The following is a 41,100-nucleotide window of genomic DNA, read 5'->3' on the forward strand; positions in this document are numbered from 1 at the left end:
TGCCAACACACACAATACAGTGAATATAAGCCCCATGGAACTCAATTGAAAACCTGGGAAAATAGGCACCATTGTTGAAGAGAAAGCAGCAAATGCGCTCGGCAAGCCTGAAACTGGCACGCCTTCGGTCGACAAATATGTAAGCCCGCGAAACGATACCAATCCGGCCAATGTCACGATGAAACTGGGCACCTGTGCATAAGCGCTAATCGCACCCATAAATGCACCGCAAGCAGCACCGGCACAAATTGTTATTCCGATGGCAAGAACGATTGGCATGCCGCTGGCCAACATTATGGCGGCGATCATTCCACAAAGCGCCACGACACTGCCCACTGACAAGTCAATATTGCCGGTAAGAATGACGAAAGTCATACCTATGGCAACAACGCCGACAACAGCTGCCTGTTGGAAAAGATTGGAGATATTTGTTGGTGTCAAAAAATTCTCTGACAGAAGCGAAGCAATAGTCACCACGAACAGAAATATAACAATGAAATTATATTCGATTGCAAGATTAACAAGGCGGCGCATAGCAGATGGTTTTTGCTCTAATTGGTTCATGATGTCAGCCATCAGTATTCACTCCTGAATGCTCGCCAAGAATCTGGCATTTTAGAATTGTGTCCTGATCTGTTTCAGACGGGTTGTAACGGGCGATATTTCGCCCCTCATGAAACACCCATATTGAATCGCAGGCGGCATAAAGTTCTTCTAGTTCAGAGGATGCAACGATTACGGCTGCACCATCGCGTGCCAGTCCATCAACCAGCTTGTAAAGATCGGCTTTTGCGCTGATGTCGAGGCCGCGTGACGGCTCATCCAGCAGGAGTAGTTGCGACCCTTTTATGATCCATTTTGCGAGAACCACTTTTTGTTGGTTTCCGCCGGATAGTTGAACAACATTTTGTTCTGGACGACCATATTTCGTAGCCAATTGATCCAGCACCGGAATGGTTCGTTTTTTCTGGTAGCTATGACGCCCCCAAAACTGTCCCTGCATCGACGGCAAGGTGGCATTTTTGTAAATCGGTGACTGGAGGATGAGCCCTTCGGTCTTGCGATCTTCTGGCACCAAGCCAAAACCGTTGCGAATTGCTGCACGCGGATTTTTGGGTGCATATGGCACGCCATCAAGCGTCATATCCGCTTCATGGCTGCGCGCACCAAACAGTGACATTAGAAAAGACGTTCTGCCTGATCCATTTAATCCGGTTAGGCCTATTATTTCACCACGGCGCAATAGGAAATCGCGAATATCGAGGCCCTGTGCACCTTGTAATCGTTTGACATCCAGAACGACATCGCCAGTAACTGGTTGACGTTCTTTGCGCTCAATCAGCTGGCGGTCTTTGCCCATGATCGCTTCAATCAAAGCGCTGTCTGGTGTGCCTTCAACATCAAAAGTTTCAATCGTTCGGCCGCCGCGCAAGACGGTTACACGATCGCCAATTTCTCGCAGTTCACCTAATCGATGACTGACATAGACAATCGCTACGCCTTGAGCGGTGAGCTCGCGGATAACCTGAAAAACGGCTTCCAATTCGTTCTCATTTAAAGCGGCAGAAGGTTCATCCATTATGATGACCTTAGCTTCGCGCGTGAGTGAACGAGCAATGGCCGTGAGCTGTTGATTAGCAATCGACAGGCTTTCTACTTTAGCATCCGGTCCAAATCTGGCGCCAACGCGTTTCAGCGCTTTTTCAGCTTCGATCCGGCGCGTTTTTGTGTCCAAAATACCGCGATTATTCGGGGGATGTCCTAGAAATAGATTTTGAGCGACAGTCAGTTGAGGAACCAAATCTAGTTCCTGATAAATCATTGAAATGCCAACCGCAGTTGCTTCTGCAGGGCTGCGAAACTTAACCGCTTTACCATCAACACGTATTTCACCAGAAGTCGGCATCATTGCGCCAGCGACAAGTTTCAAGAACGTCGATTTACCAGCACCATTGGCACCCAATAAGCAATGTACCTCACCCTTGCGCACATCAAGACCTGCATCTGCAAGCGCTATAATATTGGGAGGAAAGTGCTTTGAAATATTTGAGATAGAAAGGATGTTGGGCTCTTGCTCAAGACGATCTTTCACTTGCGACGCTAAGGTCATGGAGCCTCCATTAAAATTTCAGCGGTGGCTTCATCGGTCACCAAAACAGAGACATAGCCAGCTCTTAACGCAGCCAGAGCAATGCCGTGTTTTTCAGCGCCCGAAACAACGCCTATTGCGCGCTCTTTTTTGCGTAATTGGTCCAGCCTTAAGCCAACCGTGCGATCATCAAGTTCGGTGTCAACAATCTCACCATTTTCATCGACGAACCGGCCCAATATATCGCCAACAGCGCCAGCTTCTTTGAGCCTTTTCGTATCATCAGGTTCAAGATATCCCGAGCTCAGCAGCACTGAATCTTCAGACAAGCCGCCCATACCAAAGCAAATAACAGATGCTTTTTTGGCAAGTTCGAGCACACGCTCGACGATGGGATCTTTCTCAAGCGCAACACGTGTTGAGCGGCGGCCAACAATGGCTGGAACAGGAAGCAGCGTTGCTGTGCCGCCAGCGGATTGAGCAAACTCTTCGGCTACAGCTGACGTGCGCGCAGAAGTTTGCTGCAATGCGGTTGCACCATTTACAAGAACGATATTCGTCCCCGGGTTCCAACCAGAAGGGAGCGCGCGCGCAACAGCAGACATTGTTCGCCCCCAGCTCACGCCAATTAATGGAGATTTGGGGCTAAGATTTACAATGTAGTTGGCCGCAGCTGAAGCAACAGCATCTGTCATCAAAGACAAATCTGTAATGTTTCCCATTGGCACAACAATAGCATCAGAAAGCCCGAAACGCTTTTGAAGTGTAACTTCCAAGCTGGTCTTTCTGTTAGAGCGCGGGATGATTTCAATTTTCACCACGCCCTCAGCTTTCGCCTCGGAAAGTAGCTTACTTATCTGCCAGCGCGTTAAGCCCAGTTCTTTGGCAATCTCGGCTTGGGTCTTTTCCAAATCATAATATAATTTAGCAACTTGAACCATTAAGTGTTCGCGGTTTTGATCCATCGGAAGGCGCGAATTATATGGATTACGAGGTCTCATACTGCATTTCCTGACTGCACTTTTGCCAAATGATGCATCACTGGTGTCAGAGCTTCAGTCGCTTCGCAATAGAGAGGAAGGGTCTTATTGTACCAATTGGTGCGCTCAGCATTCGGCAAAATTTGCCGTGTCGGTGACGCACAATGCTTTGCAGCCTCTTTCAAATTATCAAATACACCCAGCGCAGTAGCTGCACATACACAAGCGCCAACAAGCGATAGATTATCTTGTTCAGCAACATCAACGGGGCGGCCTATAGCATCGACTGTGGCCTGCATCCAAGCTGCGTTCTTTACAATACCGCCCGCCATAACGACGCGGTCAATTTCTACTCCGCACTCTGCAAGCACGCGTAATACATTGGCAGAACCAAGTGCAATTGAGTCAACACATGCAGCATAAAGATCGCTGCGCCCATGGCCAAGTGTTAGTCCTGTCATTGTACCACGCAGCGCACCATCGCGAATGGGTGTTCTGTTTCCCATCCAATAATCGAGCGCGAGCAGACCTTCAGCGCGAGATGGTGTCTCAACAACTTCCTGTATGAGCTCGGCATGTCCCTTTTCATCAAGCCCAAAAATCGTATGGGCCAACCAGTTTAGTATTGATCCAGCAGACACCTGCCCGCATTCGACAAGCCAATCGCCATCACTAAGAGCATTGGGATATGGGCCCCAAAAACCCGACACATCGGTTTCTTGCGCAAGTTGAGTGAGCTGAACGACGGAAGTTCCACCGATGAACAACATGCCACCTGGAGAGACTACATCAGCGCCCAGCATGCCAATATGCGCATCGATACCGCCTTGTGCGACCAATGGACGATTTTCCAAACCTAGGTCGGCCGCCATTTCCGCAGACATTTCACCAATGGCACCGCCCACAGCGATAACCTCTTGCGGCAATCGTTCTGTGAGGTCCGATATGCCAAATTCTGCATATATTTCCGGTACAAAATTATGAGCATCACTGTCGTAATTCCACTTACATGCAGCGTTCATACGCGATGCAACCCATTTGCCAGTCAGGTCAAAATTCACATAGTCAAGCGCTTCGCAAATGACGTCTGCATCTTGCCAAATTTCTGGCTGATTTCTCTTGAGCCACATAGCTTTGGGAACGAGCCATTCTACGGCATCAGAACCACCACAGAAACGCATGACAGGATTTTTGACATTTGCCGTCTCACGGCTTTCGCTTTCAGCACGACAATCCATCCACAAAAGAGCAGGACGGATAGGCGTGCCATCACGTTTGCATACCGCAACCGTGGATGCTGTCGTGGCGGCACAAACCGCATCAATGCGCTTAACGCCTGCCGCTTTAATGGCAGCTCTGCCAGCCTGGCGTAGGGCAGAACTCCATTGAAGTGGATCCTGCTCAGCCCAGCCCGCGCGTGGATAAACCGTATCATATTTGGCTTCTTCCATTGCGATCATTGATCTTGTTTCAAGATCAAATACGCCCGCCCGAACGCCGCCGGTTCCAAAATCAAAACTCAGTAAATGCACTAAGACGCTCCTCCCTAGACCTTAATTGTCACATTAAGGACGAAACATGATTTTGGAGAAGAACAAACTTCTATCGTTTTGCAAAGTTGCAAACAATTCCGGCAGTTCTTCAAGCGTTAGCTCATGCGTGATCATAAAGTCCCAGCGCAATTTACCTGTCGCAAGTGCATCAAGCGTCACTGTCCATTGTGGGCCAGGGTAAGGCGCACCAAACGAGTTCCACGAACCGTGAAGAGAAACTTCTTGGCGCAAGAAATGCTGGAACGTCTTGTTATCAAGCGATACATCAGCGACGGGAATGCCGATAAAGACGACATGACCGCCCGGCGCAGCAAGACTTACAGCGCTATTAATAGAGGTTGGATGGCCAGCTGCCTCAACCGTGATATCAGATAATAGTTCTTTTGGAATTTCCTGTCCGGCTAGAAAACAATGCGCAGCTCCAGCTTCACGTGCTTGTTCAAGTTTCTTTTCAGAAACATCAACAGCCACAACTTCACGTGCGCCCATTGAGAGCATCCATTGGATCGCGAACAAACCGATTGGCCCACAGCCAATAACCGCGCCTCTTGAACCAGCCTGCACGCCGCCTGCTTTCCAGATAGAATGCAAAGCAATTGAAGCAGGGTCAACCATGGCCGCAGCGCGTGGGTCTGTACCTTCAGGAACTTTCATCAAGTTTGAAGTTGGTACGGCAACCCATTCTGCGTAAGCACCATCTCGGCGCGAACCGAAATAATCATAATCGCGGCATCGAGAGAAATTGCCTGTCGCGCATTGATCGCATTTACCGCAAGGAAGCATCGGCGGAACGGTACATAATTCGCCTATCGCAAAGCCTTCAACACCGTCTCCGAGCTCTTCGATACGGCCACAAAACTCATGGCCGCAAATGATCGGCATCTTATGTGCGCCTTTAATCAACATACGAGGAATATCTGACCCACATACACCGACCGCATCAACGCGAAGCAAAACTTCACCAGCACCTGGAACCGGTTTGGCAACGTCCTCAAGACGGATATCGCCGGGCTTATACATAACAGCTGCGCGCATAGGTGAACCTTGTCGTTACAATGAGTTAAAATATATTGGAAACTAAAAAAGTGGGCCGGACTTAAAGTCCATCCGGCCCGCAGGGAGGTTATTTAGACAAAACTTCCAGACGATATTCTGCAAACAAACCTTCACGTGGGAAGTCTGCAGCATTATCAGCTGTCACAGCTTTTGAACCCGCATCAACGAACTTGGAGACTTCGTTACCAGCGGCAGCTTCGCGTGCGACCTGAATGGTTACATCGCCCAAATATTTCGGATCGTTAAGTGCTGTAGCAACATAGTTGCCGCCAGCAGCCATCATTTCAAGTGCTTCTGAAAGTCCATCAACACCGGAAATCAGAACATCATCACGACCGCTTTCTGCAAGCACCTGCGCGGCACCCAAAGCCATGTCGTCATTATGTGCGTAGATTACTTTAACATCTGGATGCGCCTGAAGAAGATCCTGCATCGCTGTTACCGCATTTGCGCGGATATATTCAGCATAAGGGCCTTCGACAATTGTATGACTTGAGCCTTCAATTGCAGAATGGAAACCATCACGGCGATCCATCATCACAGCGCCGCCGGCATCACCTTGAATTTCGATGATTTTAGCACCTTCAACACCATCAGCTTTTAGACGTGCAAGAACAGCCTCGCCAACCAATTTGCCCATAGCTTTGTTATCACGGCCAATATGCGCCACGACTTCACCGTCATTTACAGAGCGGTCGACTGTGATCACAGGGATACCAGCAGCAGCTGCTGCTTCAACAGAGGGGATAACGGCATCCGGATTTACCGGATTAATAATGATAGCGCTTACGCCCTGCGTAATCAGATCCTGAATATCATTGTTTTGTTTAGACACATCACCATTGGCATCAAGGAAGATAAGAGTATCTCCGCCAGCTTTAGCAGCAGCTTCTGCGCCATCTTTAAGCTGTACGTAAAATGGGGACTGAAGTGTGACTTGGCTGAAACCAATTTTCAAACCTTCAGCAAGTGCCGGTGAAGCCACCGCAAATCCAAGTGCAAGCGCTGATACACCAGCAGCAAAATGTTTCATAGCAGAACGACGGGTAAACATAATTTCTCCTCCCAAAGTTTAAAAAGCTGGCCTCATTTGCAAACCAGCATTTGTGACATAAAGACACAAATGTAACTTTAAACAACTCTAAAGCTAAAAAATTGTCAAGCGCACTCTGCACCAAGACTACTTAAAACCCTCCAACTAATTGTTTTTAAGTTATTATTTTATTGGGCAAAGTCTTAGGCCATTATTCTAATCGGCTTTATTCAAATGCAATGCCAAGCATACTAACATTAACACGCGCAACAAATGTGACTTCGACTACAGACTGATCTCAACGATGTTTGAAGTTTCGATGTCTCCGAAAGCGCTACAGATGGCTGTGTAATATGTAATCTCTTTTTATTTTCTGAAGCATCCCTGTGTGGTTTTTGTATTGTATTCGATAATAATTAGATCTTCTGCAGACGATATACAGCTCTCAAAATCCGAAGAACATAGCTTTGCTTTGTAGTCCTAATGCGGTGACGCCCAACATGAACCGTAGATTTACAGTCCTTTCAGAACGCATTCACTCCCCCTTCCCTAAGGTGAATAAATCGAATGTTCATCAACTTAGGTGAACGCACCTGACCAGAAAAGGAATGTAACTATGTTTAGAAAAACACCCCTTACGATTGCGACTGCTCTCGCGGTCACCTTAGGTTCACAAGCATCAGCCTTTGCCAGTGATACAGCGACAATGTTCGCGATCACCGGAAAGTCGTTGAGAAAACAGTGCGCGATCATCACTCATTGCGCAAAAATGAAGTCGTAAAAGTATCTCGCAAAGACTGCCGCCTAGGAGATGAAAACTTGCGCCGTATTGGCTACAAGCACATCGTCATGTTCAATTGTACCGGTGCAAAATACAAATACATTGCGCACAAAGACGCTGCCATTTGGCAAGCGAGCATGCACGCTTATTCAGGCACAATGCAGCTTCGTTACATGGGCCCTGTACCCACTCATTAAGTCTATTCAACATTGGAATTCAGGTATTTATGAGGAGTGAAACTATGTCTAAAAATAACATCATCAACGCGATTAGTATTGCGGTAATTGGAATATTCATTGCGACCAGCAGCAATGCTAAGGACTCAGAGCCACCCGAGATAACGTATGACGGTGGGCAAATATTTCAAAACTGCGTGCTCGACGGAGGAACTTCAAAACGTAACGGCTCTTCCACAAGTTGTACGATTAATGGCAAAACGAGCACGTGCGATAATGATAATGCTGATAAAAATGCTCACTGCACAACCCAAATAGGCTCTCGGAAATCATTCCAGCGACATAAACTTGGACATAAATCATCACTAAATTTCGCCCCTGTGAATTAAAGGCAATTAAGGTAATACACCACAAAGATTACCAACCATTTAGCGGCACACCACGAAAACACTTAAACTTGAGGCGGCTTACAAAATGTCGCGAATGAATTGATGATACTTTACTCAACGAGGAGGTATTCAACTTACCGCAAACTGCGCATAACCGAATGCCATATATCACCTCTAATATATTGATTTTTTTGATATATTTATTTTACGCATAAAAAAATAGTTTGTGTGATCTGACTTTTACTGCACATCGCAACCAAAGCATGTATCGTATTGTATCATATGAATTCTCGGTTGTGTGCAAGGTAATCTAATGGTCAATATTGTTAAATGGGTAGAGCGGTTTCCAGGGCTGTCGCGACTTGAGCCTTCCGTAAAAGAACTTATTTTGTCATGCAGCACCATTGTAAATGCTCCAAAAGGAGCAACGATTTTCGGCCCAGGAAAGTCACCAGAAAACATGCTGTTTTTGCTCGACGGAACGGTCAGAGTACAGCAGGTGTCCGACGACGGTCACGAAATAGTGCTTTATCGCATTGAATCGGGACAAAGCTGCGTTCTGACAACAGCCTGCCTACTTGCGTATGAAGACTACTCGGCAGAAGGTATTGCAGAGACTCCTATGCAAGCTGCAGCAATTCCACGTGAAGTCTTTGATGATTTGGTGTCCCAATCCAAGATGTTTCGCGACTTAGTTTTTGCAGCATTCTCCAAACGGATCACCGACTTGTTTCTTATTATCAATGAAGTTGCTTTTCAAAAACTAGATGTGCGGCTTGCTGACAGGTTAATTAAGCTCGCGAACGGCAATAACGAAATTTCAACAACACATCAAAAACTTTCTGTTGAACTTGGAACAGCCCGCGAGGTCATCTCTCGCCAATTACAGGAATTTCATAGACGTGGTTGGATTGAACAAAGGCGCGGAAGTATCAGTCTGCTCAACCGCGCACGGCTGGAGCAGCTAGCAAACCAAAACTACTAAACCAATAGTTTTCACCTTGGTGACAATGTCACAGAAGTTGGTCTCTCAAAGAGCTATCCAGAAGATAACTTTAAATAGGAGACAACAAAATGACCGCAAACCTTGGCACCCTCGACCGCTTATTGCGTGCTCTTGTAGGGATCATACTTCTGGTAGTTCCGATTATCAGCAACTTGGCGATTTTTGACTCAATTGCAGTGACAGTTATAGCGGCCGTTGCTGGTGTTGTAATGTTGACCACTTCTGTAATTCGGTTTTGCCCAATTTATCGTATCTTTGGCATCAGAACTTGTAATCTATGATGCTCGAAACAGCTTTTACCCCTTTTTATTCTCTTGCTGGTGGAGCCTTGATTGGTCTTGCCGCGGTCCTCCTGATGCTCACAACAGGTCGCATCATGGGCGCAACAGGTATATTGGCGGGGATATTACAACCTACAAGCCTGCCTGACTGGTCGTGGCGCGCGGTGGTTTTGCTGGGCATGATCTCGGGTCCAGGCGCTGTGCTGTTGATAACAGGGCAATTGCCTGCTGTGCAGGTGCCGGTTTCAACCATCATGCTTGTTATCGGCGGTTTCATTGTCGGGGTCGGCGTAACTTTTAGTTCAGGATGCACTTCTGGCCATGGCGTATGTGGCATGGCACGTCTATCTCCGCGCTCAATCGTTGCAACGCTCACCTTTATGATAACCACGGCAATCACTGTTTACCTAATCCGTCATGTAATAGGAGTCTGACACATGCGGCTGATAATTTTATACTTCATAGGTTTGATCTTCGGTGTCGGCATATCAATTTCTGGCATGGCCAACCCCGCTAGAGTATTGAATTTTTTTGATGTTGCTGGTGCATGGGACCCGAGTCTTGCCTTTGTTATGGGCAGTGCTCTTGTCGTCACATTTATAGGCTATCGACTTGTTCTAAAACAACCTTCTCCATTAATGGCGAGCAACTTTCAACTCCCCACGCGACGTGATCTTGACCTGCAATTAATCGGTGGTTCTGCCTTTTTCGGTATCGGCTGGGGAATGGCTGGCTTTTGCCCTGGAGGTGCACTGCCAGCTTTGGGCACTGGTCGAATTGAAGTACTTATATTCGTCACAGCATTAATTTCAGGTATTGTCGTCGTTAAAATTTTAAAATCGATATTCTCAACTCGATCTTTAGCCCAAGTATAAATTGGAGGGGAATTCAAATGAGCTATCCTATTAACAAGTCCGTCAAACCTGATCTTTCTGCTCATTTTGACGAAGCGACAAATACAATAACCTATATTGTCAAAGACCCTGACAGTAACCACTGCGCTATTATTGATAGCGTTATGGATATCGACTATGCGGCCGGCCGGATTACCTATGATGCCGCGGACAAACTGATTGAAGAAATTAAAGATCGCGGCTTAATTTTGGATTGGATAATAGAAACCCATGTTCATGCCGATCATCTGAGTGCTGCCCCTTATATTCAAGGTAAACTAGGCGGAAAAATTGGCGTCGGTGAAAAGATCATGGTCGTTCAAGAGACATTCGGCAAAGTATTCAATGAAGGGACAGAGTTTCAGCGTGATGGGTCGCAGTTTGACGCACTATTTAAGGACGGTGATACTTACTTGATAGGTACTATGCAGGCGTTTGCAATGTACACGCCCGGTCACACCCCTGCTTGTATGGTTCACGTCATTGGCGATGCAGCATTTGTTGGTGATACATTGTTTATGCCGGATGGCGGATCTGCACGCGCAGACTTTCTTGGTGGTGATGCTGGTGAACTCTATGAAAGCATCATGAAGGTACTTTCATTGCCTGACGAGATGCGTCTGCTCATGTGCCATGACTACGGTCCAAATGGCCGCGCAATCCAATGGGAGACCACTGTGGCCGAACAAAAGGCTAATAACATTCATGTTGGCCACGGTAAAACCCGTGAAGAGTTCATAAAATTCCGCACAGCACGTGACGCGCAACTAAGTATGCCTAAGCTTATTATACCATCATTGCAGGTGAATATGCGTGGAGGTGAAGTGCCAACTGACAAGGATGGCAACCCGATGTTGAAAACACCGATTAATCGCCTCTGATAAGTCTAACCACATCAATTTTTCTCAAAGGAGACCACCATGTCTAACAACACGATTGTCGACAATCTCAACAAAGCACTTCAAATGGAAATGAGCGCAGCTCATCAATATCAACTTCACGCCCATGTGCTTGATGATTGGGGTTTGAATATCCTTGCTGATAAAATGCGGGAAGAACAAGCTGAAGAATTGGGGCACTCTGATCTATTTATTGAGCGTATAATGTTCCTCAAAGGTACACCGGAAATCTCATTTGCGAAAACGCCAAAGCGGGCTGAAACCTTAAAGGAAATGTTTAACGCCGATCTTGCAGACGAAGAAGAAGCGATTGACTTCTATATCAAAGCAGCAAAACAAGCTTATGAGGCTAACGATGTTGGTTCCCGAGCACTATTCGAACAGATAGCAATGGATGAAGAAGGCCACAAAGCGTGGCTTGAACTGCAGCTAGAGTTAATTGATCGCCTTGGTGAACAAGCTTACTGCGCAAAACTTGTGTCCTTTACCCCAATTCGCGACAGCGATGAGTAACACTGCTCGGCACAGAGCTGCTCTACATCATTTACGTGCATCAATATTTTAAGGAAGGACATGTCATGACTCTCAGTCGTATCGATGAAACGTTCAGCGTGTCAGGCCAAATCCACGAAACAGATATTCAGGCAATCAAAGATGCAGGGTTTCGTGCCATTATCTGCAATCGTCCCGACGGTGAAGGTGTAGATCAACCAACGTTCAACGAAATTGATAAGGCCGCAAAAAAAGCAGGCATTGAAACGTCATACTTGCCGATCGTTTCTGGTAAAGTTTCAGACGAAGACGCTGCAGCTTTCGACAAAATTTTAAATGAATTACCTGGCCCTGTGCTTGCCTATTGTCGGACTGGGACACGTTCAACAACCCTATGGTCACTTAGTCAAGCAATTCACAGAAGCCTTCCCGATATACTTATGGCAACCAAAGCGGCTGGCTACGATATGGCTGGCGTTGTGCGCCGGATTACTAATGGTGGCAAAACCCCAACAGAAAAAGGTGATTTCAACTTTGAGATAGTCATAGCTGGGGCTGGTGCAGGGGGTATTGCTACGGCAGCAAGTCTTAAAGCCCGCAAACCTGACCTGGAAATTGCTATCGTCGATCCAGCTGATATTCACTATTATCAACCTGGTTGGACAATGGTCGGTGGTGGTATTTTTAGAGCCGAACAGACATCACGCACGATGGGCTCATTGATCCCCAATGGTGTGCGCTGGATTAAAGCTGCTGTGGCTGCTTTCGAACCTGAAAACAACGCAGTAATCTTAGACGGATGCCGTGTTGTGAAATACAAACGCCTAATCGTTTGCCCTGGCATTAAGTTGGATTGGAACAAGGTTGACGGTTTGGTAGATACGCTTGGTCAAAATGGAGTAACCTCCAATTACCGCTATGACCTTGCTCCTTATACGTGGGAACTTGTTGAAGCTATGCAGCAAGGCCGCGCGATCTTTACGCAACCACCGATGCCGATTAAATGTGCAGGCGCACCGCAAAAGGCGATGTACTTGTCAGGCGACGCTTGGCACCGCCGGAGTGTTCTTAAGAACATTGACATACAATTTAATAATGCAGGTGGCGTATTATTTGGCGTCAAAGATTATGTTCCTGCTTTGATGAAGTATGTGGAAAAGTATAACGCCAAGCTCAATTTCTCCCACAACCTTGTGGCCGTCGACGGACCAGCTAAGAAAGCCTGGTTTGATGTGTCCAAGCCAGATACGCCTATTGAGCGGATCGAAATGGAATTTGACATGATGCATGTCTGCCCTCCACAAACGGCTCCTGATTTCATTCGTGTTTCGCCCTTGCAGATGCCTCTGGTTGGGTTGACGTTGATCAGGCCACATTGCGTCACAAAAGCTATGACAATGTCTGGTCACTGGGTGATGTTATGAACGCCCCGAACGCTAAAACCATGGCAGCAGCACGTATTCAGGCGCCAGTTGTGGCCGAAAATATTATTGCGGACATTCGTGGATCTTCGCCGGTGGCTCATTATAATGGTTACGGCTCCTGTCCTCTAACAGTGGAGCGTGGCAAAATTGTTTTGGCTGAATTCGGATATGGCGGCGTCTTGCTGCCCAGCTTCCCTAAAGCCCTCATCGACGGTACGAAACCCAGTCGCGCGGCTTGGTTTCTAAAAGAGAAGATACTGCCACCGATTTATTGGAAAGGCATGTTGAAGGGGCGCGAATGGTTGGCCAAGCCTGAACATATAATTGTTAAGTGAACTGACTTTGACCCACCCCACCTTTTGCAGTGGGCCCTCACATATCTGAGAATAACATGAAAACTGATCTGACGCGCTTCTTACCTATTTTGAAATGGGGGCGAGAGTACAACCGCTCCGCACTCTCAAATGACCTTGTGGCTGCGTTAATCGTGACAATCATGTTGATTCCGCAATCATTGGCATACGCGTTATTGGCGGGATTGCCACCTGAGGCTGGCCTTTATGCCTCGATTGCACCGATCTTGCTATACGCCATATTTGGGACGAGCCGTGCTTTGGCTGTAGGCCCCGTTGCTGTTGTCTCACTGATGACCGCAGCCGCATTGAGCCACATCGTTGAGCAAGGTACAATGGGCTATGCAGTTGCGGCATTGTCGCTGGCTGCATTATCGGGCTTGATCTTATTAGGAATGGGACTTTTTCGTTTAGGTTTTGTTGCTAATTTCTTATCTCATCCCGTTATCTCAGGATTTATCACAGCCTCTGGCATCATTATAGCAGCAAGCCAAATCAAACATATTCTTGGCGTTAATGCGGATGGCCATAACCTTCTAGAGTTGGTTATTTCACTGGGCCGTCATTTATCAGAAACCAACTGGATTACCGCAATTATTGGTATTCTCGCAACGGGGTTTCTTTTCTGGGTGCGCAAAGGCCTCAAACCAGTATTACAAAAAATGGGCTTGTCTTCTGGCATAACTGGCGTTCTTGTGAAAACTGGCCCAGTGGCTGTCGTCGTCGTGACTACTCTTGCCGTATGGGGTTTTAACCTTGCAGATAAGGGTGTTAAAATCGTCGGAGAGGTACCGCAAAGCTTGCCTCCTCTGACACTACCGTCTTTCTCACCTGATTTATTGGGCCAGCTACTCCTTCCTGCATTCTTGATTTCCATTATTGGCTTTGTGGAATCAATTTCAGTTGCCCAAACTCTCGCGGCTAAAAGGCGGCAGCGTATCGATCCAGACCAAGAACTTATTGGACTTGGCGCCGCTAATATCGGTGCATCACTTACAGGTGGATTTCCGGTTACAGGTGGCTTTTCGCGATCAGTCGTCAATTTTGATGCAGGTGCCGAAACCCCAGCTGCCGGAGCATTCACCGCAGTCGGGCTGGCTATAGCGGCACTCGCCCTGACACCGTTGATCTACTTTTTGCCCAAGGCGACTTTGGCGGCAACTATCATCGTCGCCGTGCTCAGCCTTGTTGATTTTTCGATACTCAAACGCAGTTGGAATTACTCCAAAGCAGACTTTTGTGCTGTGTTGACCACAATCCTTGTGACCCTTGGACTGGGAGTAGAGGCAGGTGTGTCGGCAGGTGTAGGGCTATCAATCTTACTGCATCTATATAAATCATCTAAGCCACATATCGCCGAAGTTGGCCAAGTCCCTGGCACTGAACATTATCGCAATATTCTGCGCCATGATGTTTTAACAGATTCTTCCATTGTGACACTGCGTGTTGATGAAAGCTTGTACTTTGCAAATGCTCGTTATCTTGAAGATAAAATCCAAAATCGTGTCGCTGATGACAAGAATGTCCGGCACGTGATTTTGCAGTGCTCTGCAATCAATGAAATCGACTTAAGTGCGCTTGAGTCGCTTGAGGCGATAAACGAACGATTGAAAGCAATGGGTGTCACGCTTCACTTATCTGAAGTCAAAGGACCGGTAATGGATCGATTGAAAGCACAATCGTTTCTGAAGGAAATGAGTGGCGAAGTTTTTCTCTCGCAGTTTGAAGCCGAACAAAAGCTAAAGGCAGCGCAACATTGAGCAGTACAAATATATCGGTCTAAAGAGCACAATTATTCCTCAAACATCGATACCACGCTCATACAGAACATTTGCCACATGACTTATACTGAGCGGAAAGCGCCTCTGTCATGATCATTTTAAATCTGTGTATTTCGCCAATCACAGGCAGCGGCAATGGCATGACCTTGATATAGATGAGGTCTGTCCCGCATATATCGGGTGTAATGTTTTTAAGTTCATTTACGGAGTTTAGCAAAGGTGCAGGTCGCAGTTGAAATGGGAAGTTTGACAGGGGGAGCCCCCGCCAATCTTGACATTGAAGAGCTGCTGGCGACCCGTCTTTTGGTGCAAGGTAATTCCGGCTCAGGAAAATCGCATCTACTGCGCCGTCTGCTCGAGCAATCCTCGCAATGGGTTCAACAGGTGATTATCGATCCCGAAGGCGACTTCGTGACATTGTCAGAAAAATACGGTCATTTGGTTGTTGAAGGAGATCGAACCGAGGGCGAACTTGCCGGTATTGCCAGCCGCATTCGGCGGCACCGTGTATCCTGCGTTCTTTCACTTGAAGGGCTAGACGTTGAAGAGCAAATGCGCGCTGCAGCGACATTTCTCAATGCGCTATTCGATGCTGATCATGAGTTTTGGTATCCAATTTTGGTCGTGGTGGATGAGGCACAATTGTTTGCGCCAGCAGTTGGCGGCGAAGTATCTGAGGGCACTCGAAAAATGTCGCTGGGTGCGATGACCAACTTGATGTGCAGGGGCCGCAAACGCGGCTTGGCGGGCGTCATCGCAACGCAGCGCTTGGCTAAACTTGCCAAAAACGTAGCGGCGGAAGCCTCTAATTTTCTTATGGGGCGCACGTTTCTTGACATTGATATGGCACGCGCCGCTGACCTTTTGGGTATGGACCGACGTCAGGCAGAGATGTTCCGCGATCTAAAACGCGGTAATTTTGTGGGGCTTGGCCCTGCCCTTTCTCGGAGGCCCATTCCGATTGCTATTGGCGCAGTGGAAACACAGGCGCGCTCATCTAGTCCTAAATTGATGCCCATGCCTGACGTTGCAGAAAATGTTGAAGATCTGATTTTTACGCCGGACCCAGAGGAATTCAACCAGCTGCCACAACGCCGCACGCGGCCAGCACCGCGGCCAACAACGGATATTTTGGCTGAGCTTTCTCGCGCTACTCCGCTCAGCGATGCGCCCTTATCAAAGGCGAATGATAAGACGGTAACTCCTGAGATTTCTGCAGAAGAGCGCGAAGCCAGCATCTCCAATGTGTTAGAGGAAATTCTCTCCGATCCACAATCAGGCTACCGCACCGATTCAGCGCTTTATCAGGACTTTTTGGTGCGGCTTCGCATGCGCCGCCTGTCCGGCTCACCAATGTCGCTCAGTGAATTCCGTCGCCGCGTTGCCATTGCGCGTTCTGGCGTTGATGCAGAAACGCAGGACACGGAGACTTGGGCCACCGCCCTCTCCATGTGCACGATGGTGACGGATGATTTGCAGGGCGTATTTTTAATGCTCGCCTATGCTGCGATCAAAGGCGACATTTGCCCTTCTGATGCTCGTATTGCCCGCGCCTATGGCACTCATTCAGCGCGGCGAGCACGCAGACTTTTAGGCTATTTCGAAGAACAAGGTTTAATCATTGTTCATGCCGATCAGTCTGGCAAACGTATTGTAGGCATTCCTGAACTCGCATCTGAAACAGCACCGGGCGCTGCTGATGAGCCTGATGTGATTTCGCAAAGCGCTGAAGCTGCTGAGTAGCAATGCTTTTTAGCATTCCTTTTAAAAAACTCTACTGAATACAATTCACAGCTGCTAAACTTGCAACATTAAAATATTAATTTTGTTTATTTAATATAACTCGTGATTTCAGCGTCACATTTAAAACAAGCATATTCCCTTACTGTATTTCTTGAATATTTAGTTTAAAAATTTAGCTTTAAATGTCGCAAAATTTATCGATTATTGCATTACGCCGATTTTCTCCAAACAAATTTTCTGCTATTTCCCTTCCCATGAACATCATCTTAATAACTGCCTTTATAGCGTCGCTCTTTTTGATTATCGGTGCAGCCGAACCGCTGGCTGCACGGCTACGTCTTCCATACAGCGTAATCTTGGCGGTTCTTGGCATGCTTATCGGTGCAGGCGCTATCTTCTTTCTGCGCACTGAATTGACCGACGCATTAAACCCGGTTGCCGAAGCAATTCTGCGCTTGCCTATTCGTTCAAACGTGTTCCTCTATGTATTCCTGCCAACACTGTTATTTCAGGCAACGCTGGGAATGAACTTGCGCCGTATGCTCGACGATTGGGTTCCTATTTTAGTGCTCGCTGTCGTCGCTGTGGTCGTCGCTACTTTAAGTGTCGGCTATGCACTGGCATGGACGAGTACGTTGCCACTTGCTGCCTGCCTGCTGATCGGAGCCATCGTATCTACGACAGATCCTTCGGCTGTGGTGTCGATCTTTCGCTCCATTTCAGCACCGCGCAGACTGGCACGTATCATCGAGGGCGAAAGCCTGCTGAACGATGCCGCAGCAATCGCGCTCTTTGGCCTGTTCATGGGCTTTGTGATGCTTGGCATGCCAGACCCGACCTTTACGGATGCGCTTGGACAGTTTCCCGTATTGATTGGCGGCGGCGCAATTGTAGGTTGGGTTGCAGCACGACTTTCAGTATTACTCATGTCGGTTTTTGTGCACCATGAACGTGCGCAGATTTCTGTGTCAGTTGCTCTTCCCTATCTCGTTTATATCGGCGCGGAACAGATTGTCGGCGCCTCTGGCGTAATCGCTGTCGTGACAGCCGGCATAACGATGAACCTAACAGGCCCCCACCGTTTGTCGCCGCAAGCTTGGTCAAACCTCAGTGAGGTGTGGGACCTTCTCGCACATTGGGCAGGCGCATTGATCTTTATTCTGGCTGCGCTTCTTATCCCAAGATTATTAGAAGAAGTACGTGCCGAGGACTTTTTTCTAGTTAGTGTCGTCATTTGTGCCGCTGTGATCGCACGGGCGCTCATTCTGTTTGGACTGTTACCGCTACTTACATTGCTGCGCCTTTCTCCTGCCGTTGAGCGGCCATACCGCGTAGCAATCCTATGGGGCGGACTTCGCGGAGCGGTCACTCTTGCACTGGCTTTGGCTGTTACTGAAAGCATTTGGGTTCCCATTGAAGTTAAGCGTGTGGTTGGCATTCTGGCCACAGGTTTCACGCTCTTCACTCTCATTGTGCAGGGTACGACATTGCGGAGCGTCATCAGATGGCTCGGGCTTGATCGATTATCACCAATTGACGAAGCTTTATCACGTCAGGTCGTTGCGGTTGCGCTCCAAACCGTGCGTGAGGATGTGGAAAACACCACCGAGAATTATGAATTAAATCGCGAAATTGTACGCTCTGAAGCAAAGAAATTCGGTGAGCGATTGAACGACACAGTTCAAGCCGCAGAAGACGGTGCTGAAATTCTTGATCGTGATCGAATTACATTGGGGTTGATTGCTCTTGCTGGTCATGAGCGCGACACTGTGCTTATCCGCATGCGAGAGCGGACAATTTCCCAACGTATGGCAGAGCAGGTCTTATCGGACGCAGACCGGCTGATTGAGGGCGCAAGATCTGGCGGACGGTATGGGTATCAACGCGCAGCGCGAAAAACCGTGTCATACGGCCTAGATTTCAAAATTGGCGTGGCATTACAACGACGCCTGCATTTGTCTGGGCCTTTGGCCCGTATGACTGCTGACCGCTTTGAGCTCTTACTGTCACAGCGGCTTATTTTGCGCGACCTTGATGCGTTCATCGATAAACGTATTCGCCGTATTCATGGACGACGGGTCGCAGAATTGCTGCATGAGTTAGTCGCACGCCGTGTGGAGGCGCTGGAGACTGCTTTAGAAGGCCTGCGCCTGCAATATCCTGGATACGCAGAAAAACTCGAACGTCGCTTCATCCGGCGTACAGCACTACGCCTTGAAGAGCGTGAATATTCCATCATGCGCGAAGATGGATTGATTGGGGCCGAAATTTATACGGCATTGATGCAAGATTTGAATGTGAAACGTGCCGCCACTGAGAAACGTCCTTCGCTCGATGTTGCCATTCAACGTTTAGAACTCGTCCAGCGTTTTCCTTTGTTTGTTGGAATGGATGATTCTGCGCTCAAAAAACTGGGACGTTCGCTCAAAACTGTTTACGTTAACTCAGGTGAGTTGATCATTGATAAGGATGATCCAGCGACGAGTGTTTACTTTATCGCCTCCGGTGCGGTCGAGCTTGAGAGCGCTGGCCAAACATGGCGGCGCGGCGGCGGCGAGATGTTTGGGCAAATTGCAATCCTGACGAAGAAAGCGGTTCGCACGCAAGTACGGGCAATCGCTCCTTCGACATTACTCGCGCTTGACGCTGATCGCTTCCGCCGCCTTCTTGCGCGTAGCCCTGCCATTCAACAAGCCATTCGCAACAGCGCAAAGGAGCGCGGCATAGACCCTGACGCACTCATAGCAAAAGAACAATCAGGCACCCCACTGATTACGAAGTAGATGGTGCTTTTCCATCATTTGGCTAATCATATTTGCACCAGCGCTTGCTGCTGCAATGATTTTATTGACGGCGAACAAGTATGCGATGACTGGAAATTGTCGCAGCCTTGGGAAATAACAAATTTCCCTGACAACATCGCCAAATGAGTAAATAATAGGACTTACGCCTAAATAATCAGCTTGTATTGCCCGCTTTATAGGCACCCCTAGCCTTGCTTAATATTTACGCATCAGCGCAAAATTCCGAAGTATTTTTACGGCTCATGCGCTTTCAATAGCTGGCTCGACGGGCTCATCTTTTTGTCGGCGCACCATCTAGAAAGCCATGGAATAGAAGGCGCTGACAACTCGAGAATCATTATAGGCAAGCACGATTGAAACTGTTTGAAACGCGATGAATATCATCCCGACTATCCAACCGATGCAGCGCAATACGGGCAGCGCACGGCTTAGTGTGACAGGCGTGAGTGGTAACACCATGCTTGAAAACTTATATCAGTCGGGCAATGCCAAACTTCGTATTCCTGAACGTTATGAATCTGGTCCGCTTGAAGCGGTTATGATCAACATCGCTGGTGGCATGACGGGCGGCGACACGCTTGATTGGGATTTCAGCGCTCATGACAATGCCGAACTTACTTTGACATCGCAGGCCTGCGAAAAAATCTATAAATCTAGCTCAGGACAAGCCGTCGCCGATATTGCGTTAAACGCCTCTAGCGGATCGCGCATAAACTGGTTGCCGCAAGAAACCATTATATTTGATCGTGCAAATTTACTGCGCAAAGTAAATATTGATCTATCCGATAACGCCTCAGCGCTCATTGTCGAGGCGTTGGTGTTTGGCCGTAAAGCGATGGGCGAAATTGTAAAAGAAGCGACGATCCGCGACCGCTGGCGCGTGCAACAAGATGGCGCTCTCATCCATGCGGAAGAATTATGGATAACTGGCCCGATCGATGAGCAATTATCAAACAAGGCAATTGCTGCGGGCAACAAGGCCATAGCGACGGTGCTTTTTGTGTCGCCTAACGCTGAGCAGTCCATGGCGCAGCTCAATAATATAATTGGTGAGAACGGCGCGGTGTCTTGCTGGAATGGCAAGTTGCTTTTGCGCATTTTAGCTATGGATAGTTATGATTTACGCCGCACCCTAATTCCTGTGATCCAATGTCTATCAGGCGGACAAAAACTGCCGAAATGCTGGACGCTTTAGATGGAGACGATATGCAACTGACCCCGAGAGAAAAAGATAAATTGCTGATTTCAATGGCGGCAGTCGTCGCGCGTAAGCGCCTTGAGCGCGGCGTGAAGCTGAATCACCCAGAAGCCATTGCGCTAATCACAGATTTTGTCGTTGAAGGCGCGCGCGACGGGCGCAGCGTTGCCGACCTCATGGAAGCAGGCGCGCATGTGATCACCCGCGCGCAAGTGATGGAAGGCATCCCTGAAATGATCCACGATATTCAGGTCGAAGCCACTTTTCCCGATGGCACAAAACTCGTGACCGTGCATGAGCCGATTAGATAGGAGAACGTCTATGATCCCCGGTGAAATTATAACCGCTAAAGGCGACATCACGCTCAATGAGGGCGCTGAATCTATCACTTTAAAAGTGGCCAATACGGGCGACCGTCCGGTGCAAGTGGGCAGCCATTATCATTTTTATGAAACCAATGCGGCGCTGACATTTGACCGCGATGCTGCGCGTGGCATGCGACTTGATATTGCGGCTGGAACTGCTGTTCGGTTTGAACCGGGCCAAGAGCGTGACGTAACGCTTATTCCTGTTTCTGGCGCACGCAAAATATATGGCTTCAATGCCAAAATAATGGGAGATCTATAATGCCTACAAAACTCCCCCGCTCAGAATATGCTGCTATGTACGGCCCCACGACTGGCGACAAAGTGCGGCTTGCCGATACGGATTTGATTATTGAGGTCGAACGCGATCTTACAACTTACGGCGAAGAGGTGAAATTTGGCGGCGGCAAAGTCATCCGCGATGGCATGGGCCAAGCACAAACGACACGCGCAGACGGCGCTGTTGATACGGTTATCACCAATGCGCTGATCGTCGATCATTCCGGCATCTATAAAGCCGATGTCGGCCTAAAAGATGGGCGTATTTGCAAGATCGGTAAAGCGGGCAACCCTGACACACAACCAGGTGTGAACATCATCGTTGGACCTGGCACAGAGGCGATTGCTGGCGAAGGAAAAATTCTCACCGCTGGTGGGTTCGACAGCCATATCCATTATATTTGCCCGCAGCAGATTGACGATGCGCTTTATTCGGGCGTCACCACAATGCTCGGCGGCGGCACTGGACCAGCTCATGGCACGCTTGCAACGACATGTACGCCGGGCCCTTGGCACTTAGGCCGCATGATACAAAGCGCTGATGCCCTTCCAATGAACCTAGCATTTGCAGGAAAAGGCAATGCATCATTGCCCGGCGCATTGCACGAAATGGTGCTGGGAGGCGCATGTGCGCTCAAGCTGCATGAAGATTGGGGCACCACGCCTGCAGCTATCGATAACTGCCTAAATGTTGCCGATGAATTCGATGTGCAAGTGATGATCCACACCGACACATTGAACGAATCTGGTTTCGTAGAAAATACGGTCGACGCATTTAAGGGCCGCACCATCCACGCATTTCACACCGAGGGTGCTGGCGGCGGGCATGCACCGGACATTATTAAAATTTGCGGCTTGCAGAACGTGCTGCCCTCCTCCACCAATCCGACACGGCCTTACACGATCAACACGCTGGAAGAGCATCTGGATATGTTGATGGTTTGCCATCACCTCGACAGCTCTATTCCAGAAGACATCGCATTCGCCGAAAGCCGTATTCGGCGCGAAACAATTGCTGCTGAAGATATTCTGCACGATATGGGCGCGTTCTCGATTATTGCATCTGATAGTCAAGCGATGGGGCGTGTGGGCGAAGTTCTCATTCGCACTTGGCAGACGGCCGATAAGATGAAGAAGCAGCGCGGCCCGCTCAAAGAAGAGACAGGCGATAACGATAATTTTCGTGTGCGTCGCTATATTGCAAAATACACCATTAATCCCGCAATTGCGCACGGTATTAGCCATGAGATCGGCTCGATTGAAGAAGGCAAACGCGCAGACTTGGTGCTGTGGGATACGGCGTTTTTTGGCGTGAAGCCAGCGATGGTTTTAATAGGCGGCACAATCATTGCTGCACCGATGGGCGATCCCAATGCCTCCATCCCGACACCGCAGCCGGTTCATATGCGTCCTATGTTTGGTGCGTTTGGCAAAGCGCTCACCAATTCTTCTGTGACTTTTGTGAGCCAAGCGGCGATTGACGACGGTCTCGCCCATAAGCTTGGAACTGAAAAACAGATGGTGGCGGTGAATAATACACGTGGCGGCATTTCCAAATCATCGCTGATTTTGAACAATGCGACACCGCATATGGAGGTTGATCCTGAGACATATGAAGTGCGTGCAGATGGCATATTGTTAACATGTGAACCAGCCAGCGTACTGCCTATGGCACAGAGGTATTTTCTGTTTTGATTAAAGCCACGACAACGATTTCTCATACCCACTCACCAGCTGACACGATCACGCTGGATGAAACTGCGCGGCATCGCAGACGCGTTAAAATGACATCAGACAATGGCATTGAGTTCCTGCTGGATTTGCCAGAGGCTAAATTATTGCACCATGGCGAGGGACTGGTCTTGGATGACGGGCGTGTGATTGAAGTGCGCGCTGAACCAGAGAACTTACTGGAAGTGCGTGGGCGAGATACGCGGCATTTACTTGCGCTTGGTTGGCAAATTGGCAATCGACATTTGGCAGCACAAATTGAAAGCGACCGCATATTTATCCGTCAAGATCATGTGATAAAAGAGATGCTGATTGGCCTTGGTGCCACCGTCGTAGAAATTCGTGCGCCGTTTGATCCCGAAGGCGGGGCTTATGGCGATGTTCATAAGGGACATCATCACCATGACTAAAAAGTTTGACTGGCATAGTGACGAGATCATGCTCAATAGTGTGATCAACGACACCTATAAAAATACGCAAAATGTGCGACGTTTTTTCAAAGCGCATATTGGAGAGCACTTCAAGTTTGATAGAAGTTTTATGGCGTGGATGATCGATAACCATGGCGCAACAATGGGTGATGCGATTAATGAATGGCAGCGCAGAAATTCAGAAAAATGAATGATAGTGCATCACTATTAAAACTCATGTCTTGGCTCTCGCCTGTGTTTCCCACAGGCGGATTTGCTTATTCATCGGGCCTTGAAACTGCCGTCCAAAGCGGCCTTGTCGTTGACGCCAATGACTTGCGAGATTGGCTTAAAACAGCACTCAGCAATGGCGCATTGCACAACGATGCCGTTCTATTTGCCGCCGCTTGGCGAATGAGCAACGCCCCTAAAGAACTAACTAAAATCGCAGAAATGGCACTTGCACTTGCTGGCAGCGCAGAGCGCTACTTAGAAATGACCGCGCAAGGCGATGCTTTTATTAAAGCTGTTATAAACTGGCCAGATGCGGATGATGTTCGCTTCCCTTCGCCTTGCCCGCTTTGTGTTGCGGTTGGTGCAGCGGGAGGCGCCAGTAAGATTGATCTAACGATTGCTTTGTCAGCCTATCTGCACAGCGCCATTACGAACCAAGCGCAGGCAGCAATTCGCTTGTCGGTCACAGGTCAAAAAGGCGCTTCAAACATTATGGCCGCGCTTGAGCCAGATATTATAGCATTGGCAGAATTTGCGGCGCAGAGCGATATGGATGATGTTGGCAGTGCTGCGATGAACGCAGAAATCATGTCGATGCGCCATGAGCATTTGAATGGAAGGATGTTCCGGTCGTGAACCAATCAAATAATGGACCATTGCGTGTTGGTATTGGCGGGCCAGTTGGCACCGGAAAAACAACGCTGACTGAAAAGCTATGCAAAGCAATGTCGAGCAAATATTCCGTGGCCGTTGTCACAAATGATATTTACACGCGCGAAGATGCTGACGCATTGGTGCGCTCGCAAGCACTATCATCAGATCGCATCATCGGTGTTGAAACCGGCGGCTGTCCGCATACGGCTATCCGCGAAGATGCGTCGATCAATTTGCAAGCGATTGATGAACTCAATGCACGCCATTCTGATCTTGATATTATTTTCATTGAGTCTGGCGGTGATAATCTGGCGGCTACATTTTCACCAGATTTAGCAGATTTGACGCTCTATGTGATCTCGGTTTGTCAGGGCGGCGATATACCGCGCAAAGGCGGCGCAGCGATCACGCGATCTGACTTGCTCATCATCAATAAAACCGATCTTGCGCCTTATGTGGGTGCAAATCTTGAACAGATGGATGCGGATGCAAAACGCGCCCGAGGCCAGAGACCTGTTCAATTGAGCGATCTATCGCGCGGAAGCGGCGTCGAAGAGATTGTATCATTTCTCGAAAACCATGGCGGCCTATCGAAGCCCGTTTAACCTGCCGCCTAATTTTTACTCAGAAGACTATCGCCGCCTAAAAAGAGTGCATGTTCACTTAAGTATTTTGGTCGCGATTTTAAATGCGCGCCAACTTAAATCGTTAAGTATTTGTTAATAAATGATTAAATCACGAGCCGCGAAACTGGCACGCATGTTGCAATACACAAAGCGATATTAACGAGCTTTGGAGTTATGCAATTGAACAAGGTGACACGCCGCTTCGCACTGGCCGGTGCAACTACACTTATATCTGTTTCAATGCTGTTTTCAGCATCAGCACAGGAAGAGACAATCAAGATAGGTGTTCTGCATTCACTATCTGGAACAATGGCGATTTCAGAAACGACACTTAAAGACACGATTGAAATGCTGGTTGATCAACAAAATGAAAAAGGTGGTCTGCTGGGCAAGCAACTTGAAGCCGTTGTCGTTGATCCGGCATCTGACTGGCCGCTCTTTGCTGAAAAAGCGCGCGAGCTTTTAACGGTTTCAAATGTTGATGTGATTTTTGGATCATGGACATCGGTGAGCCGCAAATCGGCACTTCCGGTTCTTGAAGAGCTCAATGGTTTGATGTTCTATCCAGTTCAATATGAGGGAGAAGAATCTTCTAAAAACGTGTTTTACACGGGTGCAGCACCTAACCAGCAAGCTATTCCAGCTACCGATTATTTTTTAGAGGAGCTTGGCGTTGAAAAATTTGCGTTACTCGGCACCGACTATGTTTACCCCCGCACAACGAACAACATTCTTGAATCATACCTCAAAGGTAAAGGCATTGCGGCAGAAGACATCTTTGTCAACTACACGCCCTTTGGCCATTCCGACTGGTCGAAAATTGTGGCCGATGTGATCGCACTTGGTGCTGACGGTAAAAAAGTTGGCGTGATTTCCACGATCAATGGTGATGCTAATGTTGGCTTCTATAAAGAGTTAGCTGCCGCTGGTGTCTCTGCCGAGGACATTCCTGTTGTCGCATTCTCCGTCGGCGAAGAAGAATTGTCTGGCCTTGATACATCCAACCTAGTTGGACATTTGGCTGCTTGGAATTATTTCCAATCTGCTGATGCCCCAGCCAATGCAGAGTTCATCAAAACGTGGAAAGCGCGCATGGGCGAAAAGCGTGTGACCAACGATCCGATGGAAGCTCATTATATTGGCTTTAATATGTGGGTGAACGCAGTAACGGCAGCTGGCACAACAGATGTCGATGCGGTTCGCACTGCGATGTACGGCCAGAAGTTCCCGAACTTGACCGGCGGAACAGCAGAGATGCTTCCAAATCACCATTTGTCAAAGCCAGTTCTTATGGGTGAGATTCAAGCCGACGGACAGTTTGACATCATCAGCCAGACAGAACCTGTACCGGGCGATGCATGGACCGACTTTTTGCCTGAGTCCGCTGTTTTGAAATCGGATTGGGCGACCCTTGGTTGCGGTATGTACAACACCGAAACCAGCACATGTGTTCAGATCAAATCGAACTACTAACAGTCCTCCCAGACTGAACCAGCAGGGCCGCATTCGTGCGGCTCTGCTTTCCCTGATCACCGGATAAAATCTATGTTTCGCATTTTGATAGCAACCGTGATGCTTTTCATCACAGCACTTTCAGTCTCCGCGCAATCGGCTGATCTACAAACAATTCTGCAAGAGAATAGCAAAGCGGTGGAGCGATCATCGCGCACGACCATTTCGCCAATTCTTGACGCACTCTTGGAAAGTGAAAGCACGAACATCTCCACATTGCTGGAAAACTGGCAGAGTAAAAAGCTTTGGATGCGAAAAAGCGATGGTCTGTTTTTCTTTGTGGAAAATAGCGATGCTGACCCCATTGAACTGATTGATATTGAATCCAATGAGGTTGCAGGCACTGCAGATAAATCAGATCTCAAAGAGCTGCGCCCCAATAGCGGTGTGCGCGCCGTCATGGCTTCCACGCTTGTTCGCTTTCAACTCATTGATGAAGACCAAATTCAACGCACGAACGCTTTGACAGCGATTGAGCGCGACCCCGATGAAAGTCATTTAGACGTTCTACGCGGCACAATAGCCGATGAACCAGTCACCGCCATTAAAACGCGTATGGAACGCTTAGAGCGATTACTGACTATCCGCTTTGATAAGGATAGTACTGCGCGCGTTGATGCGATCACTCACTTTGCTGGTGACACCAATATTGACGTTAGAGCTGTGCTCAATCCTATTTTGGCAACGCAGATCAAAACAGCAAAAGAAATTCCTGAAACTGAAAATGTCGCGCAGCGGCTTTCTGTTGGCAATGGCATAACACACGATGCAGCTTATCAGCTTTTGGTCGATAATAATCTTGCGCCACAACGCATCACAACAAAGGCGCGTGATGCTGCGCTAGTCGCCAATATTGCTGACGGTAAAATTGGTGGTTTTGATGTGGCGAGTTTGAACACAGAAGCGCGCCGGATCGAAGCCTATCAGGCGCTTGCAAGTAAAGAGAGCGTTCCGCCATTCATTACAGAAGAAGCGGCTCAGGCTGCCCTTGATGCCCATGTCTTTTACGACGCATATATAGAGCAAGACAGTGCCGTAACCGATGCTGCACGCAATACGGTACGTTCTATCAATACACGCGTTGGCGCGTTTCAGGTTGCTGATTTGGGGCTTGATGCGCTTTCGCTCGCATCAATTTATTTTCTAGCAGCCATTGGCCTTGCGATAACCTTCGGCGTGATGGGTGTCATCAATATGGCACACGGCGAATTCATCATGATCGGCGCTTACACAGGATATGTCGCGCAGCAATTGATACCCGATTACACGCTATCGCTAATTGTCGCGCTGCCTCTCGCCTTTGTGGTCGCGTTTGGGGCTGGCGTTGCGCTGGAACGGCTGGTTATCCGTCATCTTATGCATCGCCCATTGGAAACGCTTTTGGCAACCTTTGGTATTTCCATCGCGCTTCAACAATTGGCAAAAAACATTTTCGGCACACAAGCCCGTCCGCTGACATCTCCCGCATGGCTTGATGGGGCATGGGTATACAACGACATCGTGTCAATCAGTTACATTCGCATCGCGATTTTTGTGTTGGCCTTATTGTTCTTCGCTCTTTTGCTCTTCATTTTGAACCGCACACGGCTTGGCCTCGAAGTGCGAGCGGTTACACAAAACCCGCGCATGGCTTCATCAATGGGCATCAATCCTGATAAGATAAATATGCTCACTTTTGGCCTTGGTTCGGGTATTGCAGGCATTGCAGGCGTTGCTATTGGCCTATTCGGTCAGGTCACGTCAGAGCTTGGGTCTAACTACATCGTGCAAAGTTTTATGACGGTTGTTGTTGGCGGCGTTGGCAATATTTGGGGCACGTTGGCTGGCGCGAGCATGATCGGCGGCCTGCAAAAAATCATCGAGTTCTTCAACCCGTCTAACACATTGGCGGCGCAGACCTTCATGATTATCTTCATCATCATTTTCATTCAGTTCAGACCTAAAGGGATTATCGCCCTTAAAGGTCGCGCGGCGGGAGACTAAGAACTATGGAGCGTAGCTTTCTCATTCGCCAACCGTCGGTGCTGATATTCATTGGCCTCTTGGCGCTCTTCACCATCGGTGCCACCATCCTGTCGGAAGGCTTTGGCCTCGGGCTAATATCAACAAGCTTTATCAAGACGCTTGGCAAGACGCTATGTCTTTGCCTCATAGCTTTGGCGATGGATTTGGTATGGGGATATTGCGGTATTTTATCGCTTGGACATTTCGCATTCTTCGGACTTGGCGGCTATATGATCGGCATGTGGCTGATGTATGCGCGCACCGAACAGATTGTCATCAATTCGCTTGCCAATGCCCCACTGCCACCAACATCCGGCGAGATTAGAGATGCTATCGGCTCCCAGATTTTCGGCGTTGTGGGGGGAAGCGAAATTCCCACTATATGGACATTTGCCCATTCGTTCCCGATACAATTAACGCTGGTCGTACTTGTGCCGGGGTTGCTGGCTCTTGTCTTCGGCTGGTTAGCATTTCGCAGCCGCGTGACAGGTGTTTATCTTTCAATTTTGACACAAGCTATGACGCTCGCTTTAGCGCTTTATCTGTTCCAAAATGACAGTGGCTTGCGCGGGAACAATGGTCTTTCCGGCCTTCAAAATATTCCTGGCGCTTCTAACGTTTCGCAAGATACTATCTCTATCTGGTTTCTTTGGGCTTCTGCGCTCGCACTTGGGCTTGGATATCTTTTTGCAGCATGGTTGGTATCTGGAAAATTTGGCAGCGTTATCCGTGCCATTCGCGATGACGAAACGCGGGTGCGTTATCTTGGCTATTCAGTAGAAGCCTATAAGCTTGTGGTATTTGTTATCACGGCCGTTATTGCGGCCATAGCAGGTGCGCTTTACTACCCGCAGGCAGGCATTATCAACCCTGCTGAAATCGCACCGATTGCTTCAATTTACTTGGCTGTATGGGTGGCGATTGGTGGCCGAGGCCGCCTCTATGGCGCCATCATAGGCGCAGCTTTCGTCTCGCTTATTTCAAGCTGGTTCACATCTGGCCAAGTGCCGGATGTGCCGCTTGGATTTTACACCGTCAAATGGGTCGACTGGTGGTTGGTGCTGCTTGGCTTTGGTTTTGTCTTGGTCACTTTATATGCACCCAAAGGTCTTGGCGGCTTATTTGATCGTTTGGTGCGGAGGCAAGACGCATGAGCAAAAACCCAACATTACTGGAAGTCTCCGGCGTCTCTGTTACTTTTGATGGGTTTCGCGCGATCAACAATTTGAGCTTTCAAATTGGAAGCGCAGAACTGCGTGCCGTCATCGGGCCAAATGGTGCTGGCAAAACCACGATGATGGATATCATCACCGGCAAGACACGACCAGATACTGGAAAAGTAACTTATGGGCGGCCAGGCAAGAACCTTTTAAAAATGAATGAAAGTGCAATTGCGCGCGTCGGTATTGGTCGCAAATTTCAAAGGCCCAGCGTTTTCGAAAGCCAAACTGTTTTCGATAATTTAATAATGGCGCTCAAGAAAAGCCGTTCACCATTGGATGTTGTTTTCTACCGCCGTGATGACAGCGATGTTTCGAAGGTAGAAAAGCTCGCAGCCGAAATCGGCCTTGCAGATCAATTGCAGCGTTTGTCTGGTGAATTATCGCATGGGCAAAAACAGTGGTTAGAGATCGGTATGTTGCTGGCGCAAGACCCGCAGCTTTTGCTTGTTGATGAACCTGCTGCTGGCATGACACCCGAAGAGCGTGAAAAGACGACCGACATATTGCGCAAAGCTGCTGAAACGCGGGCGGTTGTCGTTGTTGAACACGACATGGAATTTGTGCGCCGTTTAGATTGCCGCGTCACCGTGCTGCATGAAGGCGCGGTATTGGCCGAAGGCAGCATTGATCACGTGACGCAGGATCAAGCGGTTATTGATGTATATTTGGGGCGATAAAAATGCTGAGCATTGAAAATTTAGACCTTCATTATGGTCAATCAAAAATCTTAAATGCGGTATCAATGTCTGCTTCTGTTGGACAGGTAACCTGCGTCATGGGCACCAATGGTGTTGGTAAGACAAGTCTACTAAAAGCCATTTCTGGCGTGCATCATCGCTCAAGCGGTCAGGTGTTTTTGGACGGCGAAGAAATTGCTAAAGTCCCGTCTTACAAACTCGCTATGAAAGGCATTGGCTATGTGCCGCAGGGACGCGATATCTTCCCGTTATTGACCGTGCGCGAGAATTTGGAGACTGGATTCTCGTGCCTTCCGAGCGGCGGGAATAAAATTCCTGACGAGATATTTGAACTCTTTCCCGTGCTCAAAGAGATGGAAAATCGACGCGGCGGCGATTTATCTGGCGGGCAGCAACAGCAATTATCAATTGGTCGTGCGCTTATTACAAAGCCGAAGCTATTACTGCTGGATGAACCAACCGAAGGTATTCAGCCCAACATCATCCAACAGATTGGCCGTGTGATCGAATATCTGCGCGACCAAGGCGATATGGCGATTATCCTTGTCGAACAATATTTTGACTTTGCTTACAATCTTGCAGACCAATTCTATGTTCTTCGCCGAGGCGAAGTGACGATGAGCGGCGATAAGAAGACCGTAAGCAAAGCTGAAATGCTGGATGCTGTTTCGGTTTAAACTCAAACCAGAAGAGATTGTCCACAGACGAATTCAACAGCGATTATCACCCATGCTGATAGCTTAGTCAGAAGACTATACACGGATATACAGGCCAATCTGACAAGTTATTCTGACAATACCACTTCAACAATTACGTCTTGCGTTTTGAAAAGCGAATAACCCCACCTCCTAAAATAGTGCCCTGCTTGTGCAACATTGTGCCATTGAAAGAACTGTGTAGTATCCTTTCTCAGGATGACCGGTGTCATGCGACCGTCATACAGCAGGAATAGTCGGAACACGCGTAAACGAAGAAATAAACACTGATTTACAATTGTTTACCCTGTTAGAATTGACAAAAAATGGAGAGAGTAATGAACCTAAAAATAATGTTATCGACAGTTGCTATTGTAGCGCTTTCAACAACCGCTCAAGCAGAAACATTGCGGTTATTGACATGGGGCGGCTACGCACCGGACGATGTTGTTGCCAAATTTGAAGCGGAAACTGGCCACAAGGTTGAAGTCACAAAATCCAACAATGAAGAAATGATCGCTAAACTTCGTGCGACCAATGGCGGCGGCTTTGATCTTGCACAGCCAAGCCAAGACCGTATTGCGGGCCCACAGGCAGAATTCGGCATCTACAAGCCTTTGGACCTTTCAAAAATTGAAACAGCCCTTTTCATTCCGTCTATGTTGGAAGCAACTAAAGGCAACACCACTTATGAAGGCGACGTCTATGGCGTTCCGCATATTTGGGGCACCAGCGGCTTGATCGTTAATTCATCAACAGCCGCTGACATCAAGGATTACACAGACCTGTGTAATGATTCAGTATCTGGCAAAGTTTCTTATCGTCTCAAGCGCGCAACGCTAACTGGTTTTGCCTTTGCAATGGGCATGGACCCATTTGCAGCCTATGGCGATGAAGCGGCTTACAAAGACATTCTTGATAAGGTCGAAGCAAAGCTCATTGAATGTAAAAGCAATGTGAAAGCTTACTGGGATGGCGGTGATGAGATTAAAAACCTGCTACGTTCCGGTGAAGTTGTTGCGGCTATGGCTTGGGACACAGGCGGCTGGCAGCTAAACGAAGACAATGCGGACATCAACTATGTTGCCCCAACCTCAGGTGCTTTGGGTTGGATTGACACATTTGCAATTCCTGCACGCGGCCGTGCCGATGAAGCTGCATATGCTTGGATCAATTTTGTGATGAAGCCGGAAATTGCGGCAATGATCACAGAATCTGCAGGCAACTTCACTGCCTCACAGGGCGGCGATGCCAATGTAAACGATGCCTTGAAACAACGTTATCAAGCAAGCTTCCCGCAAGAGGCGATTGACAATGTGAAATGGTATCCAGTTGTTCCTGCTGGACTGGAAGTACTGGAAGGTGCTGCTTTGGACCGCATTAACGCTGCTCAATAATTGCGTCCTGCTTTTATCTTGCATAATATAAAGAAGCGCGGTTGCCGCGCTTCTCTTTTTTGAAAGCTTAAATACACATGCCTTCCACACCGGACCTCGAATGTCGTGCGATCTCAAAAAGTTTCAAAGACTTTAAAGCTGTTCGAGACATAAGTTTTAGTGTGCCACAAGGCACTTTTTTCTCCATTCTTGGTCCATCGGGCTGTGGTAAAACCACGCTCCTACGCATGATTGCCGGCTTTCAGGAACCTTCTAGCGGTGACCTATTGATCAAGGGCAAATCTATGCTCAACGTCGCACCAAACAAACGTCCTGTCTCAATGGTCTTCCAGCATCTCGCTTTGTTTCCGATGATGAGCATTGGCGCTAATGTTGGCTTCGGCCTGCGCCAACGCGGCGTGAATAAGTCAGACATCAAAAAGCAAGTGGAGCAAGTCTTAGAACGTGTTGGTCTCGGCGGCACGAGTGATCGCGCTGTCAGCTCTCTTTCGGGCGGCCAAAAGCAACGTGTTGCAATTGCACGCTGCATGGTGCTGGAGCCTGATGTGCTCTTATTGGATGAGCCGCTTGGCGCGCTTGATCTGAAATTACGCGAGCATATGAAAATCGAATTGAAGCAACTGCAATCTGAGTTCAACACCACCTTTGTTTACATTACCCATGACCAGTCCGAAGCATTGGTCATGAGCGATCAAATCGCGGTAATGAACCATGGTGTGTTTGAACAAGTCGGCACTGCGAAAGAACTTTATTACGAGCCACAAACAGCTTTCGTTGCTGGATTTGTCGGCGAAGCAAACCGCTTCCATGCGACTGTGAACACAGTAAAAGACGGTGTTCTCAACTTAAAAACACCTGAAGGCAAAAGCCTCAGCAGCCTTGATTTAGGACAAGGCCTTGCCAATGGCAACAAGGTAGATGTTTTCGTGCGCCCTGAAGCTGTGCGTTTATCGCGCATCGCAAAAGACGTGGCGAAAATGGGAAACACAGGAACAGGTATCGTCGAAAACGTATTGTTTAACGGTGCCAACAGCCAGCTTATTTTGCGTGATGCTACCAATGCTGCATCCATGAATGTGGCGCTGCCGCAAACTGGAGAATTCCGCGACCTTGCCGTTGGCGATACAGTGCACTTTGGATGGGCGCCGGAGCAAACCCGTTGTTTCGCGCATCAAGGCAATTGATATGAAGTCTGATAAATCCAAGCTCACATTCTGGTTGCTGTTATCCCCCTTGGTCATCTGGCTGGCAACACTGATTGTTCTGCCGCATGTCGGGATGTTTTTGGTTTCACTTCGCGAGAAAGTTGGCATACGCGAATATGAAACCAGCTTTGCCAATTACGCTGTTTTCTTCAATGAACCGCTTTATTGGAACACTTTTGCACGCACCGCTTATATGTCGATTGCTGCAACACTGCTGACCTTGTTCATCGGCTTCCCCATTGCCTATTACATTGCCAAGCTGACACGCGGCCGCACAAAAACAACGCTGTTTTTAATGTGCCTCATTCCATTTTGGGTAAGTGAGCTTGTACGCACATTTGGCTGGATGATCCTGCTTCGTGAAACCGGTGTCGTCTCGCAATTGTTGCAATATGCAGGGCTGGTCGATGGGCCAATTGAAATGCTTTATAATGATGCCGCGATCATGACCGGACTGGTCTATACGTCCATGCTCTTCATGGTCGTGCCATTGGTCACAACACTCGACAGTCTTGATGATAGTTTGATCGAGGCGGGCTACGATCTTGGCGGAACAAGCTTTTCTATATTGCGCGAGATTGTCATTCCTCATGCCATGCCCGGCATTGTATCAGGGTGCATCGTTGTTTTCATGCTATCGCTTGGCAATTATCTCACGCCTATTTTGCTGGGCGGTAAAGACAGTCTTTGGTTCACAGGCCTAATTTACAGTCAGTTTATCACCCGCTTTAATTGGGAACTTGGCTCCGCATTTGGCTTCCTGCTGCTGGGACTTTCATCACTGATCGTGTTCCTTGGCCTAAAGCTTTCAGGACAATCTCTAAGCAAGACGATGGCCCGCTGATATGATTACAACGATCCCGCAAAATTCAGCATTCAAATGGTCGTACCGACTTTATGTCACGCTGTTCTTTATTTACTTGGCACTACCATTAGCGACCGTTTGCGTCTTTGCATTCAACGACAGCGTCTTTCCTTCTCTGCCTTGGGAAGGTTTCACATGGGCTTGGTTCTTTGGCGATCAAGCGCCTTATATAGGGGTGTTTCATGAGCGCCCTATCCTGCGCTCTGTCGTGACCTCAGGCGTTGTCGCGTTTTGGGTTGCAACCCTCTCGGTCTTTGTCGGCACGTGCAATGCGTTTTTATTTGTACGTCATGAGTTTCGCGGCAAAGCGTTCTTATATATTTTGATGCTTTTGCCGTTGATCATTCCCGGCATTATTTTAGGCATCTCAATATTGGTATTCACATCAAATGTTGCCAACACGCTCGAAGACGCAACAGGGCTTTGGTTTGATGGGCTACGGCCAGGTATTATTTTAGTTGTTCTTGGCCAGTTCTCGTTCATTACCACATTTGCAACGCTGGTAATTTCTGCGCGATTGCAAAAGTTTGATAGCAGTCTTGAAGAAGCAGCGCTTAATCTTGGCGCAACACAATGGGGCGCGATACGCGCTGTCACTTTGCCATTTTTGTTTCCCGCCATGGCAGCGGCAGCTGTTGTTGCTATCTTGATGAGCTTTGAGAATTTCAACACAACACTCATGCTCGTTGGCTCTGATGCACCACTGACAATTACAATGTTTGACCGCCTAAAGCTTGGTTCAACACCAGTGCTAAATGCTGTTTCACTTCTACTAATTGTGGGATCAGCAATCTTGGGCTTGGCTTCGCTACTTTTGCAAAAGAAATAATATTAGCGATATTTCAGCCCAGCAGTTTAAACCCCACCTTCGAAAACGCGTTTACGCGCATTTTCAACATGGGCGCGCATTGCTGTTCGTGCTGCGGCTGCATCTTTGTTTTTGATGGCTTTGAATATTGCGTAATGTTCGTCCTGAACAAGCGCAAGGCGTTCGCGCGGTTTTGTCAAAGACAGGTTCCGCGTTAGGTTCATACCCGTCAGAATATTGTTTTCCATAGAGGAACGCGCCGCTGTAAAATAAGGATTGGTCGAAATTTCACAAACTGCCATGTGAAATTCTTCGTCAGCAACCACGCCAAGTTCAGCTTGTTCAATGCAGCGATCCAACTCCTGCAAAATTGATTTTAAGCGAGCAAGGTCTGCATCGGTGCGGCGGAGCGCAGCCAGATAAGCTGCTTCACCTTCAATCGCAGCACGAAACTCAAAAGTGCGCTGAATATCTGCGATAGAGCCAACCGGCGCAAAATCAAGAGCCGCCTTTTCAGGTTTGCGTATGACATAAGAGCCGGACCCTTGGCGTGATACGATTACCTCATCACTGCGCAATTGTTTGAGCGCCTGACGCAGGACCGGACGAGACACATCAAGCTCTTTGCATAGCTGATTTTCCGGAGGCATTTTTTCACCAACAGGAATATCGCCATCAAGTATCATGGTCAAAATACGTTCATAAGCCCTGTCTGCTAACGTTCCATCCTGAACGATGCGCTCGGCGCTATTGCTACTGCCAACCATTATACGTTCTACCGATTGTGTGTTTGTCGCCATGCCGCAAAGTTTTCTACTGTTTGTTGGTCGGTAGGTGGATATAGCCCAAAAGTGGAAGCACCATTTTTTATCATTTCCATTACATAATCTTCAAACACTGTCATTTCTGCAGCCTGTACTGCCACTTGTTCCGTAAGATGTGACGGGATGCAAACGACACCTTCATTATCACCAACAATTGTATCGCCAGGAAACACGGATACGCCGCCACATGCAATGGCTTCATTGAGGCCAATTGCATGGTGTTTGGTCAAATTTGTCGGCGCGCTAGGCCGTGTGTGATAAGCAGGTATATCCAATTCTGCTAACTCCGGCGAATCTCGAAAGCCGCCATCTGTTACGATACCTGCGCATCCGCGCGCCTGTAATCTCGTGGCAAGGATACAGCCTGCAGATGCCGCGCTTGCGTCACCGCGAGCATCAATAACAAAAATCGCTCCTTTAGGACATTCCTCAACGCCTTTGCGTTGCAGGTTGTTACGGTCTTCAAACGAAGCCAGCACGTCTATGTCTTCTCTTGCTGGAATGTAGCGCAGCGTAAATGCAAAGCCGACCATGTTTTCACCATATGCCAATCTTCGCGGGCCTTGAAGAAACACATTTTTCAAACCGTGTTTGAAGAGGACTGTTGTTAAAGTCGCAGTGCTCACCTTCTTCAATAGCGCATAACTATCCTGACGAACGGCATTACTCACATCATAATGGCTTTGCTTAAGCATAGATTTTCCCATCTTAAAACAACCCCGGAAGCCACATAGAAAATCCTGGAACATACGTTACGAGAAGTAGCGCCGCTAGGATTGCAAGGTAGAAGGGCCAGATCGTACGAACGGCATCTTCAATGCGAATTTTACCAACCGCACAGCCAACGAACAAACAAGTGCCAACAGGCGGCGTACATAGACCAAGCCCAAGATTGATTAAGAGCATTATGCCAAAGTGTTCAGGTGCCATGCCAAGACTTTTGGTAATAGGCAGGAAGATTGGCGTACAAATTAAAATCAATGCAGCCATATCCATAATCATGCCAAGCAAAAGCAAAATGACATTGATCATGAGAAGGATAACAATCGGATTATCCGATATTGAGACCAATAAATTACTGAGTAATGCTGGCACCTGATAAAGGGCGAGCAAATAGGCAAAAGAACTCGCGAATGCGATTAAAATCATAACCATCGCTGTTGTGCGAACAGACGACGTTACCGCAATAATAAACCCCTGTAAGGAAAGGCTACGGTAATAAAACTTAGTCAAAAGCAGAGCGTATATTGCACCAAATGCACCAGATTCAGTGACCGTAAATACGCCCGACAAAGTGCCGCCCACAATGATGACAGCCGTTATGAGGCCTGGCACGGCATCCAGTGCAGTGCGCGCAACTTGCGCGTGACCTGGATATGGTTCTGCTGGATATTTGTGTTTTACAGCAAGAATATAAGCCGCAATCGCCAAACACACACACATCAAAATACCAGGCAAAACACCTGCCAAGAATAACTTGGAAACAGATATACCCCCGCCGGCGGCCACCGCGAAAATGATCATATTATGACTTGGCGGAATTACGATTCCTGCGATCGACGATGTCACGGTAACATTGACGGCATATGCAGGGCTATAACCGCGCTCTTTCATCACAGGGATCAACAGTGAGCCAAGCGAAGAAATGTCAGCGATTGCAGATCCGGAGATACCGCCAAACAGCATACTGGAAAAGATGTTTACCATCGCCAATCCGCCTTTGATATGGCCGACCAATGCTGAGGCAAAACGAACGAGGCGTTGCGCGATACCGCCATGCAACATGATTTCACCTGCGAAGATGAAAAATGGAATCGCAAGCAGCGAAAAGACCGTGACACCAGCCATTGCGCGCTGGAAAGTGATTAACATTGGAAAGCCTTCAAACCAGAAGGCAGAAGCAGCAGCAATGCCCATAGCGAAAGCAACGGGCATGCCCATCACAACGCCAATGGCAAAAACACCCAAGAGTATAGCGAGGCCCATGATCAGCGCCCTTCTTCAAGTTCGGCTTGAGCCGGTAATGTAAATTTGAAAATACGAATGATAATACGCGCGATCAGAAACACGGCCATAAGTCCGCCGCAGCAAACCATTGAGAACGTGCGCACACTTTCTGGCACGTTAAGCATCGGCAAACGTGTATCCCAACCAAACTGCATCAGCTCGATCCCCGCCAGAAACATAACGACGCTAAAAATCGCGAGGATAATGTCTACGATAATCACACCCACGGTACGGATGCGCTCACCGAATGCATCTCGAAACATGGTGACGCCAAGATGGCTATCATCGTGGATGCCTGCAGCTGCACCGAGAAAAGCGATGTAACCGATAAGAACAAGAGCAAGCTGTTCAACCCATGTTGGTGTTACATTGAGAACATAGCGGCCAAATACGAGCCACCCGAATGTTACGATCAAAACGACCAAGGCACACGATGCAACCACGATGCAGCCAAAACTAATTTTAGCGAGCACACTCTCGGCTCGAGCAATGATCAAAGCACGATCAGCCATTTCTTGAACTTTCAATAATGTTACAAATTAGAAACGCCCGACCTTTGAAAGGAAAAGATCGGGCATAATGGTCGATATTAATCAGCGTTGCGGATTAAATCGACAAGCTCTGTAAGATCAGGGTTAGCTTCTAGGAACTGCTCATAAACTGGAGCCATTGCATCTTGGAACGGTGCTTTATCAGCAATTTCGTTCACTTCAACACCGCCAGCTTTAAGTATTTCCATGCTCGCCTTTTCACGCTCGGACCATAGGCTGCGCTGCAAATCAGCGCTGGTGCGACCAGCTTCTTTGACGATTTTCTGCTGTTCAGGTGTCAACTTGTCCCAAGTCTTTTTAGACATGCACAGACATTCTGGAATGATCAAATGCTCTGTTAAAGAGTAGTATTTTGCCACTTCGTAGTGATTGGTGGATTCGTATGATGGCGGGTTGTTTTCTGCTCCATCAATGACGCTTGTTTTGAGTGATTGAAACACTTCAGCAAATGCCATTGGTGTTGCGTTACCGCCCATAGCTTCAACCATACCAACGAATAGATCGTTGCTCATGACACGAACTTTCATTCCCTTCACGTCTTCAGTCGACGTAATTGGCCGAATGGAGTTGTAAAAAGAACGTGCACCAGCATCATACCAGCCCAGTGGAACAATGCCCTTGGCTTCCATACCTTTACCGATTGCTTCGCCCGCAGCACCATCCATAAGTTCGTACATTTGCGGAATGCTTTTGAAGATAAATGGCAAAGACACAACATTGGTTTCAGGAATAGCCTGCCCCATCGGACCAAGGCTGAATTCACCAAAGTCAATCGCACCAAGACGTATCTGTTCAATCGCGTCCGGCTGACTTCCTAAAAGGCCGTTGTGGTAAGTTTTGCCAGTAATCTCGCCATTTGTCTTTTCGCTGACCTCCTTCATGAAAGATTCCATAGCGATGGACACGGGATAGTCCTCAACGTGGATATTCCATCCCCGCAGCTCAACTGCATGAGCCGCTAATGCTGGCAGCGTAAGACCTACAGCCAGTGTGGCAGCTTTAATAAATTTTGATTTTGTTACAAACATTCGATCCTCCTAGTCGTTTATATTTGTAAAAATATACTAAATTGAATTTACAACAATTTACAAGTTAAAACTTACGTTACGGAGTGTTTTATTCGAAAAACCACATTTAATTTGGCAACCAATTACTCTAGATACATCTGGCGTTTTAAATCACTGCGTCATTAGTCTAATTTTGACGCTTAGAATCTGCGCAAACGGGCTCACCGCAAGGCCTCCATTGCAACCATATCCATGTCGGTGAAGTCGACATTGTCACCGGCCATCGCCCAACAGAACGTGTATGAACCTGTGCCTACGCCGCTGTGAATTGACCAAGGCGGTGAAATGACGGCCTCTTCATTGGCCATAACAATATGACGGGTTTCATCGGGTTTACCCATAAAATGGAAAACGCGTTGATCCGCATCAAGATCATAATAGAGATAGGCTTCCATGCGGCGATCATGAACATGGGCGGGCATTGTGTTCCACACGGAACCGGCTGAAAATTGCGTATAGCCCATCAATAGCTGACAAGTTTCGTGAACTTCTGGATGCAGGAACTGGATGATAACGCGTTCATTGGCAGTTTCGCGTGAGCCCATTTCTACGCGGCGCGCATCTTTGAGCGTAATAAGCTTGGTGGGGTGTTCGTGATGTGCAGGTGTCGAAAGTAGATAGAAGCGACCATTACCGCTCATCTCAACAGGGCCAGCACCCTTGCCAACATAGAGCACCTCGCCCTTGGCAACACGGTAGGTCGTGCCTTGCACGGATATGTCTGCATCTTCGCCAATGTTTAAAATGCCGAGCTCACGGCGATCAAGAAAACCCGCTGTTCCTGTTGCATCATCATGGTCAAGCGTAAGTGTTTTGCCATTTGGCACAGCACTGCCAACGATCATGCGATCATAGTGACTGTAAACAAGTTTAATCTCGCCAGCAGCAAACAGTCCATCAACATGGAAGTGCTTGCGCAAGCCATCTGTGTCGAGGGTTTTGGCCGTTGGTGGATCAATCGCATAGCGCGTTTCGGAAATCTGCATTTTAGTCCTCATAAGTTATAAAAAATCG

At 48.1% G+C, this 41,100-nt stretch carries 40 protein-coding genes and 1 pseudogene (1 of these 41 running past the window's edge); 29 read left to right on the forward strand and 12 right to left on the reverse strand.

Annotated elements, in window-relative coordinates:
* The 6 genes from C504_RS0111610 to C504_RS0111635 all read right to left on the reverse strand — a co-directional run.
* Nucleotides 1–576: the 5' portion of an ABC transporter permease gene (locus tag C504_RS0111610; protein ID WP_018689514.1), read on the reverse strand. 426 nt of this gene lie to the left of the window's left edge; the window shows 576 of its 1,002 coding nt (coding positions 1–576); its start codon is at nt 574–576; its stop codon lies off the left edge, out of view.
* The gene (locus tag C504_RS0111615) at nt 569–2,110 is read right to left on the reverse strand and encodes a sugar ABC transporter ATP-binding protein (RefSeq protein ID WP_018689515.1); all 1,542 of its coding nucleotides are present in this window, start codon (nt 2,108–2,110) and stop codon (nt 569–571) included. The genes C504_RS0111610 and C504_RS0111615 overlap by 8 nt, the downstream gene beginning before the upstream one ends.
* Nucleotides 2,107–3,090: a sugar-binding transcriptional regulator gene (locus tag C504_RS0111620; protein ID WP_018689516.1), complete on the reverse strand. Its 984-nt coding sequence runs from the start codon at nt 3,088–3,090 to the stop codon at nt 2,107–2,109. The genes C504_RS0111615 and C504_RS0111620 overlap by 4 nt, the downstream gene beginning before the upstream one ends.
* Nucleotides 3,087–4,601, reverse strand: coding sequence for an FGGY-family carbohydrate kinase (locus C504_RS0111625; protein WP_018689517.1), 1,515 nt, complete (start codon nt 4,599–4,601; stop codon nt 3,087–3,089). Before C504_RS0111625 ends, C504_RS0111620 begins: the two co-directional genes overlap by 4 nt.
* Before the next feature lie 33 nt (nt 4,602–4,634).
* The gene (locus C504_RS0111630; RefSeq protein ID WP_026317431.1) at nt 4,635–5,657 is read right to left on the reverse strand and encodes a galactitol-1-phosphate 5-dehydrogenase; all 1,023 of its coding nucleotides are present in this window, start codon (nt 5,655–5,657) and stop codon (nt 4,635–4,637) included.
* A gap of 88 nt (nt 5,658–5,745) precedes the next feature.
* Nucleotides 5,746–6,732 carry a substrate-binding domain-containing protein gene (locus C504_RS0111635; protein ID WP_018689519.1) on the reverse strand — a complete coding sequence of 329 codons (987 nt, stop codon included), beginning with the start codon at nt 6,730–6,732 and terminating at the stop codon, nt 5,746–5,748.
* 720 nt (nt 6,733–7,452) lie between these two features.
* Between C504_RS0111635 and C504_RS0111640 the strand changes: the two genes are divergently transcribed.
* The 29 genes and pseudogenes from C504_RS0111640 to C504_RS0111780 all read left to right on the forward strand — a co-directional run bounded on the left by C504_RS0111640 (nt 7,453) and on the right by C504_RS0111780 (nt 35,658).
* On the forward strand, nt 7,453–7,689 hold the full coding sequence (locus C504_RS0111640; RefSeq protein ID WP_018689520.1) for a hypothetical protein: 237 nt from the start codon (nt 7,453–7,455) through the stop codon (nt 7,687–7,689).
* Between the two features lie 44 nt (nt 7,690–7,733).
* The gene (locus C504_RS0111645; protein WP_018689521.1) at nt 7,734–8,057 is read left to right on the forward strand and encodes a hypothetical protein; all 324 of its coding nucleotides are present in this window, start codon (nt 7,734–7,736) and stop codon (nt 8,055–8,057) included.
* 313 nt (nt 8,058–8,370) lie between these two features.
* Nucleotides 8,371–9,042 (forward strand): Crp/Fnr family transcriptional regulator, encoded by a 672-nt coding sequence (locus C504_RS0111650; RefSeq protein WP_018689522.1) that lies wholly within the window; start codon nt 8,371–8,373, stop codon nt 9,040–9,042.
* An 89-nt stretch (nt 9,043–9,131) separates the two neighbouring features.
* Nucleotides 9,132–9,344 (forward strand): YgaP family membrane protein, encoded by a 213-nt coding sequence (locus tag C504_RS0111655; RefSeq protein WP_018689523.1) that lies wholly within the window; start codon nt 9,132–9,134, stop codon nt 9,342–9,344.
* The gene (locus C504_RS0111660) at nt 9,341–9,778 is read left to right on the forward strand and encodes a YeeE/YedE family protein (RefSeq protein WP_018689524.1); all 438 of its coding nucleotides are present in this window, start codon (nt 9,341–9,343) and stop codon (nt 9,776–9,778) included. The genes C504_RS0111655 and C504_RS0111660 overlap by 4 nt, the downstream gene beginning before the upstream one ends.
* 3 nt (nt 9,779–9,781) lie before the next feature.
* Nucleotides 9,782–10,219: a DUF6691 family protein gene (locus C504_RS0111665; protein WP_018689525.1), complete on the forward strand. Its 438-nt coding sequence runs from the start codon at nt 9,782–9,784 to the stop codon at nt 10,217–10,219.
* Between the two features lie 17 nt (nt 10,220–10,236).
* The gene (locus tag C504_RS0111670) at nt 10,237–11,118 is read left to right on the forward strand and encodes an MBL fold metallo-hydrolase (protein WP_018689526.1); all 882 of its coding nucleotides are present in this window, start codon (nt 10,237–10,239) and stop codon (nt 11,116–11,118) included.
* Nucleotides 11,119–11,157: 39 nt separating this feature from the next.
* The gene (locus C504_RS0111675; RefSeq protein ID WP_018689527.1) at nt 11,158–11,649 is read left to right on the forward strand and encodes a bacterioferritin; all 492 of its coding nucleotides are present in this window, start codon (nt 11,158–11,160) and stop codon (nt 11,647–11,649) included.
* A gap of 65 nt (nt 11,650–11,714) precedes the next feature.
* Nucleotides 11,715–13,387, forward strand: a pseudogene (locus C504_RS17790) (bifunctional protein tyrosine phosphatase family protein/NAD(P)/FAD-dependent oxidoreductase).
* Nucleotides 13,388–13,443: 56 nt separating this feature from the next.
* A complete protein-coding gene (locus C504_RS0111685) occupies nt 13,444–15,165 on the forward strand; it encodes a SulP family inorganic anion transporter (protein ID WP_018689528.1) in 1,722 nt (573 codons plus the stop codon).
* Nucleotides 15,166–15,405: 240 nt separating this feature from the next.
* Complete coding sequence (locus C504_RS0111690; protein ID WP_026317433.1) at nt 15,406–16,929, forward strand: ATP-binding protein; 1,524 nt, start codon at nt 15,406–15,408, stop codon at nt 16,927–16,929.
* 254 nt (nt 16,930–17,183) lie between these two features.
* Nucleotides 17,184–19,712 carry a cation:proton antiporter gene (locus tag C504_RS0111695; protein ID WP_041951728.1) on the forward strand — a complete coding sequence of 843 codons (2,529 nt, stop codon included), beginning with the start codon at nt 17,184–17,186 and terminating at the stop codon, nt 19,710–19,712.
* 394 nt (nt 19,713–20,106) lie between these two features.
* Complete coding sequence (locus C504_RS0111700) at nt 20,107–20,928, forward strand: urease accessory protein UreD (protein ID WP_018689531.1); 822 nt, start codon at nt 20,107–20,109, stop codon at nt 20,926–20,928.
* Nucleotides 20,929–20,939: 11 nt separating this feature from the next.
* Complete coding sequence (locus C504_RS0111705; protein WP_018689532.1) at nt 20,940–21,242, forward strand: urease subunit gamma; 303 nt, start codon at nt 20,940–20,942, stop codon at nt 21,240–21,242.
* Between the two features lie 10 nt (nt 21,243–21,252).
* A complete protein-coding gene (locus tag C504_RS0111710; RefSeq protein WP_018689533.1) occupies nt 21,253–21,558 on the forward strand; it encodes an urease subunit beta in 306 nt (101 codons plus the stop codon).
* Nucleotides 21,558–23,270: an urease subunit alpha gene (gene ureC, locus C504_RS0111715; RefSeq protein ID WP_018689534.1), complete on the forward strand. Its 1,713-nt coding sequence runs from the start codon at nt 21,558–21,560 to the stop codon at nt 23,268–23,270. Before C504_RS0111710 ends, ureC begins: the two co-directional genes overlap by 1 nt.
* A complete protein-coding gene (locus tag C504_RS0111720) occupies nt 23,267–23,716 on the forward strand; it encodes an urease accessory protein UreE (RefSeq protein WP_018689535.1) in 450 nt (149 codons plus the stop codon). The genes ureC and C504_RS0111720 overlap by 4 nt, the downstream gene beginning before the upstream one ends.
* A complete protein-coding gene (locus tag C504_RS0111725) occupies nt 23,709–23,927 on the forward strand; it encodes a DUF6434 domain-containing protein (protein ID WP_018689536.1) in 219 nt (72 codons plus the stop codon). The genes C504_RS0111720 and C504_RS0111725 overlap by 8 nt, the downstream gene beginning before the upstream one ends.
* Nucleotides 23,900–24,586: an urease accessory protein UreF gene (locus C504_RS0111730; protein WP_026317435.1), complete on the forward strand. Its 687-nt coding sequence runs from the start codon at nt 23,900–23,902 to the stop codon at nt 24,584–24,586. Before C504_RS0111725 ends, C504_RS0111730 begins: the two co-directional genes overlap by 28 nt.
* Nucleotides 24,583–25,209 (forward strand): urease accessory protein UreG, encoded by a 627-nt coding sequence (gene ureG, locus C504_RS0111735; protein ID WP_018689538.1) that lies wholly within the window; start codon nt 24,583–24,585, stop codon nt 25,207–25,209. The genes C504_RS0111730 and ureG overlap by 4 nt, the downstream gene beginning before the upstream one ends.
* Nucleotides 25,210–25,404: 195 nt before the next feature.
* The gene (gene urtA, locus C504_RS0111740; protein ID WP_018689539.1) at nt 25,405–26,703 is read left to right on the forward strand and encodes an urea ABC transporter substrate-binding protein; all 1,299 of its coding nucleotides are present in this window, start codon (nt 25,405–25,407) and stop codon (nt 26,701–26,703) included.
* Between the two features lie 72 nt (nt 26,704–26,775).
* Nucleotides 26,776–28,725, forward strand: coding sequence for an urea ABC transporter permease subunit UrtB (urtB, locus tag C504_RS0111745; RefSeq protein WP_018689540.1), 1,950 nt, complete (start codon nt 26,776–26,778; stop codon nt 28,723–28,725).
* 5 nt (nt 28,726–28,730) lie between these two features.
* Entirely contained in the window at nt 28,731–29,900 is a 1,170-nt protein-coding gene (gene urtC, locus C504_RS0111750) for an urea ABC transporter permease subunit UrtC (RefSeq protein WP_018689541.1), read from the forward strand.
* Nucleotides 29,897–30,646, forward strand: coding sequence for an urea ABC transporter ATP-binding protein UrtD (gene urtD / locus C504_RS0111755; protein ID WP_018689542.1), 750 nt, complete (start codon nt 29,897–29,899; stop codon nt 30,644–30,646). The genes urtC and urtD overlap by 4 nt, the downstream gene beginning before the upstream one ends.
* 2 nt (nt 30,647–30,648) lie before the next feature.
* The gene (gene urtE / locus C504_RS0111760; RefSeq protein ID WP_018689543.1) at nt 30,649–31,344 is read left to right on the forward strand and encodes an urea ABC transporter ATP-binding subunit UrtE; all 696 of its coding nucleotides are present in this window, start codon (nt 30,649–30,651) and stop codon (nt 31,342–31,344) included.
* A gap of 356 nt (nt 31,345–31,700) precedes the next feature.
* Nucleotides 31,701–32,759, forward strand: coding sequence for an extracellular solute-binding protein (locus tag C504_RS0111765; RefSeq protein WP_018689544.1), 1,059 nt, complete (start codon nt 31,701–31,703; stop codon nt 32,757–32,759).
* 77 nt (nt 32,760–32,836) lie between these two features.
* Nucleotides 32,837–33,943 (forward strand): ABC transporter ATP-binding protein, encoded by a 1,107-nt coding sequence (locus C504_RS0111770; protein WP_018689545.1) that lies wholly within the window; start codon nt 32,837–32,839, stop codon nt 33,941–33,943.
* Between the two features lies 1 nt (nt 33,944).
* Nucleotides 33,945–34,808, forward strand: a complete 864-nt coding sequence (locus C504_RS0111775; RefSeq protein ID WP_018689546.1) for an ABC transporter permease — start codon at nt 33,945–33,947, stop codon at nt 34,806–34,808.
* A 1-nt stretch (nt 34,809) separates the two neighbouring features.
* On the forward strand, nt 34,810–35,658 hold the full coding sequence (locus C504_RS0111780) for an ABC transporter permease (RefSeq protein WP_018689547.1): 849 nt from the start codon (nt 34,810–34,812) through the stop codon (nt 35,656–35,658).
* A gap of 26 nt (nt 35,659–35,684) precedes the next feature.
* Here the strand turns inward: C504_RS0111780 and C504_RS0111785 are convergent, their stop codons facing one another.
* The 6 genes from C504_RS0111785 to kduI form a co-directional block, all read right to left on the reverse strand.
* The gene (locus C504_RS0111785) at nt 35,685–36,437 is read right to left on the reverse strand and encodes a FadR/GntR family transcriptional regulator (protein WP_211097972.1); all 753 of its coding nucleotides are present in this window, start codon (nt 36,435–36,437) and stop codon (nt 35,685–35,687) included.
* Nucleotides 36,413–37,156: a ribonuclease activity regulator RraA gene (locus C504_RS0111790; protein ID WP_018689549.1), complete on the reverse strand. Its 744-nt coding sequence runs from the start codon at nt 37,154–37,156 to the stop codon at nt 36,413–36,415. The genes C504_RS0111785 and C504_RS0111790 overlap by 25 nt, the downstream gene beginning before the upstream one ends.
* Before the next feature lie 13 nt (nt 37,157–37,169).
* Nucleotides 37,170–38,447, reverse strand: coding sequence for a TRAP transporter large permease (locus C504_RS0111795; RefSeq protein ID WP_018689550.1), 1,278 nt, complete (start codon nt 38,445–38,447; stop codon nt 37,170–37,172).
* 2 nt (nt 38,448–38,449) lie between these two features.
* Nucleotides 38,450–38,980, reverse strand: coding sequence for a TRAP transporter small permease (locus C504_RS0111800; RefSeq protein ID WP_018689551.1), 531 nt, complete (start codon nt 38,978–38,980; stop codon nt 38,450–38,452).
* Between the two features lie 77 nt (nt 38,981–39,057).
* Nucleotides 39,058–40,047: a TRAP transporter substrate-binding protein gene (locus tag C504_RS0111805; RefSeq protein WP_018689552.1), complete on the reverse strand. Its 990-nt coding sequence runs from the start codon at nt 40,045–40,047 to the stop codon at nt 39,058–39,060.
* A gap of 200 nt (nt 40,048–40,247) precedes the next feature.
* Nucleotides 40,248–41,072: a 5-dehydro-4-deoxy-D-glucuronate isomerase gene (kduI, locus tag C504_RS0111810; RefSeq protein ID WP_018689553.1), complete on the reverse strand. Its 825-nt coding sequence runs from the start codon at nt 41,070–41,072 to the stop codon at nt 40,248–40,250.
* Nucleotides 41,073–41,100 lie beyond the last annotated feature (28 nt).

It is taken from the genome of Ahrensia kielensis DSM 5890, assembly GCF_000374465.1.
Lineage (GTDB): Bacteria > Pseudomonadota > Alphaproteobacteria > Rhizobiales > Rhizobiaceae > Ahrensia > Ahrensia kielensis.

Coding starts and splice junctions, on each gene's coding strand:
- C504_RS0111615 (WP_018689515.1), bottom strand. CDS start 2,110: ATGACCTTAGCGTCGCAAGTGAAAGATCGTCTTGAGCAAGAGCCCAAC.
- C504_RS0111790 (WP_018689549.1), bottom strand. CDS start 37,156: ATGCTTAAGCAAAGCCATTATGATGTGAGTAATGCCGTTCGTCAGGAT.
- C504_RS0111620 (WP_018689516.1), bottom strand. CDS start 3,090: ATGAGACCTCGTAATCCATATAATTCGCGCCTTCCGATGGATCAAAAC.
- kduI (WP_018689553.1), bottom strand. CDS start 41,072: ATGCAGATTTCCGAAACGCGCTATGCGATTGATCCACCAACGGCCAAA.
- C504_RS0111775 (WP_018689546.1), top strand. CDS start 33,945: ATGAAGTCTGATAAATCCAAGCTCACATTCTGGTTGCTGTTATCCCCC.
- C504_RS0111785 (WP_211097972.1), bottom strand. CDS start 36,437: ATGGCGACAAACACACAATCGGTAGAACGTATAATGGTTGGCAGTAGC.
- C504_RS0111685 (WP_018689528.1), top strand. CDS start 13,444: ATGAAAACTGATCTGACGCGCTTCTTACCTATTTTGAAATGGGGGCGA.
- C504_RS0111660 (WP_018689524.1), top strand. CDS start 9,341: ATGATGCTCGAAACAGCTTTTACCCCTTTTTATTCTCTTGCTGGTGGA.
- C504_RS0111710 (WP_018689533.1), top strand. CDS start 21,253: ATGATCCCCGGTGAAATTATAACCGCTAAAGGCGACATCACGCTCAAT.
- C504_RS0111795 (WP_018689550.1), bottom strand. CDS start 38,447: ATGGGCCTCGCTATACTCTTGGGTGTTTTTGCCATTGGCGTTGTGATG.
- C504_RS0111725 (WP_018689536.1), top strand. CDS start 23,709: ATGACTAAAAAGTTTGACTGGCATAGTGACGAGATCATGCTCAATAGT.
- urtA (WP_018689539.1), top strand. CDS start 25,405: ATGCAATTGAACAAGGTGACACGCCGCTTCGCACTGGCCGGTGCAACT.
- C504_RS0111705 (WP_018689532.1), top strand. CDS start 20,940: ATGCAACTGACCCCGAGAGAAAAAGATAAATTGCTGATTTCAATGGCG.
- C504_RS0111670 (WP_018689526.1), top strand. CDS start 10,237: ATGAGCTATCCTATTAACAAGTCCGTCAAACCTGATCTTTCTGCTCAT.
- C504_RS0111675 (WP_018689527.1), top strand. CDS start 11,158: ATGTCTAACAACACGATTGTCGACAATCTCAACAAAGCACTTCAAATG.
- C504_RS0111730 (WP_026317435.1), top strand. CDS start 23,900: ATGGCAGCGCAGAAATTCAGAAAAATGAATGATAGTGCATCACTATTA.
- C504_RS0111700 (WP_018689531.1), top strand. CDS start 20,107: ATGAATATCATCCCGACTATCCAACCGATGCAGCGCAATACGGGCAGC.
- C504_RS0111645 (WP_018689521.1), top strand. CDS start 7,734: ATGTCTAAAAATAACATCATCAACGCGATTAGTATTGCGGTAATTGGA.
- ureC (WP_018689534.1), top strand. CDS start 21,558: ATGCCTACAAAACTCCCCCGCTCAGAATATGCTGCTATGTACGGCCCC.
- C504_RS0111780 (WP_018689547.1), top strand. CDS start 34,810: ATGATTACAACGATCCCGCAAAATTCAGCATTCAAATGGTCGTACCGA.
- urtE (WP_018689543.1), top strand. CDS start 30,649: ATGCTGAGCATTGAAAATTTAGACCTTCATTATGGTCAATCAAAAATC.
- urtC (WP_018689541.1), top strand. CDS start 28,731: ATGGAGCGTAGCTTTCTCATTCGCCAACCGTCGGTGCTGATATTCATT.
- C504_RS0111805 (WP_018689552.1), bottom strand. CDS start 40,047: ATGTTTGTAACAAAATCAAAATTTATTAAAGCTGCCACACTGGCTGTA.
- C504_RS0111665 (WP_018689525.1), top strand. CDS start 9,782: ATGCGGCTGATAATTTTATACTTCATAGGTTTGATCTTCGGTGTCGGC.
- C504_RS0111695 (WP_041951728.1), top strand. CDS start 17,184: ATGAACATCATCTTAATAACTGCCTTTATAGCGTCGCTCTTTTTGATT.
- C504_RS0111765 (WP_018689544.1), top strand. CDS start 31,701: ATGAACCTAAAAATAATGTTATCGACAGTTGCTATTGTAGCGCTTTCA.
- urtD (WP_018689542.1), top strand. CDS start 29,897: ATGAGCAAAAACCCAACATTACTGGAAGTCTCCGGCGTCTCTGTTACT.
- C504_RS0111635 (WP_018689519.1), bottom strand. CDS start 6,732: ATGTTTACCCGTCGTTCTGCTATGAAACATTTTGCTGCTGGTGTATCA.
- C504_RS0111800 (WP_018689551.1), bottom strand. CDS start 38,980: ATGGCTGATCGTGCTTTGATCATTGCTCGAGCCGAGAGTGTGCTCGCT.
- C504_RS0111650 (WP_018689522.1), top strand. CDS start 8,371: ATGGTCAATATTGTTAAATGGGTAGAGCGGTTTCCAGGGCTGTCGCGA.
- C504_RS0111630 (WP_026317431.1), bottom strand. CDS start 5,657: ATGCGCGCAGCTGTTATGTATAAGCCCGGCGATATCCGTCTTGAGGAC.
- C504_RS0111655 (WP_018689523.1), top strand. CDS start 9,132: ATGACCGCAAACCTTGGCACCCTCGACCGCTTATTGCGTGCTCTTGTA.
- C504_RS0111770 (WP_018689545.1), top strand. CDS start 32,837: ATGCCTTCCACACCGGACCTCGAATGTCGTGCGATCTCAAAAAGTTTC.
- urtB (WP_018689540.1), top strand. CDS start 26,776: ATGTTTCGCATTTTGATAGCAACCGTGATGCTTTTCATCACAGCACTT.